At 46.0% G+C, this 57,671-nt stretch carries 49 protein-coding genes (1 of these 49 running past the window's edge); 22 read left to right on the forward strand and 27 right to left on the reverse strand.

What is annotated here, in order from left to right:
* Window positions 1-290: 290 nt before the first annotated feature.
* From JGK07_RS24365 to JGK07_RS24375, 3 genes are all read right to left on the reverse strand, one after another.
* Window positions 291-2,264: an ABC transporter ATP-binding protein/permease gene (locus JGK07_RS24365; RefSeq protein ID WP_293193395.1), complete on the reverse strand. Its 1,974-nt coding sequence runs from the start codon at window positions 2,262-2,264 to the stop codon at window positions 291-293.
* 304 nt (window positions 2,265-2,568) lie between these two features.
* Window positions 2,569-3,426: a DUF1361 domain-containing protein gene (locus JGK07_RS24370; RefSeq protein ID WP_293193394.1), complete on the reverse strand. Its 858-nt coding sequence runs from the start codon at window positions 3,424-3,426 to the stop codon at window positions 2,569-2,571.
* 264 nt (window positions 3,427-3,690) lie between these two features.
* Window positions 3,691-8,346 carry a PAS domain S-box protein gene (locus tag JGK07_RS24375; protein ID WP_293243001.1) on the reverse strand — a complete coding sequence of 1,552 codons (4,656 nt, stop codon included), beginning with the start codon at window positions 8,344-8,346 and terminating at the stop codon, window positions 3,691-3,693.
* A gap of 495 nt (window positions 8,347-8,841) precedes the next feature.
* Between JGK07_RS24375 and JGK07_RS24380 the strand changes: the two genes are divergently transcribed.
* Window positions 8,842-10,209, forward strand: coding sequence for a TldD/PmbA family protein (locus tag JGK07_RS24380; protein WP_293185135.1), 1,368 nt, complete (start codon window positions 8,842-8,844; stop codon window positions 10,207-10,209).
* 332 nt (window positions 10,210-10,541) lie between these two features.
* On the opposite strand, the gene JGK07_RS24385 is transcribed toward JGK07_RS24380, so the two are convergent.
* Both JGK07_RS24385 and bioF read right to left on the reverse strand, forming a co-directional pair.
* Window positions 10,542-10,691, reverse strand: coding sequence for a hypothetical protein (locus tag JGK07_RS24385; RefSeq protein WP_293143575.1), 150 nt, complete (start codon window positions 10,689-10,691; stop codon window positions 10,542-10,544).
* A 396-nt stretch (window positions 10,692-11,087) separates the two neighbouring features.
* On the reverse strand, window positions 11,088-12,260 hold the full coding sequence (gene bioF, locus JGK07_RS24390) for an 8-amino-7-oxononanoate synthase (RefSeq protein ID WP_293193391.1): 1,173 nt from the start codon (window positions 12,258-12,260) through the stop codon (window positions 11,088-11,090).
* Between the two features lie 66 nt (window positions 12,261-12,326).
* On the opposite strand from bioF, the gene JGK07_RS24395 reads away from it, so the two are divergent.
* Window positions 12,327-13,262: an exopolyphosphatase gene (locus JGK07_RS24395; RefSeq protein ID WP_293185139.1), complete on the forward strand. Its 936-nt coding sequence runs from the start codon at window positions 12,327-12,329 to the stop codon at window positions 13,260-13,262.
* Between the two features lie 124 nt (window positions 13,263-13,386).
* On the opposite strand, the gene JGK07_RS24400 is transcribed toward JGK07_RS24395, so the two are convergent.
* The 9 genes from JGK07_RS24400 to JGK07_RS24440 all read right to left on the reverse strand — a co-directional run bounded on the left by JGK07_RS24400 (window position 13,387) and on the right by JGK07_RS24440 (window position 24,396).
* Window positions 13,387-13,620, reverse strand: coding sequence for a hypothetical protein (locus JGK07_RS24400; RefSeq protein WP_293143588.1), 234 nt, complete (start codon window positions 13,618-13,620; stop codon window positions 13,387-13,389).
* Between the two features lie 11 nt (window positions 13,621-13,631).
* Window positions 13,632-14,753: a glycosyltransferase family 4 protein gene (locus tag JGK07_RS24405; RefSeq protein WP_293185141.1), complete on the reverse strand. Its 1,122-nt coding sequence runs from the start codon at window positions 14,751-14,753 to the stop codon at window positions 13,632-13,634.
* A gap of 656 nt (window positions 14,754-15,409) precedes the next feature.
* Window positions 15,410-18,220, reverse strand: a complete 2,811-nt coding sequence (locus tag JGK07_RS24410) for a chloride channel protein (RefSeq protein WP_293185143.1) — start codon at window positions 18,218-18,220, stop codon at window positions 15,410-15,412.
* A gap of 353 nt (window positions 18,221-18,573) precedes the next feature.
* Window positions 18,574-19,329 (reverse strand): tetratricopeptide repeat protein, encoded by a 756-nt coding sequence (locus JGK07_RS24415; RefSeq protein WP_293243005.1) that lies wholly within the window; start codon window positions 19,327-19,329, stop codon window positions 18,574-18,576.
* Between the two features lie 398 nt (window positions 19,330-19,727).
* Window positions 19,728-20,483 carry a tetratricopeptide repeat protein gene (locus JGK07_RS24420; RefSeq protein ID WP_293193390.1) on the reverse strand — a complete coding sequence of 252 codons (756 nt, stop codon included), beginning with the start codon at window positions 20,481-20,483 and terminating at the stop codon, window positions 19,728-19,730.
* A 94-nt stretch (window positions 20,484-20,577) separates the two neighbouring features.
* Window positions 20,578-21,510 carry a tetratricopeptide repeat protein gene (locus JGK07_RS24425; protein ID WP_293193389.1) on the reverse strand — a complete coding sequence of 311 codons (933 nt, stop codon included), beginning with the start codon at window positions 21,508-21,510 and terminating at the stop codon, window positions 20,578-20,580.
* Between the two features lie 244 nt (window positions 21,511-21,754).
* The gene (locus JGK07_RS24430; RefSeq protein ID WP_293185149.1) at window positions 21,755-22,531 is read right to left on the reverse strand and encodes a tetratricopeptide repeat protein; all 777 of its coding nucleotides are present in this window, start codon (window positions 22,529-22,531) and stop codon (window positions 21,755-21,757) included.
* Between the two features lie 54 nt (window positions 22,532-22,585).
* The gene (locus tag JGK07_RS24435; RefSeq protein WP_293198334.1) at window positions 22,586-23,296 is read right to left on the reverse strand and encodes a haloacid dehalogenase type II; all 711 of its coding nucleotides are present in this window, start codon (window positions 23,294-23,296) and stop codon (window positions 22,586-22,588) included.
* Window positions 23,297-23,439: 143 nt separating this feature from the next.
* Entirely contained in the window at window positions 23,440-24,396 is a 957-nt protein-coding gene (locus JGK07_RS24440; protein ID WP_293185152.1) for a GDSL-type esterase/lipase family protein, read from the reverse strand.
* A gap of 13 nt (window positions 24,397-24,409) precedes the next feature.
* Here JGK07_RS24440 and JGK07_RS24445 point away from each other — a divergent pair, with 13 nt between their 5' ends.
* On the forward strand, window positions 24,410-24,553 hold the full coding sequence (locus JGK07_RS24445) for a hypothetical protein (RefSeq protein WP_293193387.1): 144 nt from the start codon (window positions 24,410-24,412) through the stop codon (window positions 24,551-24,553).
* A 392-nt stretch (window positions 24,554-24,945) separates the two neighbouring features.
* Here JGK07_RS24445 and JGK07_RS24450 read toward each other — a convergent pair whose 3' ends face one another.
* The 3 genes from JGK07_RS24450 to tnpA all read right to left on the reverse strand — a co-directional run bounded on the left by JGK07_RS24450 (window position 24,946) and on the right by tnpA (window position 27,880).
* Entirely contained in the window at window positions 24,946-26,241 is a 1,296-nt protein-coding gene (locus JGK07_RS24450; protein WP_293185156.1) for a TldD/PmbA family protein, read from the reverse strand.
* A 242-nt stretch (window positions 26,242-26,483) separates the two neighbouring features.
* On the reverse strand, window positions 26,484-27,344 hold the full coding sequence (locus tag JGK07_RS24455) for a Tab2/Atab2 family RNA-binding protein (protein WP_293185160.1): 861 nt from the start codon (window positions 27,342-27,344) through the stop codon (window positions 26,484-26,486).
* A gap of 134 nt (window positions 27,345-27,478) precedes the next feature.
* Entirely contained in the window at window positions 27,479-27,880 is a 402-nt protein-coding gene (gene tnpA / locus JGK07_RS24460) for an IS200/IS605 family transposase (protein ID WP_293185162.1), read from the reverse strand.
* A 52-nt stretch (window positions 27,881-27,932) separates the two neighbouring features.
* Here tnpA and JGK07_RS24465 point away from each other — a divergent pair, with 52 nt between their 5' ends.
* From JGK07_RS24465 to JGK07_RS24490, 6 genes are all read left to right on the forward strand, one after another.
* Window positions 27,933-29,093 (forward strand): transposase, encoded by a 1,161-nt coding sequence (locus JGK07_RS24465; protein ID WP_293185163.1) that lies wholly within the window; start codon window positions 27,933-27,935, stop codon window positions 29,091-29,093.
* A 46-nt stretch (window positions 29,094-29,139) separates the two neighbouring features.
* On the forward strand, window positions 29,140-29,343 hold the full coding sequence (locus tag JGK07_RS24470; protein ID WP_293198342.1) for a hypothetical protein: 204 nt from the start codon (window positions 29,140-29,142) through the stop codon (window positions 29,341-29,343).
* Window positions 29,340-29,738: a nucleotidyltransferase domain-containing protein gene (locus tag JGK07_RS24475; protein ID WP_293226081.1), complete on the forward strand. Its 399-nt coding sequence runs from the start codon at window positions 29,340-29,342 to the stop codon at window positions 29,736-29,738. The genes JGK07_RS24470 and JGK07_RS24475 overlap by 4 nt, the downstream gene beginning before the upstream one ends.
* Window positions 29,739-30,012: 274 nt before the next feature.
* A complete protein-coding gene (locus tag JGK07_RS24480; RefSeq protein WP_293226087.1) occupies window positions 30,013-30,186 on the forward strand; it encodes a hypothetical protein in 174 nt (57 codons plus the stop codon).
* A gap of 92 nt (window positions 30,187-30,278) precedes the next feature.
* On the forward strand, window positions 30,279-30,488 hold the full coding sequence (locus JGK07_RS24485; protein ID WP_293198351.1) for a hypothetical protein: 210 nt from the start codon (window positions 30,279-30,281) through the stop codon (window positions 30,486-30,488).
* 493 nt (window positions 30,489-30,981) lie between these two features.
* On the forward strand, window positions 30,982-31,704 hold the full coding sequence (locus tag JGK07_RS24490; protein ID WP_293185167.1) for a pyridoxine 5'-phosphate synthase: 723 nt from the start codon (window positions 30,982-30,984) through the stop codon (window positions 31,702-31,704).
* Window positions 31,705-31,783: 79 nt separating this feature from the next.
* On the opposite strand, the gene JGK07_RS24495 is transcribed toward JGK07_RS24490, so the two are convergent.
* Window positions 31,784-31,927 (reverse strand): hypothetical protein, encoded by a 144-nt coding sequence (locus JGK07_RS24495; protein ID WP_293185168.1) that lies wholly within the window; start codon window positions 31,925-31,927, stop codon window positions 31,784-31,786.
* A gap of 286 nt (window positions 31,928-32,213) precedes the next feature.
* Here JGK07_RS24495 and JGK07_RS24500 point away from each other — a divergent pair, with 286 nt between their 5' ends.
* The gene (locus tag JGK07_RS24500; protein ID WP_293185169.1) at window positions 32,214-33,008 is read left to right on the forward strand and encodes a hypothetical protein; all 795 of its coding nucleotides are present in this window, start codon (window positions 32,214-32,216) and stop codon (window positions 33,006-33,008) included.
* A 602-nt stretch (window positions 33,009-33,610) separates the two neighbouring features.
* On the opposite strand, the gene JGK07_RS24505 is transcribed toward JGK07_RS24500, so the two are convergent.
* From JGK07_RS24505 to JGK07_RS24515, 3 genes are all read right to left on the reverse strand, one after another.
* Complete coding sequence (locus JGK07_RS24505) at window positions 33,611-34,633, reverse strand: tetratricopeptide repeat protein (RefSeq protein ID WP_293185170.1); 1,023 nt, start codon at window positions 34,631-34,633, stop codon at window positions 33,611-33,613.
* A 179-nt stretch (window positions 34,634-34,812) separates the two neighbouring features.
* Window positions 34,813-34,941: a hypothetical protein gene (locus JGK07_RS24510; RefSeq protein ID WP_293185171.1), complete on the reverse strand. Its 129-nt coding sequence runs from the start codon at window positions 34,939-34,941 to the stop codon at window positions 34,813-34,815.
* Between the two features lie 135 nt (window positions 34,942-35,076).
* The gene (locus JGK07_RS24515) at window positions 35,077-35,439 is read right to left on the reverse strand and encodes a hypothetical protein (RefSeq protein ID WP_293185172.1); all 363 of its coding nucleotides are present in this window, start codon (window positions 35,437-35,439) and stop codon (window positions 35,077-35,079) included.
* A gap of 301 nt (window positions 35,440-35,740) precedes the next feature.
* Here JGK07_RS24515 and deoC point away from each other — a divergent pair, with 301 nt between their 5' ends.
* The 7 genes from deoC to JGK07_RS24550 all read left to right on the forward strand — a co-directional run bounded on the left by deoC (window position 35,741) and on the right by JGK07_RS24550 (window position 42,676).
* A complete protein-coding gene (gene deoC, locus JGK07_RS24520; protein WP_293185173.1) occupies window positions 35,741-36,421 on the forward strand; it encodes a deoxyribose-phosphate aldolase in 681 nt (226 codons plus the stop codon).
* Window positions 36,422-36,653: 232 nt separating this feature from the next.
* Entirely contained in the window at window positions 36,654-37,529 is an 876-nt protein-coding gene (gene recO / locus JGK07_RS24525; RefSeq protein WP_293185175.1) for a DNA repair protein RecO, read from the forward strand.
* Window positions 37,530-37,730: 201 nt separating this feature from the next.
* Window positions 37,731-39,302 carry an MFS transporter gene (locus JGK07_RS24530; RefSeq protein WP_293185176.1) on the forward strand — a complete coding sequence of 524 codons (1,572 nt, stop codon included), beginning with the start codon at window positions 37,731-37,733 and terminating at the stop codon, window positions 39,300-39,302.
* 26 nt (window positions 39,303-39,328) lie between these two features.
* Window positions 39,329-40,555: a glycosyltransferase family 4 protein gene (locus JGK07_RS24535; RefSeq protein ID WP_293185178.1), complete on the forward strand. Its 1,227-nt coding sequence runs from the start codon at window positions 39,329-39,331 to the stop codon at window positions 40,553-40,555.
* 137 nt (window positions 40,556-40,692) lie between these two features.
* On the forward strand, window positions 40,693-41,133 hold the full coding sequence (locus JGK07_RS24540) for an NUDIX hydrolase (RefSeq protein WP_293198355.1): 441 nt from the start codon (window positions 40,693-40,695) through the stop codon (window positions 41,131-41,133).
* Window positions 41,134-41,247: 114 nt separating this feature from the next.
* Window positions 41,248-42,162, forward strand: a complete 915-nt coding sequence (locus tag JGK07_RS24545; protein WP_293198358.1) for an NAD(P)H-dependent glycerol-3-phosphate dehydrogenase — start codon at window positions 41,248-41,250, stop codon at window positions 42,160-42,162.
* Between the two features lie 94 nt (window positions 42,163-42,256).
* Window positions 42,257-42,676: an EamA family transporter gene (locus JGK07_RS24550; RefSeq protein ID WP_293185182.1), complete on the forward strand. Its 420-nt coding sequence runs from the start codon at window positions 42,257-42,259 to the stop codon at window positions 42,674-42,676.
* A gap of 129 nt (window positions 42,677-42,805) precedes the next feature.
* Here the strand turns inward: JGK07_RS24550 and JGK07_RS24555 are convergent, their stop codons facing one another.
* From JGK07_RS24555 to JGK07_RS24570, 4 genes are all read right to left on the reverse strand, one after another.
* Entirely contained in the window at window positions 42,806-43,084 is a 279-nt protein-coding gene (locus JGK07_RS24555) for a type II toxin-antitoxin system RelE/ParE family toxin (protein WP_293185183.1), read from the reverse strand.
* Window positions 43,071-43,340, reverse strand: a complete 270-nt coding sequence (locus JGK07_RS24560) for a prevent-host-death protein (RefSeq protein ID WP_293198360.1) — start codon at window positions 43,338-43,340, stop codon at window positions 43,071-43,073. The genes JGK07_RS24555 and JGK07_RS24560 overlap by 14 nt, the downstream gene beginning before the upstream one ends.
* A gap of 254 nt (window positions 43,341-43,594) precedes the next feature.
* Window positions 43,595-43,900: a DUF4090 family protein gene (locus JGK07_RS24565; RefSeq protein ID WP_293185185.1), complete on the reverse strand. Its 306-nt coding sequence runs from the start codon at window positions 43,898-43,900 to the stop codon at window positions 43,595-43,597.
* A 56-nt stretch (window positions 43,901-43,956) separates the two neighbouring features.
* Window positions 43,957-44,940 (reverse strand): threo-3-hydroxy-L-aspartate ammonia-lyase, encoded by a 984-nt coding sequence (locus JGK07_RS24570; RefSeq protein ID WP_293198362.1) that lies wholly within the window; start codon window positions 44,938-44,940, stop codon window positions 43,957-43,959.
* A 196-nt stretch (window positions 44,941-45,136) separates the two neighbouring features.
* Between JGK07_RS24570 and JGK07_RS24575 the strand changes: the two genes are divergently transcribed.
* From JGK07_RS24575 to phnE, 3 genes are all read left to right on the forward strand, one after another.
* Entirely contained in the window at window positions 45,137-46,111 is a 975-nt protein-coding gene (locus JGK07_RS24575) for a phosphate/phosphite/phosphonate ABC transporter substrate-binding protein (RefSeq protein WP_293185187.1), read from the forward strand.
* 389 nt (window positions 46,112-46,500) lie between these two features.
* A complete protein-coding gene (locus tag JGK07_RS24580; protein WP_293185188.1) occupies window positions 46,501-47,241 on the forward strand; it encodes a phosphonate ABC transporter ATP-binding protein in 741 nt (246 codons plus the stop codon).
* Between the two features lie 156 nt (window positions 47,242-47,397).
* Entirely contained in the window at window positions 47,398-48,150 is a 753-nt protein-coding gene (gene phnE, locus JGK07_RS24585) for a phosphonate ABC transporter, permease protein PhnE (RefSeq protein ID WP_293243012.1), read from the forward strand.
* A 54-nt stretch (window positions 48,151-48,204) separates the two neighbouring features.
* On the opposite strand, the gene JGK07_RS24590 is transcribed toward phnE, so the two are convergent.
* On the reverse strand, window positions 48,205-48,330 hold the full coding sequence (locus JGK07_RS24590) for a hypothetical protein (RefSeq protein WP_293185190.1): 126 nt from the start codon (window positions 48,328-48,330) through the stop codon (window positions 48,205-48,207).
* Between the two features lie 440 nt (window positions 48,331-48,770).
* A complete protein-coding gene (locus JGK07_RS24595; protein WP_293243014.1) occupies window positions 48,771-54,401 on the reverse strand; it encodes a cadherin-like domain-containing protein in 5,631 nt (1,876 codons plus the stop codon).
* Window positions 54,402-56,206: 1,805 nt separating this feature from the next.
* On the opposite strand from JGK07_RS24595, the gene JGK07_RS24600 reads away from it, so the two are divergent.
* Both JGK07_RS24600 and JGK07_RS24605 read left to right on the forward strand, forming a co-directional pair.
* On the forward strand, window positions 56,207-56,461 hold the full coding sequence (locus tag JGK07_RS24600; RefSeq protein WP_293198368.1) for a hypothetical protein: 255 nt from the start codon (window positions 56,207-56,209) through the stop codon (window positions 56,459-56,461).
* A gap of 4 nt (window positions 56,462-56,465) precedes the next feature.
* A protein-coding gene (locus JGK07_RS24605) for a CHAT domain-containing protein (protein WP_293198371.1) crosses the window boundary here: on the forward strand, window positions 56,466-57,671 show its 5' portion. It continues 465 nt past the right edge of the window; 1,206 of the gene's 1,671 nt are visible here — the first part of the coding sequence; its start codon is at window positions 56,466-56,468; its stop codon lies beyond the right edge, outside the window.

Genomic DNA, 57,671 nt, shown 5'->3' on the forward strand with positions numbered 1-57,671 from the left:
AATGATGTGACGTTCTGTTAGCTGCATTCTCAACCTCCTGACCACATAATACCATGCTTGATTACTTATGCTTACAAACTGAATGAAGTTTTACAATACCCAAATTATCCATTTTGATACCACTTCAAAAAAAGAATGCAACCAAGCGTCGAAATTTTGTAGGGTGGAGGCAAGGCGATGAGCGATTAATCTGTAGCACCTGCGCGATAAATCTCCAACCGTACCGCCACCCAGCACGAACCAAAAACTAAAAAACGAGTAAATTCACAATTTTTGAAACCAGCGCTGTATCAGCCAAAAACCTTCGTACTATCGCGGTATTTTTCGGTCGAAAGCAGTCGCCAACTCCCATCACCCAAAAGTTCCAAAACCTGCTGGTGATATTTCAACAAACTCAATCGGTGGCCCACACTCACAAATGTAGTTTTAGTTGCTTGCAACTGTTCGTATAAAAGTTGCTCGTTCTTCAAATCCAAAGCACTTGTAGCCTCATCCAAAATAGCATATCGCGGTTTCGTCAACAACAATCTGGCAAAAGCTAAACGCTGCTGTTCTCCCAGGGACAAAATCTCGACCCAATCTAAAGCCTCATCAAAACCGCCCAATCTGTCCGGCAAATCTGCTAAGTTGACTAATGCCAAAACACAGCGCAATTGTTCCTCATCAACCTTGCTGCTGGTATTGGGATAGAGAAGTTGCGATCGCAAATTGCCCAAAATCAGATAAGGACGCTGCGGCAAAAACAGCATTTCTCCCAATTCCGGCCGCGCCAGACGACCCGTTCCCGAGTCCCACAAACCCGCAATAGCCCGCAGCAAAGAACTCTTCCCAGAACCGCTTTCACCGACAATTAACAGTCCTTCTCCCGGCGACACCGCTACCGACAAATCCTTAATCAAAGTCTTTTGATGCTTCGGAGTATCTAAAGTAACCTGTTTCAGCATCAACTGAGAATCTACTACGACATCTATAGTAGTTCCTCCGGCACGAGATACCGCCTTTTTTGCTTCCAAAGTATCTGTAAATACAGTTAAACGATTGATACTAGCTGCAAAAGAACTAAGGGGTTCAATGCGACTGACAATCAGTGAAAAAGCGGCTAAAACCTGACGGAAAGCAAAACCCGCCTGAGTGATGTCTCCAAACTGAATCGTATCGGTTGTGTCGGCAAAATAAGCAGGAGCGAGAAACAAAGCCGGAATAATCACCACAGCATACCCATATCCAGTTGTAAAATAATCCAAATTTCGCTGCCAGCCAATTAGCAAATTAAAATTGCGGAATACTTCCACGAACCGCTGCTTTATTTGGATCGATTCTCGCTCTTCCCCTCCATAAAAGGCAATGGATTCAGCATTGTCGCGAATGTGAACCAGTCCGTAGCGGAAATTAGCTTCTTGTTTAAGTTGCTCGAAATTCAGAGGCACTAATTTTTGACCAAAAATCAGACTGGCGGTCGTCCCCAACATAGCATAGACAATCAGGAAAATTGAAAGTTGTTTCGAGATTGACCACAGGATACCCGTGAAAGATATGATATTAACTATTGAACTCAGGAGCGCCAGCATAAATGTCAAACTTGTACGAGTAAACGATTTGACATCTTCAGAAATTCTTTGGTCGGGATTGTCGATTTCCTTGTGTGAATTTATTTCGTAATAAGCCCGATTCTTAAAATACTTGTCCAGGAACTTATTTGTCATCCACTGTCGCCAGTAGAGACTCAATTTATCTTGGATGTAGCCGTAAATTACCACAATGGGAGTGCCGACTGCAAAAACCCCTGCATAGACAAAAAGATACTTCCAATAATTGAGCTGGTCTTTTTTTGCCAGTGCTGTATTGAAAAAGTTACTGACGTAACTAATGATTACATTCAAACCGCTTACGGACAGGGACAATAACAGCAATAAAGCTAAAAAAAACCACGACTGCCAATGCGCTATCAATCTGCCTTTAAAAAACCAAAAAGCGCTCAAAGGAATAATTAGCATCAAGGCAACAATGATAATTGTCGGGGAATCAATAATCTGCTGCAACAAACTAACTAACCCAGCAGCAATATTATTGACAAAATCCGGAAAAAGAGCGGCACCCCCCAAACATACAACACTAACGAGTACAAACATAGCAGCGAACAGAAATATTAATAACAGCGCTACTAATCCCAGAAAAACCCTGCCTCCTCCAGGCTCTAAAGGATAAAAGTAAGGCTGAGCGATCGCAATAAATTTTTCCCACAACTGACGGTCAAATCGATTCATTTTTACTGTTTGCAAAACTACTTCAACTGTTCTAACATATCAAGTTTGATTCCCCATTGTCGCAGTAATTTATTTGGGAGTTTAGGGAAGAGATTGGTCTCCTATGAGGTGCGCGGTCACGACTACAATTAAATTGGTTTGTAGTGAGGACTTTAGTCCTCATGAAAATCAGAGGACTAAAGTCCTCACTACAAACCAGATCGCGGTTATTTTACCGGAGATGATGTCACTCACAGAGGAATATTTGTTTTCCGATTTAAGTCGTGGAGACGCAAACAGTTTGTAGGTTAGTTGTGGGGTAAATCTAAAATCTTAAATCTATGGGATCGGGAGAAGTGGTGGTTTCGCCGATCGACTCCGACGACGATAGATTGTAGTAAAATCGGTGGCTAATCCCCAAACTAACTTGCTTGAGCACCCAATACAAAACAGCAATAACGACAAATGTTGCAGCCATTACTACAACCGGACGCTTACCAATCAAATCATTCATGACGGTGTTAACCAACGCATCGGGGTTAGTCAGGATGTCCCAAGTGTTGAACCGGATAAATCGTCCTAAATAAATGCCGATCGCCGAAAGTGCGTGTATAGTTATCTCCGTTGCCAGAATAAATCTACCCCAACCCTGTTGCTTCAGATAGTAACCCAAACCCATCACCGACAGTACATAGGCCTCAAATCCCGCCAACATAAACACCAGATACTGCGGAATCAGCGCCAATGTCACCACCCACACCGAGTTCCCCTCTTTAATCTGCTCGATCAGGTGAATGATATCAGTTAAAACGTAGGGTGCATTGGGCAAAAACGCGATAAACCAGAAAAAACCGCCCCACCAGCGGAGAGAGCGAACTCCGCGCTGTCGCAGCACCCAGATATCTAAAGCCATTAGTGCTAGCGTAATTGCGATCGCCCCCAAAACGTAAGTTGTACCCACATCTTGCACAATGTGCTTGAGATAGGACACAACATGGCGCGTGCTAGGCAAAAAAGTAGCGCCCAGGAGAACCCACGTACCCCACAGCAGCCAGCGCGATCGAGGTTTGCGGAAGAGCCAAAAACTCAACGCCAGCGGTACTAAACCTAAAAACAAATTCCAAGACATCCAGCGGACATTCTGTCCCATTGCTGCGATCGCTTCCAGGATTAATCCCATCATGTCAGTTTTTATACAATTAAAGGTTTCATGCAGCACCGCTTTCTCAGCAGCGTGAATCTATCTTAGTCGCTATAGCATTCGGAAGAGTTGACAGTTGACAGTTGACAGTTGACAGTTGACAGTTGACAGTCTGATTTGTAGGGTGCGTCAGCTAGCCACTTCTCGCTCCCCGCTGTCACATTACATAAAGGTACGTTGTTGCGCTTCAGCGCTCTTCGACGATCTATGAAAGAGCGCTGAAGCGCAACAACGTACCTAAGGAACCTACAGATAGGTTTTGCCGATCGGAATTTCGATCGCAAAAGTCGTTCCGCCTCCGACTTGGGAGAAACAGTCAATCTTGCCCTTGTGCTTTTCTACCACAATCGAGTGCGCGATCGACATTCCCAAGCCAGTACCTTTCCCCACAGCTTTTGTCGTAAAAAACGGGTTAAAAATGCGATCGATCACCGCCTGCGGAATCCCCGTACCGTTGTCCGAAATTTCCACCCTCACAGTGCCCTGGGCCGTGACACCAGTGCAAATCACAATCCGGCCGCTCTTAGTCGCTGCTTCTGGAACTGACAACTTGTGATATTGTTCTTCAATAGCATCAATTCCATTAGCAATAATATTCATAAACACTTGATTCAGTTGGCTGGCATAGCACTCCACCGGTGGCAGTTTCCCGAACTCCTTAATTACTTCAATTTCCGGGCGCCTATCGTGACTCTTTAAGCGATGCTGCAAAATCAACAAAGTGCTATTAATTCCCGCGTGAATATCGACAGGCTTCATTGCCGATTCGTCCAGCCGCGAGAAATTTCTCAGCGACAGCACAATTTGCCGGATGCGATCGGTTCCCACCTGCATCGAACCTACAAGTTTTCTTAGATCCTCAGTCATGAAATCCAAATCAATCTCTGCAATGCGATCGACAATTTTTGCATTAGGTTCGGGATACTCATGTTCGTAAAGATTCACCAGATCCAGCAACTGTGTAGTATACTGGTGTAGATAAGCAATGTTAGCGTGAATAAAGTTAACCGGATTATTAACTTCGTGGGCGATGCCTGCAACTAATTGACCCAAAGAAGACATTTTTTCAGTTTGAATGAGTTGAGATTGAGCAGAGCGCAATGACCGCAGCGCTGACTCTAGCTCTGTAGCTCTTTCTCTTTCTCGCGCCTCGCTTTGTCGCAGAGCTTCCTCTGATTGTTTCCGAATCGTAATATCCTGGGCAAATCCAATTATTACCTTTGACTGACCCTGAGAATTTCTGCTAAAAATAGTATCCCGACTTTGCAGCCAAAACCATTCACCGTTTGCTGCCAGCATCCGGTACTCAATTTCCCTGATTTCGCCATCTTTAATTTCTGCAAAGCTCGCGTGATATTCCAAAATTTTTGGCAAATCTTCGGGGTTAATTAACTGAGTCATTAGTGATGAACCCATCGCTTTAATTTCATCAAATGTATAGCCAAGAAGCGTGCCCATAGAAGAATTAGCATAGACATTTCGCTGTTCTTCCAAGTCATAAAGATACAAAATGCCGGGAGTAGCATCCGCAATTTTTTGAATAAACTGCTGGCTCTCTTGCAAAGCTAACTCAGCTTGTTTGCGATTCGTAATATCAATAGTGATACCGTCCCAAAGAATATCGCCGTTTGCTTTAGCTTCAGGACGCGAAATTGACTGAAACCAGTGAATTTTTCCTGAAGGCAGCACGAACCGTCCTTCCCAGTACCAAGGTTGCAAAGTTTGCGCTGAAATAGCAACAGATTCGTTATAATCTTGGCGGTCGTCGGGATGAACCAAATCTATTAGCAAAGCCGCATTTTTACGAAGACTTTCTGGTTCTAGCTCAAACATTTCTAGGGAAGCAGGACTGACGTAAGGGAAACTTAAATAACCATCTCCACCAAGCAAACATTGATAAATTACTCCCGGCACATTTACAGACATTTTTTGGAATTTCGCTTCACTTTTTTGTAGTGCTTCCTCTGCTTCTTTGCGCTCCGTGATGTCAGTAATTGAACCAACAATGCGGACAGCTTTTCCAGATGCATCCCACAAAGCTTGTCCGCGACTGAGTATCCATTTGTAGGTGCTGTTGTAGCACCACAAGCGGTATTCGGTGATGTAATGCGGCGTTTTTTTGTCTAAATGGTCTTGGAAAGCTTGCATTACTAAATCTAAATCATCGGGATGCGTGTTTCTGTTCCATTCGTCAAAGTAATCGAGCATGGGGATGTGTTCGTATCCCGTGATTTCTTTAAATCGATCGGACAGAAATATTTCTCCTGTTTGCAAGTTCCAATCCCAAATGCCGTCATTGTTACCTTTGAGTGCTAACTGCCAGCGTTCTTCTGTTTGCATCAATTGAGCAGTTCTTTGTTCGACTCTATTTTCTAGTTCTTCATTGAGCTGTTTGAGACTTTCTTCTGCCTGTTTCCGCTCGATCGCAATTCCCGCTAAATGCCTGACAGATTCTATCAATTGCAGCTCAAAATTTTGGGGAGTGCGCGGTTGGGCGTAATACATACCAAAAGTTCCCAAAACTTGACCCCCAGATGAGACAATAGGAGTAGACCAGCAAGCTCTCAGTCCAAAACTCAAGGCTAAATCTCGAAAGTCTTGCCACAAAGGATCGCTGGCAATATCTGTAACGATCACCTGTTCGCAGCGATAGGCAGCAGTGCCGCAAGAACCGACATTCGGGCCGATGGCTACTCCATTAATAGCAGCATTATAACTTTCTGGCAAACTGGGCGCGGCTCCGTGCAGCAAATGTTTGCCGTCTGGAGCTAGAATCAAAATCGAACCCATGACATTTTTAGATTGCTGTTCGATAATTTTAATTAAAGTATTTAAAGTATCGCCAAGAGTTGCGTCCTGAGCAATCATTTCTAAAATTTGTTTTTGACCTGTCAACCAATTTTCAGCTTGCTTGCGCTCGGTAATGTCCCGGGCAATCCACAAAGCCGTGTTGTCTTTCATTGGCGAAATGGTAGCAGCAAACCACTTTTGTTCGCTGCCAATTTCCAGGTGATATTCACAATTCAAAGTTTGATTAGTAGAGACAGCGATAGTAATTTGCTCCAAAAAAAATTCTGCTGTTTCTGGATCGAATAGATCGTGAATTTTTTGACCTATAACTTCCGTCGGTGGCTTGTACAAAAGTTCGGGATTTGTCTGGGCAACTTTTAGATAGCGTCCCTCAATATCGAACACAAAAATTACGTCGTTCATGGCAGCGAACAATGCCCGCAATTCTGCTTCTGAAGCTTGCAGGGCGAGTTCAGCTTGTTTGCGATCGCTAATGTCGCGCCCCACTCCTTGGTATTCGATCGCCGCACCTCGATCGTCAAAAGTTGCTCTGTCAGTCCACTGTATCCAGCGAATTTCGCCCGTGTCGAGAATTACGCGGTGTTCCCAGGTAATAGCGGGATTTTGTAGGCTTAAAGAATTGAAAATATCGCTGCAAAAGTTTCTATCTTCTTCCCAAATCAAAGGCATAAAAGAATTGCCGATCAGCTCCGATCGCGATTTATTGAAATAGCGGCAGTAGGCATCGTTGACAAAAGTCACAACTCCGCTGGGCAAGAAACGGCAAATAAGTTCGGTTTGGTCTTCAATAATTGCCCGATAGCGAGATTCGCTCGCTTGCAGCGCGGCTTCTGCTAGGATGCGATCGCTAATGTCTGTACCGACGAACAGCAGCCCGATCGATCGCCCTTTGGAATCGACCACAGGTTTGTTTCTCCAGGTTATCCAGACTTTTTCCCCATTGCGGCGGATGTTTTCATTTTCGTGTTTGAAGTATTTGTCCGGCTGTGCCACACAGTCTCGAATCATTATGACTAACTGATTTTCCGACAATGTGGCCGGATCTACAATTGTGCCGATCGCACTTTTGCCAAGAATTTCTGCTTGTGAATACCCGAAAAAATTTTCCGCAAACTCATTAAAAAAAGTAATCTTGCCTTCATTGTCTAACTGCACAATCATGCTGTTAGCGTTCTCAACCAGTTGTCGGTACTTAGCTTCGCTCGATCGCAGCATCGATAGGCCGTACATCCCCGTAAAAACCGCCACCCCGCTCAAAACTGCCAGCAAGCCACCTCCTGAGAGCAACCACCCCCGCCGTGGCGAATTCTCGGGCCATCCTCCTGCGGGAATTGCTGCCAACTGCCAGGAACCGTTGGGCAAAATCACTTCCAACACCACCGGATTGTTCTGAAAAATCGAGTTGTCGCCGAAAAACACCTCACCTGACACTCCCTTCGCGTCTTTCCCCCGGACAGCGTATTGCACCTTGGCTGAGGGATCGTTGAGTCCCGCTTCCTCAAGCAGGACATTTTTTTCGAGGATCACACCGATCAACCCCCAGTAAACTCCTGTTTCGGGCTCGGCGTCGGGGGGGGTCAGAAAAATTGGCGATCGGCTGATGAAGGCCACGCCTCCCTCCAATAATTGCACGGGCCCGGCAAGCAGAGTTTTTCTGGTGTGGATCGCATCTTCGACCATTTGCCGCTGTTTGGGTAGCGTCATCAAGTCAACGCCGATCGCCTTTTCATTTCCATCCTTCGGATAAATATCAGCGATCGTCGTCCCTTTAACTAAAGTGATGTTGCGAATGCCGGTTTGCTGTGCCAGCAGAATTCTCGCCGTAGCTGCAAACTCGGCTGCGGTGATGTCTGGGTTGTGGGAAATGTCAGCTACCAATCCCCGGATCAAAAATAGCCGGGAATTCAAAGAACCTTCCAACTTTGAGCGGACTGTGCTGAGCCGATCGATCGTGCTAGCGCGGTTGTGTTGCAAAAATCGCTCTTGTTCCGATCGGTCTAAAATGCCAACTCCGACCAAAATTGCTACTAATGCCGAAAATGCTGCTAAATACGGTGAAATTTGGAATTTTTTCAGCTTAAAGTATTCCATCTGTCGGCAGTTCAACTATATTTTTAAGTCTTTAGATAGATTTATTTTAGTTTCATTTTCCTATGCCGATGCAAGATTTCCGGCAGACGGAGCTTTTCACAAGTCTGCACGAGTTTTGTGTGTTCTAAGCTGTTGTACATCTCAATTGTTTATTTCAATTTCCTCGCACATTCTCCCCATTGGTGTCAACTTAAGGTCAAAAACTTTTGTATTTTTCGTTCGCAGCCGAAGCCAGATCCCCCTAAATCCCCCTTAAGAAGGGGGACTTTGAGTGCTTCTTGTCCCCCCCGACCTAAGGGGGGTTAGGGGGGATCTGGCATTAATCATCAGACAGAAGACTGGAATTACATTTGACGTGTTTGTTGACACCAATTCCCTCTCCCCCTCTCCCACTCTCCAGACTCGCGCACCCGAAACACGGGATTTGTTGGCTAAAATAAGGTTAGCAATAATTTTTGTCAGCGCTGGGCGCAAATAATTCATAGGGGCAATTTGATGCAGGAACAGTTGATGGAAGCGATCGCACCTTACCGCGATCGAGTAGATTATCTAGAAGTTCGCCTCGAACAAAGCGAGTCAACAGCCATTAGTTTTCGCGGCCCTCAGTTAGATGCAGTCAACCGCAGTTTCAGTCTAGCCGGCGGCATCCGCGCCTGTCACAAAGGCGGCTGGAGTTTTGTAACATTTAACGGTTTGGCTGAATTAAAAGCCCGGATTGAAGAAGCTGTCGTGCAGTCTCGTTTGGTAGGTAGCGAAAAAACTGTACTAGCAGATGTCACTCCGATTCAAGATTATGTAGCGGTGGAATTCGGTCGCGATCCGCGGTCTATTACTCTAGCAGAAAAACGCAAGTTGCTCGAATCTTACAACCAATTGCTGTTAGATTTCGACCCGCGAATTCAGACGACAATGGCCGGTTACAGCGATCGATTCGGGATTACTTATTTTGTGAATTCTCAAGGCACTTGCATTGCTCAAGAGCGTTTGGACGTGACGGGGCGGTTTGGGGCGATCGCCCGCGGGGAAGGCGGTGTCGTCCGTCAAGGGTTTGAATCGATTCATTCGCGATCGGATTACAATGTCTTGACAAATATTGAAGATCGTGTTAAAAGCGCGGCGGTGCGAGCTGTGGGCCAATTAGAAGCAAAACCGGTCAAAGGCGGCCAGTATCCAGTGATTTTAGACCCTTATTTGTCGGGGGTATTTATTCACGAAGCTTTCGGCCATTTGTCGGAAGCTGACGGCATTTACGAAAACCCGAAAATGCAGGAATTATTGACTTTGGGCAAGCCTGTGGCGATCGAACAATTGAACGTAATTGACGACGCAACATTGCCGGGATTGCCGGGAACTCTCAAATACGACGACGAAGGAGTGCCTGCTCAGTGCAAGCATTTAATTAAAAATGGAGTTTTAGCAGCGAGAATGCACAATCGCGAGACTGCGGGCAAAATGGGGGAAGCTCCGACGGGAAATGCTCGGGCTTTGAGCGCTACTTTTATGCCGTTGGTGCGGATGACTAATACTGCGATCGAATCTGGCGCACATTCTTTCGATGAAATGGTGGGCGACATTGAGGAAGGAGTCTATGCAGTACGGATGTTGGGAGGACAAACCAACGGCGAAATGTTTACCTTTGCAGCAGCCGAAGGCTTCATGATTCGCAACGGCAAATTGGCCGAACCGGTGAGTGATGTCACCTTAAGCGGCAACGTATTTCAGACTTTAAAGGATATTGAGTCGATCGGCAACGACTCAGTTTATGCCTACGGCGGATGTGGAAAAGGTGGCCAAAGCGGTTTAGCTGTCAGCGTCGGCGGCCCCCATTTGCGGATCAAAAATGTTGTAGTCGGAGGCAGATAATATATAGCCTTTCGAGCTTTCATATGAGGTACTCATGGGGATAGGGCATAGGGGATAGGGCATAGGGCATAGGGCATAGGGCATACCTCACTTTTTTTAGAACCGCTATATAAAAACTGTTGAGTTTTGAATTTTGAGTTTTGAACTCAACAGTTTTTATCCCCATCGGCGAACCCAAGAGTTCAATAAAAAACCCGGTTTCTTGAAGAAACCGGGTTTTTTTCTACCAACTAAGAGAGGATTGAAAAATTATCGGGTAGAGGTTGCGGGAATTCTGCATTTCTCGCGCAACCCTCTCAACCAAACTACGGGCTAATTTTAGTGGCAGCGACTTAAAGCTGTCTCATCTCATCTTCAAGCACCCGAACCAAATCTTGATTGCCGCTGGCTCTAGCGACTTCGATGCGGTGCATCAGTTGCTTTTGAATGTTAGCGCGGTGGGTTTCAGCGATTTTTTTTACGTTTTGGCGATTTGTGTTCATGGTGAACGTTCCTTATATTAAATTTGGTGTAACTCCTACTTCTTTAATATAGCGCAAAATTTCAAAAAGTATCTAAATTTACAAAAAGTTTACAGTTATTGACCGATCGACCACAATAGTGTATACTATCTCGCATAAGTCAATAGCGATATCTTGACATTTCCAATAATTTAAATAGTAGGCGTCGGTCAGATTCCCGCTTCCCAACAAAATAATTTCCCAAATCAAAGGTACATAGTTGCGCTTGGGCGCTCTTAGGTACGTAGTTGCGCTTGGGCGCTCTTAGGTACGTAGTTGCGCTTGGGCGCTCTTAGGTACGTAGTTGCGCTTGGGCTACGTAGTTGCGCTTCAGCGCTCTTTGATATAGACAAAAGCGCCAAAGCAAAGGTACGTGCCTTAGTCAAAACTGAAAACTTCCCCCAGCACCTCTAGCAAATGGTGAAGGTGTGCGAGCTCGTGAGTTGCCATCAGCGAAATCCGAATGCGACTGACACTGACAGTCGGAGGCCGAATCGCCACAGCCAAAATACCCATTTCCTTGAGTTGGCTGCTAACTGCTAAAGCTGTGGCTGCATCTTTTAACAGCAGACTGAAAATTGGGGAGAGGGAATTGCTAATTGGTAATTGGCGATTGGTAATCGCCCCATATTTGAAAGTTTCAATATTTTGTTGCAACCGAACTCGGCGCTCTGGTTCTTGCTGTACAATTCTCACAGCTTCCAAAGCAGCCGCCGTGTCAGCCGGCGTCAATGCTGTAGTATAAATCCAACTCGCGGCTCGATTGCGGAGAAAATCAATTAAAGTAGCGGAGCCCGCAACGTAGCCGCCCAAACTTCCCAAAGCTTTGCTAAGCGTGCCAACTTGAATTAGCGGCAATCCCTTACAGCCGAAATGTTCTGCACAACCGGCACCGCTAGCACCGAAAACTCCTGTAGCGTGAGCTTCATCTACTAATACCATACAGTTAAATTGCTCGCCCAAAGCTAACAACTCCGGCAGCGGACACAAGTCCCCATCCATGCTAAACACGCTATCGGTAATAATTAAACACTTGCGGAATTTAGCACGATTTTGTTCTAGCTTGGCTTTTAAATCCTCAAGATTGCAGTGATTGTACTCTAGCGCTGTTGCACGGCTGAGTATGGCTCCATTTTTGAGACTCGAATGATTGTACTTGTCAGATAATATCAAATCGCGCTGGCCGACAACTGATGCGATCGCCCCTAAATTCGCTAAATACCCGGAACTGAATACTAAAGCGTCTTCAGTTTGTTTTAAATTAGCAATAGCCAGTTCTAGCTGTCGGTGCAAATCGCGGTGTCCGCTGACTAACCTCGAACCCGTCGCACCCGTACCAAATTCCTTAGTTGCAGCCATCGCCGCTTGAATCAACCTGTCATCGCCGGCAAGTCCCAGATAATCGTTGCTGGCAAAGTTAATCAGCCAACGGCTTGCTAATTTTACCACAGGCCCCGGACAGCTTTCGATCAATTGTGGCGATCGATACCAATCGGCCCGGCGAACAGTGTCCAGGGACTTCTCTAGCCAAGCGTAAGGGTCTGCATTCATATTGTCCAGCGATCGAGTAATAAGTTATATTGTCTTATAATCAGTCCCTGCCTATCAGAGAAGCATATGCCACTCACTAAAAAATACAGATTAGTCACCCGCAGTGATTTTGACGGTCTTGTCTGTGCCGTTTTACTCAAAGAACTCGATATGATAGACGAGATTAAATTCGTGCATCCTAAAGATATGCAGGATGGAAAAATCGAAATAACAAATAACGATATTACCACCAATTTACCATATGTTGAGGGAGTTCATCTAGCTTTCGATCACCATTTTAGCGAAACTCTCAGACATGAAAAAATCAAAATCAACCACATCATTGACCCCTATGCAGCTTCCGCAGCCAGAGTGCTGTATAAATATTATGGAGGCAGAGCAAAATTTCCTGATATTTCCGAGGCGATGATGCTAGCAGTTGACAAAGCAGACTCCGCTCAATTTGCCAAAGAAGAGGTTTTGCAACCGGAAGAATGGGTGCTGTTAAACTTCTTGATGGACGCCCGCACTGGCTTGGGCAGGTTTAAAGAATTTACGGTTTCCAATTATCAGTTAATGATGGAGTTAATTGATTACTGCAAAAATCATACCATCGATGAAATCTTGCAGCTTTCTGATGTGAAAGAAAGAGTAGACCTTTACTTCGAGCAATCCCAAAAATTTGAAGACCAAATACAGCGCTGCGCCAAAGTTTACGATCATTTAGTCGTTTTAGATTTGCGTAACGAAGATGTGATTTATGCGGGAAATCGTTTTGTAATTTACGCTTTGTTCCCCGAGTGCAATATCTCGATTCACACACTATGGGGACTGAAGCAACAAAATACTGTTTTCGCCGTTGGTAAGTCAATCTTCAACAAAACTTCTCAAACTAATATAGGGGAGTTAATGTTAAAATATGGTGGGGGCGGCCACCGGAATGCGGGAACTTGTCAGATTGAAAATGATAAAGCTAGTAAAGTTTTGAAAGAGTTAATTGCCCAGATTGAGCAAAAGGGTTAAATTAAATTAACTTGATATTTTTGGCAGTCAGGACTTGAGTCTTTGATGATTTAAATTTTCAGGATTCAAGTCCTTACTACAAAAGGGAATGTTTAGAACTCAAGTCCTTGCTGCTAGCGGGAGTTTAGTCCTCAAGGTTTTGAGGTTGGGGGTTCGGGGCGTTGAAATTTTCTGCACTCTTGCCTTTGACTGGCGGCAAATAATCTACTAAACCCATATCAAAAGCCACATCCGGCAAATCGGCAGCGTTATAATTTCCTGCTTCAAACAATCGCCCAGGAGTAAAACAAGGCTGCTTCAATCTTACCACTTCGCTAGGCGAAAACATTCCCCTAAACATTTTGCGTTCGAGTCCCATAATTTCTGCTCCTAAAACAACTCTCGCATTAATCTTAACAATTTTTTGCCTGTCGCTTCCCAATTAAATAAATCCGCCGTCTCCCGAGCTTTTTGGGCTACCTGAAAACGCATGGGATCCTCCACAATTTTTCGCAACTGTTCGCGAACAGACTCAACATTTGGTTCGGCCCAATGAGGAGCATTTCTAATTTTAAGATACTGAGTATCGTAACATTCTCCGACGGGAATTAGATCGTGAGCAATGGGATAACAGTTAGCACTATTTGCGTACTCCGTCGGGCCACCGTACACAGTCATAGCGACTGGTAAACCCGCAGCAAAGGCATCCAAAATTTTAATCGCAAAACCCTCGCCACGAAACGGAGCCAAAAAAGCATCTGCTGATAAGTATAAATCCGCTAGTTCTGTTTTAGTAAAAAATTTAGGCTTTATCTCTATTTTCGGCTTTAATTTGCCGAATTGTCTTTCCATATTTATGATATGTTCGGTTATGGCATCAGGATTTTTGCCACCATCTTTGACGATCAACTCTACGTTGGCATCATCTTGAAACTCTTGATAAAATGCTTGGATGGCGAGATCCGTGCCAAATCTATACAAGTCAAAAGAATTGGTCATGTGCAGAATAGATTTTACATCGTTCTGGTTTTTTTTAGGTCTGGAAGAATAGAGTTGCGAAATTAAAGGATTGAAACCTAGAGGTATGACGGAGACTTTTTTTGTCGGACATCCAGCTTGGACTAAAACGTTTTTAGAATATTCACTGACGGCTATGATGTGGGATGAATTGTTGACAGCATCGTAAATCCAGTAATCATATTCATCATCATTTCTGGCGAATTCGTAATTAATGGCAAAAAATTCTAAGTTGAGGTGTCCGCTGAGTTCTTTTAAAAAGAAAGGTTTCCAATAATGAGACCATTTTAGCTGAAATAAATCTGATGGTGCGGTGTTCATCCACTTGGCTAGGAGGTGGTTTTCTTCGGCTGTGGAATAGCGTGTGAGGTGAGATGCGATTTCTGAGGGTTCGACTGAAATAGAAATCCCCATTTTGTCTAGGGTTTTCGCCAGCGATAGGGTAATGTCGGCGAAGGAATTAAAATTTTGAAAGCCGACGTTAAAGTGAACCATAATTAGTTATTGGTTATTGGTTATTGGTTATTTGTTATTGATTGTAGGGTGCGTCAGGCGAGTAGGTTTTCAATACAAACTCAGGATTTTTGCCCTGACGCACCTTGGGTTTATTGAGGTGAGAAGGTTTTCAATACAAATTCAGGATTTTTGCCCTGGCGCACCTTGGGGTTTATTGAGGGTTGATTAATTAATACCATTTCTCTAAAATTGTGCAACACTCTTCGACCCCCCCTAGCCCCCTCATGAATCAGGGGGGGAACAAGAATACTGTTATTTCGTTGAAAATTGGTATAAATTATTCATAAAAACATTTGTACAAGCCTCCACGTGAAAGATGCGGATTCATGAGATTGTTGATATAATTTAGGGATGTTCGAGTGCGACGCACCCTACGACTCACATCTCAAAATATACGATTTAAATGCGGTACAGCTTAGGATTTTGCTAAAGTGTAAGGTGCGTCGCTTGATGATTTTGCATATATAGCCTTTCTCAAAAAGATGAGGTATGGCTGACGGCTTATATAATAAACACTAAGAGGGGCTGAAGCCCAACAACGTACCTCATCTTTTTGAACACCGTTATGATTTAGGGATTGTTGATGGCGACGCACGCTACGACTAAAATCTAAGATCGCCAATGGTATGATTTTGCTAGGATGCCGATCGCACTAATATGACTGTACAGTCGCATCCGCGCGCCACAGCTTCCGGGATGTTCCCCTGAATTACCTGTTTCAGCAGCCCTTCGCGACTGGCTCCCAGGACGATCGCATCACATTGATCGTTTTGAGCCAAATCAATTAAAGCATCCGACACCGACTTAGCGCAAACCGCAGTCACTATTACTTCACAACTAACCCGCCCCTGAATAAACTTCGCAGCTTGCTTTAATTCGGCGCGCGAGGGCTCCGCAACAGAAGGCTGGTGCACCTGACACAATTTAATCTCCGATAAGGCACTCGCAGCCACGAAAGCAGGTAGCAGCCGCAATGCCGCAGCTTGCTTGTAACTGCCGCGAATTGGTACTAACCAGCGCTGCAAACCCATCAGTGTGTGCAATCCCAATTCTGGCGCCCGAATGTCGGAATTGGGCGAGGAAAATTCAGTCTCTGGTGTCGCTGATGAATTTGATGTCACAAATTGAGAATTTTCTGCGTCATCAACTCCTGCGGCATTTAACTGCCATTCTGTAGACGCATATTCCCGCCCGCTGCTAGCGGCTGAAAACTCATTTTTCTGGCGTGTTACTAATAGTTTTTCGCTCCATTTAACTAAAACTACTTCGCAGCCTGCTTGCCGAATTACGGTATCGACCACATCGCCAAAAATGCGTCCAGTTGTGGATAATTCGCCTTGCCAGCCCATCAAAATTAGGTCAATGTGACGCTCCCTAATTGTCTCTAAAATCGCGTGAGGCACGTCGTGAGCTACCCGAATTTGAGTGTGTACTGGCAAGTTCCAATTGCGGATAATGCGCTCGGCTTGTTGCAGCAGGCGGCGGCTTTTTGTGGTTCGCACTGCGCTTTCTGAGGGGGAACTGTTGCGCGGTACGATGATGATTTGCAGGCATTCTAATTCATAATTGCGATCGCGCGCAATGGCGGCCGCGAGTCGCAGCAAGGCGGGTGCTGTTTGCGGGTTGGAAAGCGGCACTAATAAGCGGCCGTTTCCGACTTGTGGCGCTCTGGTTTGATACACTACATAGGATGGTTCTGGATGCGGGCCTTGGGTTGTTTCTCCGCTGAGGCGATCGGATTCTACTCGGATTATGTCGCTGCGAGTAATAATTCCAACTAGATGCCGTCCTTCTATGACGGGCAAGCGGCTGATATTGTAGTGATTGAGTCTGTACAGTACCTCGCTTAGGGTATCCTTGGCTTTGACTGCGATCGGCTGTGCAGTCATAAATTCTTTGAGCAGTGTCTTGCCGGACAAATTCTGCTCGCTGGCTTTTGCTAAATCGGTTTGACTGATAATTCCGACCAGTTTACCATTTTCAACTACCGGAAAGCCGCGGTGGTGCGATCGCGAAAAAGCCTGCATCACTTCATCGAAAGTCAGTTGACTCGAAAGAGTTTCAACTCGGCGCTGCATCACGTTAGCTGCGTACAAGTCGCTCAAACCATCAACCGCAGGTTTATCTTTGGTGAGATGAATGCCGCTAAACTCCAAAAGGCGATCGTACAAAGAGCCGCTGTCCACCTTTTCGGCGACTAAATAAGCAACTACAGAACAGATCATCAAAGGTAGCACTAATTTGAAATCCGCCGTAATTTCAAACACAATAACTACCGCCGTAATCGGCGCCCTAGAAACCGCACAAAAAAACGCTCCCATTCCCGCCAAAGCGTAAGTTACCGGCAAACCAACACCCAGCCAATGTGCTTGGATAATTCCCACGATATGGCCGAGTGCCGAACCGAGAACTAAAGAAGGTGCAAACAATCCTCCCGGAGCTCCCGAAGCTGCGGAAAGAATTGTCAAACAAAAGTGAGCGATAAAAGCAATTAAACTGGTGGTTCCGCTAGCTTCTCCGGTTAGCAAAAACTCGCGCAAACCAGTATTATTGCGAAAATTTTCTGGCAAAGCAGCGATGACTATACCACAGATAAACCCCGCACAAGCAATTCGCCAAGGTAAGGCTAATTTCAGCGTTTTTCGATTGAAGTGCAAACCAGCAATAATCCCTTTGCTGAACAAAGCTCCCAGCAATCCCGCTAAAACTCCTAACAGTATATAGAACGGAATTTCCTGAGGAAAAAAACTAATTTTATACTCTCGCAAATTGAGATTTAAACTATCTCCGCCCAAAAGCTGCGAAACAACCGCACCGATGAAAGAAGCAATAATTGCCGTACCTAAAGTCAAGCCAGAAACATCGTGCAGCAGTTCTTCAACTACAAACAAAACCCCTGCAATCGGAGCATTAAAACCAGCAGCCAGTCCCGCCGCTGCACCGCAAGCAATCAATTGGCGGCGGTAGTCTGGGGAAGTCGGCATCAAGTTACCTATCCAGCCGGCCAAAGACGCTCCAATTTGGACGGTTGGGCCTTGTCTTCCCAGGGTTAAACCGGAACCAACTGCTAAAATAGTGGTCAGAAGTTTAACGACAGCTACTCGTAAATTCAAAGAAAGATTGACACCAGCGAGGGCAGCTTTGACGTGAGGAATGCCACTACCAGCAGTTTCTGGAGCGAAACGTTCAACTAAAAAACCTGTTAGAAACCCGCCTAATAAACCGACAGCCGGAAGCAAAATTAAAGCTGGAATTAGCGTTGAGGTAGCAACTCGCCAACTGCCGAGCCATCCGACTCCTAATTTGAGCAAGACGCCAGCCAATCCTGAAATTAAACCGATCAGGCAAGCTTCAAAAATAGCGAGGCGTTTGGGGCGTAAAAAAAGCTGAGATTCGATGACGCTGGAAGGTTCCCTAAGTTGTTTAGGGATAGTAATGTACGGCATAAATAGGGTAGATGACCTAAGAATTGTATGCTCGATTAGACTTTAGCAAACATTCGGTATGTTTGGGGAAATACAGCAAATATTAATGGCTAATTTACTATTTTTTCGATGCCATAATTTTGATTTCTATACTATAGCAGTTCTCGTAAATAATCATTTTACAAGACGACGGTCTAATACATCGATGTCAGGAGGTTGAACAGTTATGGTCAAAGTAGGAAGAGCAGGGTTTATATATCTTTGTTCTTGCCTAAGCATTGTTCCAAAATGAAGCAAATTTAATTAGAGTGGCAACACATTAAAGAAGATGAATTAGCTGCGACATTAATTGAGATTACAAAGTGTTGAAAAATTTATGATTTTTCTTGAATTCTTTTAATTAGGTTTAGTGCCTTTTCATAATCATCTTTTCTTGCTTGTTTCTGAAATAAGTCGGCGGCTTTTTGTAAATCTTGTATCGCACCCTGCTTATCTCCTAATATCGCTCGCGCAATACCAAGGTTGGCGTAGGCTTCAGCATAGTCTGGGTTGATTTTTATAGCCTGGTCGTAATCGGCGATCGCACCCTGCTTGTCTGCTAAGCTCGATCGGGTGACACCTCGGTTATAGTAGGCATGAGCATTGTTGGGGTCAATTTTTAGGGCTTGGTCGTAATCGGCGATCGCACCCTGCTTGTCTCCCAATTGATCGCGGACTAAACCTCGGTTGTAGTAGGCTAACGCATAATTAGGGTCAATTTTCAGGGCTTGGTCAAAATCTGCCTTCGCACCCTGCTTGTCTCCTAATTTTGCTCGGGCGATACCCCTGCCCATATAGGCATTGGCATAATTAGGATTAAGCTTAATTGCTCGATCGCAAGCCTCTACAGCGCCCTGATAATCTCCTTGGTGGTACTTCTGTCCAGCCAAATTATAAAATTCCTCCGCCGTCATCCCAGGCGCCCCAGCCTCACTCACAAGCTGCACGGACAAATCCACTCGATCGTAATGCTCAATCTGTGCGACCGCGATCGATTTAGCTTCTCTGGCGTCAACTGCGGGGTGGTGGGCGATGAAAATAGTTGCAGTTAAACCAATTAATGTTGCTGGTATTCGGTGATGTAAGTTCATAATTTTAGTTAAAAATTTATTTTTTCCGAACTGTCAAATCTGAGAAATCCTGTGTTATACCAAACAGTAAATATTTTTGATATGGCAATCATAAATCAATACGCTTGGGTTAAGACCGTCCGGTCAATAAAACGATATGAAAAATAGACTCTGCGTTGGCGCGTGCCTGCCCGTTGGCGAAGCCGCCCTGAAAGGGCTAGGGCTTATGCTTCGTTCCTCTCTTCGGACAATTGCTAACCCAAGCGTATTGAATCATAAATGATTTAGATAAATCTGTAGGGGTAGTACCTTTCTTTGCCTACCCTCCTACTTATACTCTTTTTTGCAAAAAGTTGTTTTTGGTAGTGCGAGTTCAAGAGGGCGCACTACCCAAGTTAGCGTGTTCGATGCTCTCTAGATTATTGAGGACTTGACGGTGTGCCTTGAATTTTTTTAATTAACTCTAGCACCTTTTGAGAACTCTCATTGTCTCCTTGTTTCTGAAATAAGTCGGCGGCTTTCTGAAGATCTGCGATCGCTTCTTGCTTGTCTCCTAATTGTGCGCGTACACCACCCCGGCCTATGTAGGCTGGTGCATTATTGGGGTCAATTTTTATGGCTTGGTTGTAATCGGCGAGGGCAGCTTGATTGTCTGCTAAGATATACAGGATAAAACCCCGCTTGATGTAGGCTTCAGCATATTGGGGGTCAATTTTTATGGCTTGGTTGTAATCGGCGATCGCAGCCTGATTGTTTTTTAACCTTAAGTGGGTAACACCCCGGTTCAAGTAGGCTGAGGCATTTTTGGGGTCAATTTTTATGGCTTGGTCGTAATCGGCGATCGCACTCTGGCTGTTTCCTAAATCATCCCGGGCATTACCCCGACCGATATAGGCATTGGCAAAATTAGGATTAAGCGCAATTGCTCGATCGTAAGCCTCTATAGCACCCGGATAATCTTTTTCGCGGTACTTCTTGACACCCAGATTATAAAATTCCTCTGCTGTTTGCTCGTTCCCCAGAGGCTTGCTGGCCACACGCACAGACAAATCCATTCGAGCATAACTATCACTGATTGATTTGGCAGAGTTTGTTGCAACTGCGGGCGGCTGGGCGATGATAATAGTTGCAGTTAAACCAATTAATGCTGCTGGTAGTCGTCGATTAAAATTCATGATTTTAGTTGATGGTTGAGTGTGGTTTTATAACTTTTAAAGCTGAAAGTTTCTGCGATTCTAGCGACTTTCAGATATTAGATTAAGGAAGATTTTATGTTGTCCCTTGAATTCTTTTAATTATCTTTAGTACCTCTTGGTACATCTCTTTGTTTCCTTGTTGCTGAAATAAGTCGGCGGCTTTCTGAAGGTCTGCCACCTCTCCCTGTTTGTCTCCTAAGCTCGATCGCGTAATAGCACGGTTGAGATAGGCAAAGGCATAGTTGGGGTTAATTTTCAGGGATTTTTCGTAATCGGCGATTGCTCCCTGTTGGTCTCCTAATTCATCGCGAACATTACCCCGACTGGTATATACCGCAGCATCGTTGGGGTTAATGTTCAGAACTTGGTTGTAATCGGCGAGGGCACCCTGCTTGTCTCCCAATTGATAGCGAGTTTTCCCGCGGTTGTAGTAGGCTTTGGCATCGTTGGGATTAATTTTCAGAACTTCGTTGTAATCTTGTATCGCACCTTGCTTGTCTCCTAATCTATTGCGGGCATTGCCTCGATTGCCGTAGGCTTCGGCATACTTAGGATTAATTTTCAGGGCTGCGTCGAAATCGGCGATCGCACCTTGGTTGTCTCCTGAGCCTGAGCGGGCAATCCCTCGGTTGTAGTAGGCATTAGCATAGTTGGGGTCAATTTTCAGGGCTGCGTTGTAATCTGCGATCGCACCCTTATTGTCTCCTGAGGCTGAACGGGCATTACCGCGATCGTTATAGGCAGAAGTATAATTAGGATTAAGCGCAATTGCTCGACTGTAAGCTTCTATCGCACCCTGATAATCTCCTTTGTCGTACTTCTGTCCACCCTGATTGTAAAAATCCTCCGCTGTTTCCCCTGCCGCCGATAGCTCACTCGCAACTTGCACGGACAAATCCACTCGATCGTAAGTATCAATCTGCCCAGTAATTGATTTAACAGTGATTGATTTAGCTTCTCTGGCGTAAACTGCCGGGCATTGGGAGATCAAAATAGTTGCAGTCACACCAATTAATGTCGCTGGTAGTCGGCAGAATAAATTCATACTTTAAGTGGAAAACTGAGTATTGGTCGAGACAGTTTGATCCTCAAAAGCTCTATCTTGGCATGGATCGATGCGGTCAATAGTTTAGTTGTTTATGGTACAATACGGTTGACTTAAGAACAATCTGACTTTCAAGAAATGCCTGTATTGCCTAGAAAATCTTGAGATGACATTCGTCAAAAAGCGTTAAGTCCACCGTATTGGTTTATGGTGATTCTTGAAGTCTATTAATTATATTTATTGCCTTTTCGTAAAGAACTTTATTGCCTTGTTTCTGAAATAATTCTGTGGATTTCTGAAGATCTGCGATCGCACCCTGCTTGTCTTTTAACCTCGATCGAGTAATCCCCCGATTGTAGTAGGCTAAAGCATAGTTGGGGTTAATTTTCAGGGCTTGTTCGTAATCGGCGATCGCACCTTGACTGTCTCCTGAGTCATCCCGGACATTGCCCCGATTGACATAGGCGGTGGCATTGTTGGGGTTATTTTTGATGGCTTGGTCGTAATCTGCGATCGCACCCTGTCTGTCTCCTGACTCATCGCGGAGATTGCCTCGATTGATATAGGCATTAGCATCATTGGGCTTAATTTTTATTGCCTGGTCAAAATCTGCCTTCGCACCCTGCTTGTCTCCTGAGTTCGATCGGACAACACCGCGATCGTTATAGGCCTCGGCATAATTGGGGTTGAGTTTAATCGCTTGAGTGTAAGACTCTATAGCACCCGGATAATCTCCTTGTTTGTACTTCTCTACAGCCTGATTGTAAAATTCTTCCGCTGTTTGGTTTTGTGTCAAAACCTCACTCGCTACCTGCGCGCCTAAATCCACCTTCGTTGAAGCCAACAATCTGAAATTTTGGTCGATTGGAATTCTCAATGAAAAGCTTTTATTTTCGGCATAACTCGGTTGACAATTTACTAAACCTGTGGTTGTTGAAACAACTAATCCTGTCAACAGTCCAGTCAAGATTTTAAACTTCATCCTAATCTCCACCTTTTGGTAATTTCAAGCAACTATTTTGACATCTGCGGTTATTTAGGCGATCGCCTCCACCAGCGTTGTCAAATCCGGCACTTCTAAATCCGGCTGGGCGCTGGCCGGCAGTGTCGCACCAAATCCTGTTCGATCGTATCTCCGATTTACCCAAACTGTCGATATTCCCATATATGAGGCTGGTACAATGTCGTGATACAGGCTTTGAGCGACGTGCAGGAGTTTTGACGGTGGTATGCCCATTTTCTCGATCGCCATTTCAAAGTTGCGAGTTGACGGTTTGTACGATCGTACTTGTTCCGCCGTAATTACCCAATCGAATTCAACTTTTAAATGTTTGGCAGTACCAACAAACAAATCGTCATCAATGTTGGAAATTACCGCCAATTTATATTTTTGCTTGAGCGCTCTCAAAGCTGCAACTGTATCCGGGAAAGGCTGCCAATTTTTTATCGATTCAACCAAACAATTAATTTCTGTTGCCGACTCTGTTTCTGTCGGTTCAAAACTAAATTTTTTACCAATTTTTCTGACTATTTCTTGCAGGATTTCCCGATATTTGATATACTCACCCTTGTCTTTTTCCAGTTCCGATTCAAACTCAGCAAACATTTCTAAAGTTCCCTCATCGCTAAAATCGATTTCGCGGTTGGACAGCAACTGTTTCAAGACTGGTAATATCCCACTTTCCCAATCTATGAGAGTGCCGTAGCAGTCAAAACTCACAACTTCAAATTGATTAAAATCTAACATCTGTCATTCCTCCTATTTTATCGAGACTGAGCCAGTCCAACCTATAGAAACCGATTTTTTACAGGAATTAAAGGCGATCGACCAGTTTCTTAGGAAAAAACCCGGTTTCTGAGCAGCAATCCGTAAGTCCTGTTGATTCTATTTTACGGTTGATATTCAGCAAAAATTTCAATTTTGCCGACAATATTGCGATTGAAGTCTGCCAACTCTTCTGCTGGAATCCAATACTCTTGGTGAATCGAACTGCCGACTGTTTGGACGGGATATTTATTCAAGAATTCAGCCAAAACTCTAAACCTGGTTACATAACCAAAATATCCCGATGCTGCATCTTTGGTATTCCAATCTCGTGCAATTTGTATGGCATATGCTTTGTGAAGTACGGGATAAAAAATAGGCTGGAAAGACAGTCGCGGCGGAAATACCATAAAATCGCTTTCTTTAATTAATTCCATTTCTTTTTTTCCGACTGCTCTAAACAGAGTTACCGTCTCTTTATCTGATATGTTTATATTTTTAAACCAATCTTTCCAAGCCTCCCAATTGTGAATTATTTTAGCCACTTCCTTGTAACCAGCAGCCCGAGGATGGGAACCGTCATTGTTGGTAAGTTCTTCGATCCAAATCTCTGATTTTTCCAGCGGGGTACAAATATCTAAATAAGGCACATTTAACTCGCTACAAACTTGGGAAAACTGCTCGGATAAACTGGCTATTCTGATTGTGCGCTCGACATCAATAACTGGCGGCGGCCCTATCATTAAGACTGGCACTCTTTCTTTCGCAGAGTTGAGAATATAGCGGAGATTTTCAATTGACTTTTCAAGTACGACGCGAGTTTTTCCGTTTTCAAAATAAGTGTCGTTGACGCCAAAGGAAAATACTATTCTGCCGTCGCAGTAGTGAGGTAAGCGACAAGAAATTTCGCTGAACCACCGAGTTTCTATATCCGTACTGGTTTCTCCCCGCACTCCTAAATTATAGTAGGTGATATCCTGTCTTTGCCCGCTGGCTGCCGCACAAACACGTCCTGTCCAACCAAGATATTTGGGGTCGCCTGTACCATTGACAAAAGAGTCGCCGATAAAACAAATACGCATATTATGTCTGGGAATGGGGAATGGGGAATTGGGAATTGGGAATGGGGAATGGGGAATTGGGAATTGGGAATTGGGAATGGATAATTGGGAATTGGGCGGAGCGAAGGGATTGGCCAAACAGGGAATTGAGAATTGGGAATTGGTTATTTTTTATTAGAAAAACTCCTCACAAGTAACCACTAACCACTAACCACTAACCACTAACTATTAACTACTAAGCTGTTGGGCATCTTAATTGTATTTTTTGGGCGGTTTCTGGGAGCCACCACACGGGTGCATCTCACTTTTGGGGAGGGCGAAGCATGACCGCATATAAATTATTAGTTATAATCCCATATTGACTGCGGTCATGCTTCGCCCCTACAAACATATTTGTTAAAACCAGATGCACCCCACCCACAAGCATTTTATCAAACTTGACTGCACAATTTAAATGCACTTGGGCTTAATCACTAACCACTAACTATTAACTATGAACGATTACCCATTATCGATTACCAATGCCCTATGCCCTATGCCCTATGCCCTGTTTGCCCAATTCCCATGAATTCAGTTTTTGCCGGTGACGGACAATCCCTCTACAATTACAGATGGTGTGTGGCAAGAACCGTTCCACTCGGAGTCTCCTCCTAATTCTACCAATTGTTTGAGGACGCTGTAGACGTTGCCGGCTACCATGGTGTCTTTGATTCTGCCGATTATTTGACCTTTTTTGACTCTGTAGCCGAGATCGACGTTAATTGAAAAATCGCCGGAAATTCCGGCACTGCCGCCAAGCATTTGATCGATGACAATGCCGTCGTCTAATTGAGTGATTAAGTCAATTAACGATCGCTCTCCTGGTTTAATCAAAACATTAAACAAACTCGGCGTTGGATAGCTGCCCAAACCGGGGCGAAATCCGTTGCCGGTGGTGCCGCTTCCCAAGGCTCGACCGGTGGTGCGATCGGTATAAAATAGCTGCAATACTCCGCTGTTGATAAAGACGATCGCCCGAGTGGGAGTACCTTCGTCATCAAAAGGACAGCTATAGGGCCCGATATCCGGCTGCTGCGAGAGAGTGACAAGGGGCGATGTTACTTGTTGGCCCAATCGATCGTTCCAAGGAGAAGCGCCTTCGAGTACCTGTTTACCATTCAACGCCGCACAGACAGTCCCCCACAGCAAATCGGCTGCTTTGGCTGTAAACAGTACCGGCACGCGGCCCGTGGCGGGGGCTACATTTTCTTTCGCCCATTCCAAACGCTGCAAAACGCGCTTGGCGCTGGTGGTTAAGTCGAGGGTGCCGCGTTCGGTTTCGCCATCCCAAATGTTGAGGAAATCTTCGCCGCGGACTAATTCTGCTGACAAATAACCGCTGAGGGTGGTGTCGGTGTGGCTAGAATCCAAGCCTCTGGTATTCAGCAAGCGGGTGCTTTCGATTTCGCAGTCGAGTTCGGCGGTGCAGAGGCTTTCGGGATAGGCTTCGCGGACGATCGCGATCGCCTCTTTTCCCCAGTTTACTAACTGTTCGGCTGGGATTGACACTCCGCGATCGGGATACACAACTTTGTCACCGGTGCCGAGTTCGATGGTTTCCGGCTCGTTGAGTTGCGAAAGTGCGATCGCGCGATCGACCAAAATCTGCGGTTCCACGGGCCCGTAGGCCACCGCCAAACCCGGCCGCCCGTCCCGCCACAGCCGCAGCGCAATGCCTTCTGCTTGGGCAGTTTCTAGCTGTTTGAGGCGGTTTGCTTCAAAAAAGACCGGCCGCGAGAGCGATTGCGATTCCAATACCTCAGCAGCTTCGGCACCTGCTTTGGTGGCTAATTCTAGCAGTTGTTCTGCTGATTGGTGATTGGTCATTGTTGTAGTTGACAGTTGACAGTTGACAGTTGACAGTTGGCAGTTGACAGTTGACAGTTGGCAGTTGGCAGTTGGTAGTTGACTGTTGTCATTTGTCGGTTGTCATTTGTCATTGGAAGCAATTACCGATTGCCAATTACCAATTACCGATTGCCAATTACCAATTACCAATTACCAATTACCGATTACCAATTACCAAATTTTTGCGACCGATGCCAGATCGGTTATTGCCAAGGGATCGACTAATTAGTTAGTTCGTGCAGCAGCCAAAATCCTGCAAAAGATTCCGATTGTGGATTCGACTGAATTGCTAAAAAATGTACTTGTTTTGCTTGCTTTTTCGCCGCTTCAAATCCTTTCGCTTCTTTCTCAGTTGCTGAGTCTCTGAGATTAGCTATAATCCAGCGATCGTTAGCTCCCGTATCTAATACCAGCCTAGGGATAGGGGCGCTATCATATCTGAGAAAAGCTAATTCCAAACCCGACATCCAACCTGCTAAAGCCGTTGCTCTCGATGAGTAGATGATTAATCCTGGAATTTGTGTTTCCGGGGCGAGGCGTGTCATCGGGAGTCCGAAAGCTTCGCCAAATCCAATATCCCACTCGGACATTTCGTCAAAAGCTGCGATCGGCAAACTCACAAACGACCATTTTTCGCCGATTAAGGCATCCGGCAGCGCTATGGGCGTTTCGGGTACAAATTGAACGGTGGGGTTCACAACCGGCTGATAACCCGGTTCGGCGGGATAAACGTCTTGCATCCGTTCTTCCAGCCACAGGCTGAGGGCGAGGGTGCGGCGGCTGGAGGCTGAGGGAATATCCAATTCCTCGCAGGCTTTGGTAATCATGTTCGCCATTTGGCGGCGAAAAAAGCGGATTTTTTCGGGTGGTTTCGGTGCAGAGGCGATCGCATCTTTAATTGCACCAGCCAGCCACAGGGAATTCACGGTTGTACTGGGGCAGAATTGCGAATAGCGAAACAGAGATTCTGCCTTGTCGCCTACATTCAGCGGGCTTTCGCAAATCAACACTTCCCATTTTTTTTTCTCTCGCTCGTCTAGGATTGGACGGCTGTAAAAGTCGAGTTCCCAAATAGTAGCCATGCCGCGCTGTTAAAAATTAATCCTTTCTCATGTTACCTGACATCGGGCAGGTTTCTGATGAGTGAGAATTTAAGACTGATTTTCAATTGCGGGCGATCGCGATTACCAAAGAAATGGGTTTAAAGCCCCGTCTTTCAAGACGGCTTTTCTTGATTCTGGATATAGCGTTTGAGGACTTCCAGTGGCGCTCCTCCGACAGAAGCAGCAAAATAGCTAGGACTCCATAAAGCTTCTTTCCCGCAAGGCTTTGGAAACCCCTCTTGTCCATATTTCCTGCTAGAAACGCCCTTGAGTGCATTCACCATAGCAGAAATCGATAGCTTGGGAGGATACTCGATCAAAGCGTGGATGTGGTCGCTTTCTCCATTAAACTCTCGAATCTGAAAATTCATCTTCTTAGCCACATCCCTAAACGACGCTTCAATCACCGCAAGGCTGTTGGCAGTAAATACCGACCTACGATATTTGGTCACACAGACCAAGTGAATTTTCAGATCCGTAATGCTGTGCCTTTCTTTGCGAAGAAGAGTTTTCATCTTGAGCGCACCGATGTATAATTGAGCAACAGACCAACTATAGCACCTCAACGTGAAAGCCAGATATCGCTACCGATTCTACCCAACAAACCAGCAACGACAAAGCTTAAGTCGGTTGTTCGGCTGCGTCCGGGTAGTTTGGAACGATGCGTTGGCTTTGTGCAAGGCTTCCTCCAAATTGTCAAGCAACGGAGATTTGCAGAAATTGCTTATCACTGAAGCGAAAAAGACTGAAGAAAGGTGCTGGCTGTCAGAAGTTTCAGCAATACCATTGCAGCAGTCCATCGCCGATTTAGGTGTTGCTTATAAAAACTTTTTTAGCTCTCTCAATGGCAAGCCCAAAGGCAAAAAGTTAGGCAGTCCCAGGTTTAAGAAAAAGACCAATCAGCAATCGGCAAGACTAACTCGCGGCGGTTTTTCAATTAACAATGAAACGGTTTACTTGGCAAAAATTGGGAGTGTAAATCCAATTTGGTCAAGAGAACTGCCGTCTGAACCTAGTTCTGTAACAGTAATTAAAGACTGTGCCAACCGTTATTTTCTCAGTTTCGTGGTCGAGATCGAACCAGTCAATATCAATCCTAAAAACCAAAGCATTGGGATTGACCTGGGGATAAAAACCTTCGCGTTCATGAGTGATGGCACAAAAGCTGAAAGCCCAATCTACACAAAGATTGACCGCAAAGTGAGGAAGTTGCAGCGCAAGTTGAGCCGACAAGAAAAAGGCTCCAGAGGCTGGGAAAAGACTCGGATTAAAATAGCCAAAACGCACAACAAAATTGCGGACACGCGCCAAGACTTCCTGCACAAGCTATCGACTAAAGTGGTCAGCGAAAACCAAGCCATCATCTTAGAAGACTTGAATGTGTCGGCAATGATGAAAAACCGCAAACTTTCTAGGGCAATCAGCCTTCAGGGTTGGCGACAATTCAGAGTATTTTGCGAGGCTAAGTCGGTCAAATACGGCAGAGAGTTTGTAGTAATTAGTCGTTGGGAACCGACCAGCCAAGTTTGTTCCGAATGTGGATACAAATGGGGCAAGCTAGACTTAAAAGTGCGGTCAGTGCAGTGCGTAAATTGCGGGGCTACACACGACCGCGACGAGAATGCCGCCAAGAATATAAATAAAGTCGGGATGGGGAATCGCCACGACTCTAAATGCACGTCGAGACGGAGTAAAACTATTTCGGTAGTATCTGTCGGTGAAGCGTGAAGAATCCCCGTCCGCGACGGTCGGGGAGTATTTCAACTAACTAATTATGCCTCTGCCTACTTGGCGGGCGATCGCACTTTCCCCAAAAATACCGCTCTCCCTCGCCGCTTCCCGTCTAAATTTCCGCAGCACCACCCAACCGGACACATTAGCAATTGCGATCGTAACAGTTCCCCAGCAATCTCAACCCGCGATATTTGTTAAACTTGTCGAAGCCAAGGAAAACTCAAACTATAGCTTGATCCCATGAGACAAATCATTCTCGACAAGATTGTTTCAACCCTACAACCTTTAGATTTTGTTCTCGCTTTGTGGCAGGGAGGTTCAGCAGCCCACGGCTACACAGACGAATGGTCAGACCTCGATATTGCAGTTGTGGTTGCAGATAACTGTGTCGAACAAGCGTTTGAGATTGTCGAAAAAACTATCGCCGAAATTGGTGAAATCGAACTCAAATATCGAGTTCAAGAACCTGCTTGGCACGGTCAATCCCAGTGCTTTTGGCGGCTCAAAGAAACCCCACCGTTCTTGCTAATTGATTTTGCCGTTTTCCGGCGCAGCAGCCGCAACGAATTTCTGGAAATCGAGAGACAGGGACAGGGTGCATCTGGGTTTGGCGAATACATCCGTAGGGGCGAAGCATGACCGCAGAAAATATGGGATGATAACTAATAATTTATATGCGGTCATGCTTCGCCACCCCAGGGACAAGTCCCGATCGCTTTTGACAAAGCCAATTTAATTGTACCGCCTCATTTGGATACAAACAAGCATCTTTCCCAAATGCAAGCCAGATTCAACGAAATCAAAATTCGTTTTGATTTGCTGCAACCTCTGGTCAAAAAAGAGATATATCGCGGTCATTTAGAAATAGAAATTAAATAACTTAAGCAAATTTGTGGGATGGGCGGGAGAGCCCGTGCAGAAAGGACGGGCTCTCCCGCCCATCCCACAACAATCATCAAAGTGTAAGTTATTAAATTTTCATTCCTTAGTAGATGCGATCGGCAACTATCACAACTGGACGCTTTTACCCTTGGTGGAACGGGAGCATCTCAGGCAAGGCGAATATATCCGTAGGGGCGAAGCATGACCGCAGAAAATATGGGATTATAACTAATAACTTATATGCGGTCATGCTTCGCCCTCTTCAAAAGTGAGATGCACCCGGTGGAACTCTTGGGCATGATATACCGTCCCCACAGATACGACTTTAAACTCAAATATTTCACCCGAGATTTTCCGGCCGCAATAGTCGATCGCGTCACACCGCTTTTCTGCATTGCCAATCTGGAAGATTTAGCAGCAAAACAGCAAACAGCCGAGGCTTTTTTTGCAGATACATTACCGCAGGCAGAAGCTAAATTATACTCTAATACCAATTCTCAAAATTAGTAGTAGGGTGCGTCAGCCACTTCTGGCTCCCCACCTAAAAATTAGGCTCCTCGCTGACGCACCCTACAATATCTTCGATCCTTCAACCGCAGATGTCAGACAGATGCAACACAGATAAACGCAGATAATTTCCGGGTGTTTTCCGATTTTTGTAAGAGGTCTATTATACTCTAATACCAATTCTCAAAATTAGGGAAACAGGACTGCCGTTTCGACCCAGAGATGACCGACAAGGCACTGCAATTTGCCACGCAGATCGCGAAAACGGTAAAACCAGTTTATCAAGGTAATATGAAAGTTTTAACAATTGGCATAAAATTTAGGATTGTAGCAATATACTGTCAATCTTGTGCAAGAATATCCTATTAAACCTAGAGGGCTGAAGCCCAACAACGTACCTCATCTTTTTGAGAACCGCTATAACCTAAAGTGCTAAAGATTTCGTTCCCAAAGCGATTAATATAGTAGCAGCAACCTTAAAGATTAACATCCCATGACAAAACTCAGCGTCAACATCAACAGAATCGCCCTCCTCAGAAACTCTAGAAATATCGGCATTCCCAGCGTTACCGAAGCTGCAAAAACAGTAATCGCCGCTGGAGCGCACGGCGTCACAGTCCATCCCCGCCCCGACGAAAGGCACATCAAAGCTGCCGATGTTTACGAATTAGCCAAAATGCTAACCGTCGAGTTCAACATCGAAGGAAATCCGTTTCAGCCGCCATTTATGGATATAGTTTGCGATGTCAAACCGGCTCAGTGTACCTTAGTGCCAGACGCTCCAGACGTGCTCACCTCGGATAGCGGTTGGGATATTCCCGAAAATCGCGATCGCCTCTTACCAATTATTGAAAAATTAAAAGACAACGGCATCAGAGTCAGCTTGTTTATGGACGCAGATGCTGCTCTCATGCCCCTAGCCAAAGAAGTTGGAGCAGACCGAGTAGAGCTGTACACGGAACCCTATGCAACTGCTTTTCGTGAAGGGAATGTAGAATCTGTTTTTCAACAGTATGTTTTAGCAGCTAAAGCGGCTCAATCTGTAGGTTTGGGAGTGAATGCCGGACACGATTTAAATTTGCAAAATTTAGCTAAGTTTTGCTCTATTCCTGATATACTAGAAGTCTCGATCGGTCACGCTTTAATTGCGGAAGCGTTAGAAATGGGCTTGTCGAACACAGTAGAAGCTTACCTAAAGATTCTGTCGGGTTCCTAGTACAAATAAACCTCGCTGTAAAAGCCCGGTTTTGCACAAAAATCGCAACTAAACCCGCCTGGAGAAACGCTACTCGCCTCTAAGCGCTCTCTACAAAATAGAGTTTGTGCGATCGCCCGCAACAGCTAACAGTAGAAACCGTCACCCCCTGCGGGTGATAGCGGTTTTCTAGTAGCAAGCTAAATCCCGGAGCGAAGATACCGGGTTTTTTGGGCGTTGGCATTTTTTGGGGCCAACTCCCCGATAAAAGCTTTAATTTTCCTTGACCAAATTACTAATATTTTCACCGATACTATGCTGTCAGGAGTATGATTAAAATGTCACGGCAAACTGAGGCTACCACTTAGCTCCCGCATTGTAAATTTGCTACCAGTAGGTTTGGTGCAAGTACGGGAAATTCAGGTATCCTCTATACTGCTGTAGCCGATCGCGATCGCGCCTACTTAATCCGGTGCAAACAGGCAAACACAAGTAACCATATACAACTCCTTACCCCTGCCAAGTGCGACATGAAAAAACTAATTTTACTGACTGGAATGCTACTCATGATGACGGCAAAATCCGTATTTGCCAGCCCTGTAGCCCCCAAATTTGAACCGAGCGAGCGGATGGCCGCTGCGGAAATTACACAAACTGTTAATACACCCGTTACTTCTGTCCTAGTTGCTAAGCAAGAACCGATCGAGCCAACATCAGTTACCCCAGCCCCGGTTGCGAAGCTAGAGCCGATCGAGCGAATGTCAACCTCGGAAATTCGAGCCACCATCAGCCAACCAACCACCTATATTTTTGAAGGCGTCAAAGGGCGAGAACTCACACTCTCGCTGTGGGCGGGAAAACTGACAGCCCAACTGTACAGCCCCAACGGTCAAAATCTGGGAGTTGTTGACAAAAGTGACAATCAGTGGATAGGTCAGTTGCCAGAGTCCGGCATTTATCGCGTGCGAGTTACTCCGAAAGGTGAGACTAGCGCCTTCGTACTCGAACGCGACTTTAACGCCAAGTGGACTTATAGGCCCGATCGCGCACTTCCCATAGCATACGGGGAAACAGAAGCCACAGTTAGGCTCAAAATGTCCGGCTACCAAATCCAGCCCCTGACAGTTCCCGGAAAACAGGGACAGACAATCACCGTGAATGCTAGCAACAAAAATCTCGATGTGGCGATCGAATCTCCATCGGGACAACTCCTAGATCAAGGCGAAGGTCAAACTTTTGCTCAACTCCCCGAGTCTGGCACCTACAAGGTGCTGATAGTTGCCAACAGGCCAGTTAAATCCTCGATCAGAGTTGCGGTGCGATAGATCGAGATAGATAGCAAAAACATTCTTGATGGCGATCTAAATTTCCCTCGCCCAACCACAAAAGCTCGCCCGAAACGCGAGCTTTTTTTTGCGTAAAATCAACCGCCCAGAACTTCAACAGTTGACAGTTGACAGTTGACAGTTGACAGTTGACAGTTGATCTTTGGTAGGGGCAGTGGATGGTGCGTGCCTGCCCTCTTAGTTGACCTGTGACAGTTTGAGAATAACCTCTACCCTTAAGTCCGAGTATTGGAGTAATGAATAGTCTGATTTTAATTTCTCCCGCTCCGGCGGGCGGGCTTTCAACCAATTCTTTCTGGTTAGTTATATCAATTCTGGTTACACCGAAATGATGTTGACAGTTAACTGTTAACTGTTAACTGTTGATTGTTGATTGTTGGCGGATTAAACAATACCGATGCAACCGGAAACAATATTAGGGGAGCATCTCAGTTTTGGAAAAAGCATTTTTTTTACAGTGCGAGCGTCCCCGCTCGCGAGTAGTGTACAGCTCGCGAGCGAGACGCTCGCACTGCGCTATAATTTCGATTTAACGTAACTGACAACTGTCAACTGACAACTGTCAACTGTCAACTGACCTCTCAACCTTCGATCAGTGCTGCAAAACGTTCTTGTTTCCAAATACAGCTTAAATCGGAGTCAGCTACAGCTAGCTCTCGGTATAAATTAGGCATAAATTCCACAGCCCGCTGCAAATTGTCAAGGGCCAAATCAGCAAAGCCCAGCAGCGCATAACAGCAAGCTTGATTGTAAAAAGCGTTAGCAAAATTAGGATTGATTTCTAAGGTAGTTTCATAGCAAGCGATCGCCTCTGAATAGCTACCTTGCCGCGCCAATTCCACACCCCGATTGTACCAAATCAAATAATCCTCAAAGATACACTCTGATGTGGGAGTGAACTTGGCATTTTTCTGATTTAAGCCGACTAATTTTTGCAAAGCAATTCGTCGCTCGCCTACAGCTTCGGCTCTGTCCGGTTTCAGAGCGATCGATCGACTAAAACTAGCCACTGCTTGCTTGTAAAGTCCCATGGAGTTGGCAGCTAGACCGCGATTGTACCAAGCCTTGGCATCATCTGGGTTAAACTCGATCGCGCGATCGAAACTGTTGAGCGCCTGATAGTAAAGCTTGAGTTCCAACAGAGCATTCCCTCGGTTGTACCACGCCCAAGGCGCCTCTGGCTGCAAGCTCAAAGAGCGATCGAAACTCAGAACCGCCTTCTGGTAAAGCCCCATATCAATTAGCAAAAGTCCCCGGTTGTGCCAAATACTCGCCGCATATGGGTTGAACTCCAGAGCCCTGTCAAAACTGTTAAGAGCCTCCAAAAAGCGGCCCAACTTTCCTAAAGCAATAGCCCGGTTGTGCCAGCCAAAGCTCGCATCCGGCTGCACCGCCAAGGCCTCATCAAAACTTGAAAGCGCCTCTAAGTGTCGTTCTAAGTTGCCCAAAGCCATACCTCGCCCGAACCAAGCCTTATAATGATCCGATTGCAAGTTCACAGCTCTGTCAAAATTCGCCAGAGCACTATCATGATCGTTAGCTTCGAGGTGGCGCGAACCCAGATGATAATACCAAGCCGCTTCCAAGTTTTGAATTAAGTTCATAATACTTCGCATCTATCTTAGGGATGATTCTACACGAAAAATGCCCGGAGTTAAACTGTAATTTGACTACAAATCAGAAAATTTTGATACAGGGCGATCGCCCGTACAAACAGCCATTAACAACCTCAACAATTGACAGTTGAAACCGACTATTTTCCTCTCATCAAATGCTCTTTTAGCTAACCACACTCATCACTGGTTGGAGCTGCTGCAAATCTCAGGCTGGCGCGAGTCACGCAACTATTACCAGAAAGAATTGGTTGAAAGCCGTAACCCCGATCGGGAGAAATTAAAATCAGACTATTCATTACTCCAATCCTCGGACTTAAGGGTAGAGGTCGCTCTCAAACTGTCAACTGTCAACTGTCAACTGATTAGGTTTGCAATTACACTAAAAGTGCAAATCTCGTAGTGCCAATAGATCCAACTTCTGCTTACCCAATTCAAGCAACCACAACCGCTGTTTGAGCAGTCTCGCTCAACAGCAACCTGCCTGAAGCATCAATACTAAAATCCTTCCCCAGCACAAAACCCTTGCCCATCAAGCGCTTGCAAACAACCAGCGCCGTAATGCGGCGAATTTCTTCCATCACATCAGCAGGAATCAAATAACTCAAACTCCAGATCACCGACTCACAGTCAGACCAAATCAAGCGCTCAATACTGACAATCATCAAAGCAGCTACGCTGTCTGTTGACAGCCGCCCTCTGAGATCTGCAATCAAATCTTTACCAATTAAGCTATTGCGAGTCATCATCGCTCTAGCCATCTTTCCAATTTCTTGTTCGAGTTCTAAATGATTCATGCTTGGCACTGGCTGTTATGTTTTTAAAGCACTAATCGGAGTAAAAACAGTGACTGCTACCAGGCTCTGCTCTAGGGTAGCTGACGCAGGCTCTACCGCAACTCCTTTTAACAAAGTATACCTAAAGAAAGATTAAAAATGTATCTAAAGGCAGATACTAAAATTTATTTTTTTTATCATAAATGGATGAAAAACTTCCCACAACAGTTGGTCTGAGCAGCAACTCAGAGCCTGAGGCAAGTTAAGAATTGGTAAATTCGATACATAATAAAGATGTAGTTGCTTCGGAGAAAAAATAGCAATGGCTGCACAAGGGCCAGATATCGATATTGCCCCCTATATCGACCACGCCCTCATCGATCCGGGCGCCACTCCCGAGCAAGTAGAACACTGCTGCCAACAAGCAGAAAGATTTGGGTTTGCCACAGTTTGCGTGTATCCCGCCTACGTGCGACAAGCGGTAAGTCTTCTGCACGGCACAAAGTCAAAAGTTTCGACAGTCATAGGTTTTCCCACGGGAGCAACCACATCAGCAGTCAAACTCTACGAAGCTCTAGAAGCGGCAGACAGCGGAGCCGTTGAGTTAGATGTCTCGGTCAATTTAGGATTGTTGAAAGCCGGAAAAAGCGACGAATTTCACCGGGAATTGGCCGAAATTTGCGAAGAAACCGGACTAACTATCAAGGCGATTATCGAATGCTCGATGCTTTCTGATGAGGAAAAACAATTAGCGGCTGAGCTTTGCATGGAGGCGGGCGCCGTTTATATCAAAACTAACACGGGCTTTTTTGGTGGGGCGACAGTTGAAGATGTACGGTTGTTGAAGGAATTTACTAAGGGAAGAGTTGGTATTAAAGCGGCCGGAGGAATTCGCACTCACGAACAAGCTATAGATTTGATCGTGGCTGGTGCGACTCGTTTGGGGACTTCTCGCGGCCCGGAATTAATCCGCCAGCGAGATAATTTAAATCAGACTCATTAGTGATGGAAAGGTACGTAGTTGCGCTTGAGCGCTCTTTCATATATCTAAGAAAAGAGCGCTAAAGCGCAACAACATACCTCAAAATTAATTCCTAGTCATTAGTGATGGAAAGGTACGTAGTTGCGCTTGAGCGCTCTTTCATATATCTAAGAAAAGAGCGCTAAAGCGCAACAACATACCTCAAAATTAATTCGTATAAGAGTGCCGTTGTAAATCTAAAATCTATAATCTAGTGACTCGAACTTACAAAGCAATTGGAATCAATCTTAAGAGTGCGCCGATCGGCGAATCCGATCGCCTGCTGACAGTTTTGACGCGGGAATTCGGCTTAATTAAAGCCGTAGCACCGGGTGTTCGCAAACAACGATCGAGCATTGGCGGTAGAAGCGAATTATTTGTAGTCAACGAATTGCTGATTGCCAAAGGTCGATCGCTCGACAAGATTACCCAAGCGTCCACCGTCGAATCCTATCCGGGTTTGAGCCGCAATCTCGGAAAACTCTCCGCCGCGCAATATTTGGCCGAATTGGCGATCGCCAGCGCCCTTTCCGACGAACCGCAAGAATCACTTTTCTTTTTGCTGGGGGAACACTTGAGCCGTTTGGAGCGTTTGTCCGATCGCACAGAAATTGAATCCGCCGCCCTGCTAGTCGCCCATCTAGCCCAGGGTATTTTTCACTTGCTAGCCCTAGCAGGCCTCGCGCCCCAAGTCCAAGTCTGCTGTGCCACCAGAGTGCCACTCATCCCAAATTTCACAGATCCGAACTGGCAAACCGGGTTTAGTATACCCTCTGGGGGAACCTTCAGCTTGCCAGAGCTAGCTAACCTAGAGGCAGAACTTTCCTCACAAACTGGCAGCCTGTACAGATCCAGCTCCCGTTCCCGGCAAACGAGCGACAGCAAACACTTGACAAATTTCCATATTAATGCTAAAGAATTAGCTGCACTGCAACAGTTGGGGAGTGCAGAACTAGGAGAGGGGATTGCCGATCGGGGGACTTGGATATCAGTAGAAAATATTTTGCGGCAATATGCCCAGTATCATTTAGGTTGCACGATTCGATCGGGAAGCTCGATCGACACGTACTTGGAGAGTTTTGAGTTTTAAATTTTGAATCTCGTGGAGTAAAAATCTCACCCAGCTTGCGGGATATCCGAACCTGTAAGCAATTTCAGGTAAATGCTCAAAATTCTTGCAAAACTAGATAATAAGAAAAGTTACGAGTTATTAAATTTAGAGGTTAACGCCTCAATTTGAAATTCCCATCCCCCCAAGCTCAACCATCCCAGGCGATCCACCCCAAATCCTATGATGCGACTGTCCGATACTGATTTGAGAAGATCTATTTTAGCTGTGACCCACCACAAGATGGAAGAACGAGAAAATTTTCCAGATTTTAACTCATCGCCCGTCTTTGCCGATCGACAATGGAGTAACGCCCAAGACCCAGAAATGGACAAATATCCCACAAATCCAGAAACAGACTGGAACAACGGCAACAGCCAGCAACCAGAAGCCATCCCCGCGCTGTCAACAGCAGCAACCGCAGCAGAGCTCGCGGAAGCAGCAGGCGAAACTCCCGAGCAACAAACCGGATTTCTGCCGGTGCTCAAAAACCGAAATTTTCTAGCGCTGTGGAGCGGGCAAGTTTTCTCGCAACTAGCAGATAAAGTTTATCTCGTACTGACGATCGCCCTGGTAGCCAGCAGATTTCAAGCGCCAGATCAAACCATCAGCAGGTGGGTATCGGCAATCATGATCGCCTTTACCATACCTGCGGTGTTATTTGGGGCTGCTGCGGGCGTATATGTCGATCGTTGGTCAAAAAAAGCAGTGCTCGTAGCCACAAACCTGCTGCGGGGAGGCTTCGTCTTGACATTGCCTTTGCTGTTGTGGCTCTCCGACGGGTGGGAACTCGGTCAACTACCGCTCGGATTCTGCTTGCTGCTGCTAGTGACATTCCTAGTTTCCACCCTAACTCAATTTTTCGCCCCAGCAGAACAGTCAGTAATTCCCTTAATTGTTGAACGCCGCCACCTGCTATCGGCAAACTCGCTCTACACCACAACCATGATGGGTTCGGTGATTATCGGCTTTGCAGTCGGAGAACCCTTACTAGCCTTAGCCGACACTCTATTTACCAATCTCGGTGGCGGACTCGGCATCGGCAAAGAATTAGTAGTCGGCGGAAGTTACGCCTTCGCCGGAGTGCTGTTGCTGTCGATGAAAACAGGCGAAAAAAACGAAGTCGAACACGAACCGCCGCATCCCCTAGCAGATTTAAAAGACGGGCTGCGTTACATCAACGATCAACCGAAAGTCCGCAATGCTTTAATTCAACTAATTATTCTATTTTCCATTTTTGCAGCCTTAGCAGTTCTAGCGGTGCGGCTGGCAGAAATCCTGCCCGGTATGAAAGCGTCGCAATTTGGATTTTTGCTGGCTGCGGTGGGCGTCGGGATGGCTGCTGGGGCGACGACTGTCGGCTATCTCGGCCACAAATTTTCTCATTCCCAACTTAGTTTAATCGGATCTGTTGGTATGGCAGTTGCTCTGATGGGTATTTCTGCATTTACACACCATTTGTGGATCTCGGTGCTGTTCATTACCCTGTTGGGTTTGTTTGCTTCGTTGGTGGGAGTGCCGATGCAGACGACAATTCAAGCAGAAACCCCAGAAGAAATGCGGGGAAAAGTTTTCGGGCTGCAAAACAATGCGACTAATATCGCTTTGAGTTTACCATTAGCTTTAGCGGGAGTAGCAGAAACATTTCTGGGTTTGCCGACGGTATTTTTGGCTTTAGCGGGATTGGCGATCGCAGGTGGCGTCTTAACCTGGTATATTTCCCGTAGCACTAATAGCAAAGTCGATCGAATTTAAAACATAACAAACTCTGATTTACTCGAATGCACATCGCTTGGCTAGGAAAAAAATCACCTTTTTGCGGTAATGTAACTTACTCCAGGGAAGTCACTAACGCCTTATTAGACCGGGAATACCAGGTCAGTTTCCTGCACTTTGCCCAAGAAGCGGGCCAAATTGACAGGAATAATGCCGCGTGGAGCGTAGCAAATGGAAAATGGGGAAGTGGAATTACTCCAACTTCATATACCAATTCGCTTTCGCCCGCGAGTTGCAACGAAGTTTCTTTACCCTGTCACTACAAATCGCAAATTTATACGATTCCAACTCTCAAATCCCGCACAGTGTTGATGAAGTCTTTGCGGCGGCTGAAACCGGATGTTGTTCACGCTTCCCTGACGCTTTCGCCCCTAGACTTTTTGCTGCCGGAAATTTGTCAGGAATTGAATTTGCCTTTGGTGGCGACTTTTCACCCGCCGTTCGATCGCAAATTGCGGAATTTGACATCGGGAACCCAACACCTGATGTATCAACTGTACGCTCCGTTTTTGGCTAACTACGACTCGACGATCGTCTTTTCTTACATTCAGCGAGATATTTTGGTGAAGTTGGGAGTGCCGGAAGAACGGGTAGCTGTGATTCCCAACGGCGTAGACGCCCAGAAGTATTCGCCCGGGCCTTCGGGGTTGAAGTCGGAATTAAAAGCCGATCGCATATTTGTATATCAAGGCCGCATTGCCCCCGAGAAAAATGTTGAGGCTTTGCTGAAGGCCTGGAAACAATGTAATTTTGGCCCTGGCAACGTATTGGCGATCGTAGGCGACGGGCCCCTCGCCGCCTCGCTGCAACTGTCCTACGGCGAAGAGGACGGCATTGTATGGCTCGGATTTGTCGCCGAGGAGGAACGCCGGATCGAAATTCTGCGCGGTGCAGATGTATTTATTCTGCCTTCTTTGGTGGAGGGATTGTCCCTGTCGCTGCTGGAAGCGATGGCCTGCGGTTTAGCTTGCTTGGCAACGGATGCCGGTGCTGACGGCGAGGCGTTGGAGGAAGGCGCGGGGATAGTTTTGAACACTCAGCGGGTGCGGAGTCAGTTACTAACTTTGCTGCCGTTGTTTTGCGATCATCCTGAGTTTGGAATGCTGCTGGGCCAAAAAGCGCGCCAACGGGCGATCGAGCGCTACACTCTCAGTCAAAATATTACTGAGTTGGAAAAGCTTTATGCAGAAGTTTTGCAGAGGCAGCGCGTGCCAGTTCGCGGTTTAGCATGATTTAGCAGGAACAAGAAAAGGAAGAATGCTCGTCCCCAGGCAGAGCCTCTGGGTATCGGTTCCCAGGCTCTGCCTAGGAACCAGTTCAATGCCCAATTCTCAATCCCTCCGCTTCGCTTCGCCCAATTCCCAACAGAATGACTTACAAAAATCCTGCTCCTACAGTTGATATTATCATCGAATTGGTCGATCGCCCGCAGCGACCGATCGTACTTATAGAACGCCTGCATATTCCCTACGGCTGGGCGATTCCCGGCGGCTTTGTCGATTATGGGGAATCGGTAGAAACGGCGGCAAAACGCGAAGCTTTAGAAGAAACAAGTTTGAATGTAGAATTAATCGAGCAATTTTACGTTTATTCCGATCCAAATCGCGACGCGCGACAACATACTATTAGTATTGTATTCTTGGCTGCGGCAACGGGGGAACCTCAAGCTGCGGATGATGCTAAAAATTTACAACTTTTTGAGTCTTGGCAGATTCCCGAGCAATTGTGTTTCGATCACGATATCATTTTACGCGATTATTGGCGTTACCGTCATTATGGATTGCGGCCGCGTTTGACAGTTGACAGTTGACAGTTGACAGTTGACAGTTGTTATGTTTTGGTGACAATAACCAAATAACCAATTCCCAATTCCCAATTCCCAATTACCAATTACCAATTACCAATTACCCATTACCCATTACCAATGAAAATATTGACAATATTAGGTGGAGGTGCATGGGGTTCGGCCCTGGCAAATCTGGGAGGTAAAAAGGGCGATCGGGTAAATTTGTGGTCGCGCCGCAGTTCTTTTAGTCTAGAATCGGTTATAACTGGCGCCGATGTTGTGGTTTCGGCAGTTTCGATGAAAGGAGTTGGCGAAACAGTCGATCGCCTGCTTGCCTTAAATCCAAATCCCCGTACAATTATAGTTACTGTCACCAAAGGTTTAGATCCCGCCACGACGCGCACTCCATCTCAAATTTGGCAAAATGCCTTTCCTAATAATCCAATTGTCGTACTTTCCGGCCCCAATCTTTCCGAAGAAATTCAGCGAGGATTACCCGCTGCCACGGTAGCGGCGAGTTTGGATTTAGCGGCGGCGAAGCAAGTACAAACTATTTACAGTTCGGATATTTTTCGGGTTTATGTGAATCAAGATCCCTTGGGGACTGAGTTGGGGGGCACTTTGAAGAATGTTTTTGCGATCGCCGCTGGTGTTTGCGATGGTTTACAATTAGGAACTAATGCTAAATCTGCTTTGTTAACTCGCGCCTTGCCGGAAATGATTCGGGTAGGGGTTCGTTTGGGATCTCGCGCTGAAACTTTTTATGGTTTGTCTGGTTTGGGAGATTTACTCGCTACTTGCAATAGTGCTTTGTCGCGCAATTATCGGGTTGGTTTCGGATTGGCGAAAGGTAAGTCTTTGGAGGAAGTTTTGCAGGAATTGCAGAGCACTGCTGAGGGAGTTAATACTACTAATGTGTTAATTGATTTGGCGGATCGGCGCGAGATTGAAGTCCCTGTTTCCAGTCAAGTTTACCGTTTGCTGAATGGTAAAATTACTCCCGAACAAGCTGTTTTATCGCTGATGGAACGTGCTTTGAAACCGGAGATTTAAGAACCGTACAGGTGGCGATTAGCGAAAATTCATCAACTGCGATCGCAAATCGAGTACAACCAGCACCAAACAACTTACTTAAATTCTGGAAACTATGGTTAAAATACCCAATTGGTTAATCTATGCACTCGTTTGTTCATTATTATACGGCTTTTGGGGATTTTTTGGCAAGTTAGCAACTAAATCTATTGACTATAAAACAGTTTTTGTTTATGAAACAATCGGCGCTATTTTAACTACAGTATTTATTCTGGCCAGCAGTAAAGACTTGAGTCTTGAGGGGAATATTACAGGAATCGTATTTGCTTTATTAATCGGTGTTTGCGGAACTGTAGCATCGGTGATTTTTCTGAGATCCATTGAAAGCGGGCCAGTTATCAGCGTCATCAGCATTACATCACTGTACCCGCTAATTACTGTATTTCTATCATATTTCTTCCTGAAAGAAGCAATTACAATCCCGCAAATTATCGCTCTTGTGCTAGCCATAGTTGCAGTTATACTTGCGTCTTAGTTGAAATATAGGAGTTATCAAAAAAGTATTGTAGGGTGCATCGCTCTTGACAATTTAGGAATCAGTTTGAAAATCTCGCAGCGACGCACCCTACCAATATTTAGAGCAGCATCACTGAGAATGAGTTTTTTAGAAAAGGCGCTCTAATTTTTTGTATACTTCATCATCGTTACGCTTACCAACTAGAATAATTTCTACCAAATCTTCTTCGGGATTAAAGTTGTAAATAATCCGATACTCGCCACTATCTACCCGATAATAACCCAGATATCCGATTAATTGCTTGCTATCATTAGGTAAAGGATCGACATTCAGCGCTAACACTTTTTTAGCAATTTGAGCCGCTATTTTAGGTTGCAAACCCTTGAGAAAGTCGAGAACTGTTTGTAAACCATCAAGTTTCGCCATTTGCCAGTTGTTTTAGTGTTTCTACAAAGGTTTTAGTACCAACCATTTGAGACTGACTCAGAGCAGATTTTGCTGATGAACCTAAAAGCATATCTTCTAATTCCATCAGTCGCTCTATCAAGCCCTGATAGGCATCAGCGGACATGATTACGTGGCTGGGCTGCGATTTATCTGTGAGTAAAACTGGCTCCACAGCAGCTCGGTTAAAGACTGTCCCCTGTGGATTACATACTTCTGCGAGGGTATAGCTTTGCATGACAGATGTTATGAGTTTGGGTTATGTCTATTTTAAGCAAAATCGGCAGGGGTTGGGAGGTCGATCGATAATTTGGGATTGCAAAAGTAGTCCTGAATGCAAAAAATTAGGTTTTTGAGAAAAATCGCGCACATCTGGGAGAAGTTTCGCAGTCTCGTAAGGTGCGTCACTGTTGAAAATCTAGGAATCAGCTTGAAAATCTCGCAACGACGCACCATACCAAGGAATGCAACCGAAAATGATATAAATACGCTCTATTTACCGCCGTAATAAAACGCAACTTCTTTGTCTTTTAGCGGTGCAAAGTCGGCAGCAATTAGCATTGGATCGAGTTCTGCTTGAGGCAGGTGTTTGACTCCAATTCGGACAATGCGCGATCGCATGGTGTTCGACACGCCGCTGCGCTGTCTTCCGGCTTCTAATCCCATTACTTTCTCGTACAGGTCTAATTTTGCTTTCGGAATCGCAGTGCCGTCAAAATCGATTCCTGAGGCGATCGCCACATCGATCGCATCTGCACCAGTTGTCGATTGAGCTGCTGAGTTTGTTTCTGAAGACATTGTGCTGTGATATCAAAGTTTGTTGTGGGAGCATTTTATCAGAGAAGTATCCCCATCTACGAAAAAAAGCGATCGACCTCTCTAATATCCACATTTCCCCCGCTGACAATTACACCAACTCTGCTATTTTCTGCTTTCACAACTCCAGACAGCAAAGCCGCCGCAGCTAACACTCCCGTAGGCTCGACAACAATCTTCATCCGCTCCCACATAAAAAACATTGTATTGCGAATTTGCGCTTCCGAAACAGTTGCCATATCGTCCACATAATGCAGCACCAAAGGAAAAGTTAATTTCCCCAAAGAAGGTGTGCGCGCGCCGTCTGCGATCGTATCTGGGTTGCTAACAGTTTGCAGCGTTTTGGTGCGGAACGATCGCGCGGCATCATCTGCTTGCTCGGGTTCCACCCCTATTACTTTACACTGGGGAGACAAAGTTTTAGCTGCGATCGCACATCCCGACAATAAACCTCCACCGCCGCAGCAAACCAGCAGCAAATCCAACTCCCCAACTTCTGCGATCAATTCCATCGCCGCCGTACCTTGTCCCGCGATCACTCGCGCGTCATCATAAGGAGGAATAATTGTCAAGTGTTGTTCTCTCGCAATTTGGGCGGTGAGATCTTCGCGGGAATTGCGAGTGCGATCGTACAAAACAATTTCGGCACCGTAGCCGCGAGTCGCTTCCTGCTTGACTTTGGGCGCGTCTGCTGGCATTACGACAGTAGCAGGAATTGAGAGTAATTGTGCGGCAAGGGCGATCGCCTGCGCGTGATTTCCCGAAGAAAAAGTCACTACTCCGTTGTGTTTTTGGGCTTCAGATAGCTGCATCAAAGCATTACAAGCACCGCGAAACTTAAACGAACCCGTCCTTTGAAAATTCTCGCACTTGAAAAATACTTGAGAATGGGTTTGTTTGTTTACAGTCTGCGAAGTCAGCACCGGTGTCTTGAAAGCTTTGCCCTGCAATCGTTTTGCCGCCGCCTCCACATCAGCAAAACAGACTTGCAAAGCATTTTTATCGGTAAGGTTGGCTGTCATATTTTTTTCTGCCTGGGGTGCTTGGGCGGCATTATATCATACATAGAATCAAAGCTTAATCAATTTTGATGATATGACATATCGGAAATAATTATCAATAGACTATTGCAACTAATTACCAAAAGCGTTGTAGGATAAGTTGAAGATTATTGCAATTAATTATCAAATAGTTTAGGTTAGGTTAGGAGATCGATTGATGAATGCAAAGTTTAAAGTGCTAGCAAGCGCTAGCGCAGGATTGTTGCTGCTAGCGGGTTTGACAGCGAATGCAGTCGGAGTTGGGCAGAAGGCGATCGCGCAAACAGCACCAAAGGGCGAGCGAGATTTAACAGCACAAGCAGCTATAAGTCGCATTAGGATCGTATTTGCCAACCGCAGAGATGCTACAGACTTGCAAAACAAAGCCAATCAAGTAGCGCAAATACTATCCAAAGAAATGGGAATTCCTATTGATGCAGTCATCGGCGACGAAACCGCTGCTGTAGAAGCTTTGAGGGCCGACAGGGCAGATGTCGCATTTGTAGCAGGGCGCGCGGCATTAAAAGCAGAACAATTAGCCAAAGCGCGGATGTATTTAGCAGAAGTTCGCAGCGATTATTCCGGCGGAAATACCTACGATTCTGTATTTGTAGTGCGGCAAGATAGTCCGCTGCGCCCCAAAGGTTCAGCAAAGCAAACCCTCGAACAATTGAAGGGTAAAAAAATGGCTTTCACTTCTCGAACTTCCGGTTCGGGATTTATTTTCCCAGTCTCAGAATTAGTAGGTCAAGGATTAGTCTCAGGCCCGGATAGACTCGAAAGTTTCTTTGGAAATGTTACCTACGGCGATGGTTACGGGAGCGCTTTGCAATCAGTTTTAAGAGGTCAAGCAGAAGTCGCAGCAGTTTCCGAATACGCTTTACTACCGCCTTGGATTACAGCAGAAGAAGGCAAGAAATTGCGAGTTTTGCAGCAGATTCCAGGAGTTCCAGCCCACGGAATTGTAATTGACGATCGCATTCCGGCACCGATGCGCGAAAAACTGATCAATGCTTTCATGAAAATGAACGAACCTGCAAACAATCAATTGTTCCGCAGTTTGTACAATTCCCAAAAATTAGTAAAAGTCGATCATGCGCGCCATTTGGCAACCTTGCGCCAAGCTTTGCAGCGCGCTAAACTCGAACCATAAAACAAAGGTTCGTAGTGAGGACTTCAGTCCGCAAAAAAAGCCGGACAAAAATCCTTACACACTAAAACAGAGGTTCGTAGTGAGGACTTTAGTCCGCAAAAAAAGCCGGACAAAAATCCTTACACAGTAAAACAAAGGTTCGTAGTGAGGACTTTAGTCCTCAGAAAAAGAAGGACTAAAGTCCTCACTACAAACCTATTTTATTGTAACAGTTAGATCGTAAATTATATTAAGGGCAAAGTTTATCAACAAATATTTACCAAGTTAATACAGCCAATTAAAAGTCAGCTAAACTAAAATTTTTATGTGTATCTCTTACTCATTCTCGCGCGAAGACAATTAAAAAATCTTCCCTCTTCCTTCTTCCCTCTTCCCTCTTCCTTCTTATTATGACTATCGAATGCAGTAAAATAGAAACAGCTTATTCAACTTCGCTAAAACGCCCGATTTTGAACGGAATTGATTGCAAAATAAAACAGGGCGAATTTGTAGCGCTGCTGGGTTTAAACGGTGCAGGAAAATCCACACTTTTGCGTTCATTTGTCGGATTAGTTCCCGTCAAAACCGGAGAAATTAGAATTAACGATACAGTAATAACTCCGCGCACATTGAGGCGAATTCGGCGCGATATTGGCTTGATTTTTCAAGGCGGCGGATTGATTAAACAGCTACCTGCGATCGACAATGTGCTGTGTGGTTGCTTGGGAGGATTGAATACTTGGGAGACTCTGTGGGGTTTTCCTAAGCAAAAGCGCGATCGAGCTTTTGAATTACTGGCAAACTTCGGACTGCAAGACCTAGCATACCAAAAAACTGGACAACTCAGCGGCGGACAACAGCAAAAAGTGGCGATCGCCCGCGCCCTCATCCAATCTCCCCAGATTTTACTAGCAGACGAACCCACCACCGGATTAGACGTAATCGCCGCCCAACAAGTAATGGAAATCCTCGCTAAACTGCACCGCGAACAAGGGATGACAGTAGTTGTAGTATTGCACGACTTAGGAATGGCAAGCAGATATCCAGAAAGAGCGATCGTCCTAGATGCCGGTCAGATAGTCTATGATGGCAAATGTCACAACCTGTCCGACAAATTCAGCAAACTAACACCGCCCAAACTAGCAGTGTGAACTCCCCTCTTCTCCCCTCTTCCTCTGTGTTCTCTGCGCCCTCTGCGGTTCACAAAAAAAGCCCCTTCATCAAACAAAAAAAATAGCCGTACATAAATCTTAAAACCAACTGAAATGATCGAAAAAAAATCAACTAACTTCTCAAAAAAATATAGCTTGATTAAAACCCCAGGTATTACAACAATCTTAATTGTAATTTATGGCTGGGCCTTGCAGGGATTAGAAATAGATGCCACAACATTGGCTAGCAGTTGGCCATACATGACAGATTTTATGTCCCGCTTGTGGCCCCCAAATCTCGAAATTATAGATGTTGCAATTAATGCCTTAATCGAAACAGTTCAAATGTCCTTGTGGGGAACGACTATCGGCGCAATTTTTTCCGTACCGATTGCGATTTGCAGCGCCCACAATATAGCACCAAAGTGGTTGCAATGGCTAGCTAATTTATTGCAAAATGCGGTGAGATCGGTTCCTTCAATTGTCCTGGGATTGCTGTTTGTATCCGCGACTGGTTTGGGCGCGCCTGCTGGTACTTTGGCTTTGGGAATTTATACTATAGGTTATCTTGCTAAATTTTATCAGGAGGCGATCGAGTCTGTGGAAGCGCGATCGATCGAATCGTTGCAAGTGGCGGGTGCATCTTGGCTGCAAGTTGCCCAATACGGCATTTTCCCCCAGGTGTTGCCGCTAGCGTTGGGTTACACGCTGTGGATGTTTGAATACAACATTCGGGCGGCTTCGGTGTTGGGTGTGGTGGGCGCCGGCGGTATTGGTTTTGAATTAGTCAATTATATTCGAGCTTTTGAATACAATAAGGCTACTACGATGATGTTGGTATTGTTAGTTGTCGTGACTGCGATCGATGTTATTAGCAGCAAATGGCGGCAGCGGTTGGAAACGAGGTAATACCAATTATTCAAAATCATTCAACAGTAATAGAGACGGCGGTTGAAACCGCGTCTACACAGACAAACCCACCTCCGTGGGTTGAAGAGTTAATTTTCTAATAGTCGATCGCACATTTCCCCCAAAAGTCGATCGAATTACTCGTAGGGGCGATCGCATTTTGGCGACAAACCTTAACAAAAAACCAAAGATTTTCTGTCCAAAAGCGAAATATTCATTGACTCTCGCGCATCAAGGGTTGACCAATATTTGGTAATTATGACTTGTCTGTGGGGGCTGGGTGAAGCATTCGGGTATTGGATGGTAGGTTGGGAATCAACTATTCTCGCCCGAATGCTTCACCCCTACCAATTTATCGGTATCCCGGCGTAGCGTAGCGGGGCGTAAGCCATCGCACAAATCCCCAAAAAGGCAATCGCGCGATCGTATCCACCATCAACAACACCACAAAAAAAGACAGGGTAGTACCGTTTCCATACCCAAAATAAAGCCACTAAATTGTTTGAAAATCAACAACAACAAAACAAGGACACAGCATTGCCGTGTCCTTATCTTGTTGGGATACAGCATTGCTGTATCCCCGTGCATACCCTTGATATTCAGATTAGAATTCTTGCCGTTTAGAACAAGAACAATTCAGAATTACCCGAAACTCCCAAATTGACATTGACAGTAGCAAACAAACTGTTGCCACCAACCGTCGAACCGTTGCTATCGTAATACAGCTTAGTAGTATTAGCTGCACTATCGAAGAGAGCAATAATCGACGGCGAAGTCAAGGATGACTCGATCGCGCTTACAGTAGCAACAGTGCTGCTGTACCGGTAGAAATTCACACCCAAAGGCCCCGAACCCAACCCGGCAAAAGCAATCTTGTCAATGTTAATTACATCATCAACAATGCTGTAATCCGTAATGATATCCCCGCCACCAGCAGTAGTTCCGGTGAACACAAACACATCAGAACCCAATCCACCGCTGAGAGCATTTGTTCCCAAACCGCCGATTAAAGTGTCATTACCAGCACCACCGGAGATGCTGTCATTACCAGCACCACCGGAGATGCTGTCATTACCAGCCCCACCGTTGAAGATATCAGCACCGGAACCACCGTTCAAAATATCGGAGAACTCAGTACCAGTGACGTTATTCGCCACAGTTGAATTGCCAGTAAACAAGACAGGAGTGGTAAAGTTATAACCGCCCGCACCAGAACCGAAGTTGTAAACTCCAGTTGTCGGGAAAGTACCCGGATTAGTCACTAAATTGACAATGCTACCAGAAGTCGGAGCAGGGGTAGTTGGAGAAGCAACGATCGTCCCTGTGAACACAAAGTCTGCTGTGCCCAAAGTCCCCGCAGCCGTACCCAAATTAGCAACAGTTGTGAAACCACCTGCCGCTGTACCATTCGAGTCAAACACCAACACCGTCTCGCTGTTCGTATTCGTATATACGAAGAAACCAGGAGTTGTAGAACCACCCACAGCCTTAGCTTGAGCCGCCTCCACAGTCGAATAATTGGCACCGGTGAAAATCACCAATTGTTTGCCAGTAATGTCAGGATTTGAACCGCTCGCACTGACAAAATTCGTAGAAGTCAAATTGCCGAAAGCGTTCGCAGCAAACTGCAATTTGTCAGTTCCGAAGGTAAAGTCAGTAATCGTATCCGGGCCGTCGCCGGGAGCCTTGAAAGCAAAGATATCTGCACCAGAACCGCCAGTCAAAATATCTACACCGGCACCACCGGTGATAGTATCTGCACCGCCGCCACCAGCGATCGTATCTGCACCGCCACCACCGTTGAGGATATCAGCCAACTCAGTACCAGTAACGTTATTCGCCACAGTTGAATTGCCAGTAAACAAGACAGGAGTGGTAAAGTTGTAACCGCCCGCACCAGAACCGAAGTTGTAAACTCCAGTTGTCGGGAAAGTACCCGGATTAGCAATTAAATCAACAACGCTACCTGAGTTGGTAGAAGTACCAGTCGGAGCAGAACCAGTCGCACCAGTAAACAAGAAGTCTGCTGTGCCCAAAGTTCCCGCAGCCGTACCCAGATTCGCAACAGTTGTGAAACCGCCTGCCGCTGTACCGTTCGAGTCAAACACCAACACCGTCTCGCTGTTCGTATTCGTATATACGAAGAAACCAGGAGTTGTAGAACCGCCCAAAGCCTTAGCTTGCGCCGCTTCCACAGTCGAATAATTCCCGCCGGTGAAAATCACTAACTCTTTGCCAGTAATGTCAGGAGTTGAACCCGTCACACCGTCAAAGTTAGTAGTAGTCAAATTCCCGAAAGCACCACTGACAAACTTGAATTTGTCAACCCCAAAGGCAAAGTCAGTAATCGTATCACCGCCTTCACCGGGAGAATTGTAAACAAAGATATCTGCACCACTGCCGCCAGTCAGAATATCTGCACCGCTACCACCGCTGAAGATGTCAGCAAATTGAGTACCAGTGACATTGTTAGCCTTCGCATCTCCGGTAAATAAGACGGGTGTGCTGAAGTTGTAACCGCCAACACCTGAACCGAAATTATTGCTCGCACTCGGATAGGTATTCCCAGCAGCAGTTAAATCTACAATGCTGCCGGAATTTGTAGAAGTACCAGTCGGAGAAGTTGCGATCGCACCAGTAAACACAAAGTCTGCTGTGCCCAAAGTCCCCGCCGCAGTACCCAGATTCGCAACAGTTGTGAAACCGCCTGGTGCTGTACCGTTAGAGTCAAACACCAACACCGTTTCGTTCGCAGCATTGTTATATGCGAAGAAACCAGGAGTTGTAGAACTTCCTGTAGCCTTAGCTTGTGCCGCTTCGAGACTGGCATAGGTTCCGCCAGTGAAAATGACTAACTCTTTGCCGGTAATGTCAGGAGTTGAACCGCTAACACCGTCAAAGTTAGTAGTAGTCACATTGCCGAATTCGCTCGATACAAACTGGAATTTATCTGTTCCAGATTTGAAATCAGCAATTTTATCGCCACCTTCTTTAGTTGTGTTGTAAACAAACAGATCTGTGCCACTGCCACCGCTGAGGACATCAGCACCGAGGCCGCCGGTGATGGTATCGTTGCCGTCACCGCCGTCGATGGTATCGTTAAAGTTGCTGCCGACAATGTTGTCATCGCCAGCCAAAGCCTTGAAATTAACTGCGGCCGGATAAGTGCCGAAGTTTAAATTGTCAGGGCCGGAAGTACCGACAGGAACATTTAGTTGCGGGCCGCTGAAGACAAAGTTCCTGATTTGCAGGCTAAATTTCAGCGAGAAACTGGTGACAATTTCAAAGCGCGCCCCAACAGCAAATACCAGCACGGAACGGTTAGTTTCGGCATCTGTAAACTGACAGAAAGTAGGTGCGTCACTGTTGCCGCCCAAAGCTGCAAACCGCGCTTGCAAAGTGGCGATGCTGGTAACGGTGATATCGGCGCTGAAGTCGAGTAAGTTAGAACTGCCGATCGATCCAACAGTAGAAGTAGCCGTAATCGCCAGTCGAGTCAAGCTGGTAAGGCTGAGATTGCCAAAAGCTGCGGCAGACAACTCTAAGAGATCTTCATCAGCCTTAAAGTCAGTAATTAAGTCAGCATCTAGAACTGTTTTAATCTTTTCGCGGGAAACTTTGTAAATAAAGCGATTCTTACCAGCGCCTCCAATTAGAGTATTGGTTCCTTCGCCACCGTCGATCTCATTCTCGCCATCGCCGCCTTTAATTTTGTCATTGCCAATACCGCCGATGAGTTTGTTTTTGCCTTTACCACCTTCGATATCGTCATCGTCATCGCCACCTTCGATATCATTATCGCCATCACCGCCTTTGATTTTGTTTTTGCCTTTACCTCCTTTGATTTTGTTTTTGCCTTTACCACCGATGATATCGTCATCGTCATCGCCACCTTCGATATCATTCTCACCATCACCGCCTTTGATTTTGTTTTTGCCTTTACCTCCTTTGATTTTGTTTTTGCCTTTACCACCTTCGATCTCGTCATCGTCATCGCCACCTTCGATCTCGTTATCGCCGCCATCGCCACCTTTAATTTTGTTTTTGCCGTTACCTCCTTTAATTTTGTTTTTGCCTTTACCACCTTCGATCTCGTCATCGCCATCGCCGCCGTCGATATCGTTATCGCCGCCATCGCCACCTTTAATTTTGTCCTTGCCTTTGTTTGCTTTAATTTTGTTGGTCTTGTTACCGCCTGTAATGGTATCGTCGCCGTCGCCGCCTTCGATGTCGTTATCTAGCGTGAGCGAACCGACAATCACTTGAGGAGTTGTATTGCCAGCAAAATTAAAGATATTTTGCTCGACATTGAAGCTAAAACGTTGGCTGGTGACAATATTTCTGCCGTCGCTTACTTCAAAACCAAAACTAGCCGCACCGCTAAAACCTTTTACAGCTTGGAAAGTTAACAAATTGAGGCTAATGTCTACTTGAGTGAAGCTCAAACCGACTTGTGTTACCTCTACTCCCTTAAAGAATAGTTTCCCGGTTTTAGCATCAGGGAGCTCCGTTAACTTAAAGACTGTTTCGCTAGCACTTTGCTCGTTATCGACAAACTTCAACAAGTCACCAGTAATAGTTTGTGGCAAGCCGTCGGAACCGACAGTGAGTGTTTTGTTGGCTTGCGATCGCGGAGGGGTACTAACTATTCGACTTGGGGTTGGAGTTGGAGTTGGGCTTGGGCTTGGAGAGCTACCATTAACTCCCAAAAAGTCGCCAGCATTGAGAATCGTGGCGCTAACATTCAACAATAGTGCCAGCACCAACTGATTGCTGCTGAGTCGAATTTCGGTATTGAGGCCGACTTGTACAAACAACAAGCTGCTAAAGTTCAAGCTGCCAGACAGTAGAAACTTGTCGAAGCCGTCTGCGTAGTCAGTGATGACGGAACTTCCGGGAGTGGTATTGTTACCCATATCCATGACAAAAACGTCATTTCCAGCACCGCCGCTACAGGTATGGTTGCCAGTACCGCCAACGATCGTATCGTTGCCAGCATTACCCATCAGCGTATCGTTGCCAGATCCGCCGCCGACAACGCTGTCGTCGCCATCGCCGCCGTCTGCCATGTCATTGCCGTCGCCAGTAACGAGGGTATCGTTGCCAGTACCGCCCATCACGGTGTCGTCACCGGCGCCACCGACAACGCTGTCGTCGCCTTCGTCGCCGCTGCAAGCGTCGTTGCCTTCGCCACCGATCAAGGTATCTTTGCCGTCGCCGCCGACAACGCTGTCGTCGCCTTCGTCGCCGCTAACGTTGTCGTTGCCGGCACCACCTGTTGTGGTGTCGTCGCCGCTGCCTCCCATTACGGTGTCGTCGCCGTCGTCGCCGCTGCAATCGTCATTGCCAGCACCGCCGATGACGGTATCGTTATCTTTGCCACCGTTAACGGTGTCATTGCCTTCGCCGCCGTTAACGTTGTCGTTACCCCGATCGCCCCTGACAGTATCGTTGCCTTCGCCACCATTGCAGGTGTCGTCGCCTTTGCCGCCGTAGACGGTATCACTGCCGCTGCCGCCGTCAACGTCATCCTTGCCGTCGTTGCCGTGTACCCAGTCATCGCCGTCATCGCCTTTGCAGGTATCGTTGCCGGTGCCACCAGAAAGAGTGTCGTTGTCTTTGCCGCCGTAGAGGGTATCGTTGCCTTCGCCGCCGTCGCACTTGTCGTCGCCGCGATCGCCTCTTATTTCGTCATCGCCATCGCCGCCCTCGCAATCGTCGCCGTCTTTGCCTCCATAGAGTTTATTTTTGCCACTCTTTCCTTTGAGTTTGTCTTTGCCTCTTTTGCCGTAGAGCGACTGGTTAGCGCCCGTGGCAACAATTATGTCATCGCCATCGGTACCTTCGATCGTCTGCGGATCGCTACCGCTGTCATCTTTTTTGTCTTTGTCTTTTTTGTCGCCCGCACCTTCTTCGGGTACACCGCTCAATTCAGGAATTTTGCTGCTATCATCAGTAACTTTGGGGGATTCGTCCTTAGGCGGATTCGGAACTTTGCCGCTAGTGATGCCGCTGTTTTGTGCGATCGCATTGTCAACTAACTTGCCTAACCCGCTATCGGAATTGATAGCACTAGCATCCCGAAAATCGGCGAGTCGATCGAGCTCGCTGGGGGAAAACACGAGTTTTGGCTGCTCATCATCCAGGGCGATCTGTGAAAACAAAGTGGTTTTTTTTAGGTCAGAAATTTCTGTTTCATCTCGATCTGGAAAAAGTGTTCCCGATACATTTTCCAACATTTCTTCTTTCATCTTTGATATTTCCACAAAAGGGCTGAGTTTCTTTGAGTCAGTTTATCAGCAAGGAGGATGTAGCAGAAGCATAATTTTACAACTTCATACTTTCGCCTGTTAGAGCGGCTGATGTCCTACCTTTCTGTTTATAGATGCTATTTATTTAAACTGCAAGGGGTTATTTCCATCCGTTGCGAGTTGTATATTCTGCAATTGCCCACCCCAAATAATTAAGCCGCGACATACACCCCAAGTCCTGCGCCGGAGCGCAACTCGCTTTTGATGTTATCCGTAATTTCTACAGTAAGCCGCGCCTAAATGGGCCGGATTGTAGATTTTCTACGTAATTTCTACAGTGGATTTGCAGAATGTAAACTCGCAACTGACAACTCCCACATAACTACCCAAAACCTTTATTACCCAAATTTTACCTTGCTTTTCCTGCGATCGAGCCTAGTTGCCTTAACTTTTTGTAACACTCCCAGCTCTGACAAATCCTTCCCTGACTTAGGATTTGCATCTCTTTTGCCAGTGACTGTACGCTCCTAATTTTAGTTCCCGATGATTAATAAATAAATTAGATGATTCGCCCCGGCAAATATTTGTTTTAATTTTCTGTCGTATAAGTTTATCTGAATTCGAGCCAGCCTCGCGAACTGATAAGATTTTGTATTTTAGAACAAAATAGCAATTCTGCCCAATAATATCTGGCTCAATACAGATTTTCAACAGTTGACAGTTGACAGTTGACAGTTGACAGTTTGAGAGCGGCCTCTACCGAAAAGTCCGAGTATTGGAGTAATGAATAGCCTGATTTTAATTTCTCCCGCTCCGGGTTCCGGCTTTCGACTAATTCTTTCTTGTAAAATTCTATAACACATAGCAATAAACACATAATTTATACGATTTTAGGTTTGAGATTTTAAATTTGAGATTAGTAATGACAGATTTTGTATTGTCTTGAACCTTGCCTACAATTGCATTAATTTTTGCCAAGAAGAATGGGTTTAAAGCCTCCTCCTTTTAGGGGGAAATAAAACAAAATTCTTCACTGTTTCAATCCTCTTCCTTTTATGGAGAGGTAGCCCTCAAGCGGTCAACAGTCAACTGTCAACAGTCAACTGTCAACTGAAAAGTGGCATTGTTTTTGGTTAAAATTACAAGCTCGATCGGCATTTTGAGCGCAAATGACCCGTGGTGGACACGATAAACCCGGTTTATTTGTAAGTTTATGGTTGCCTTTTCCCAATATTTCACCGAAAAAGAGGCTGGATGAGGCTCAGTCCTCTAGATGAGAAAAATCCTGGTTGCTGGAAAGGGCTGGAATATTCGATAGCAGTTGTATTCTGAAAACTTCTCGGACACTTGACTTTATTTTTCCTGCTTCACTTTAGCTAGATTAAGACAGTTAAACAAAAAAATAACATTAACATAGAAGCGGTAAATTAGCAATAATCGATGAGGAATTTTAGAGGGTCGCTCTATCGATTAGCGATCGCCGCTCAGGGCTTATGGATGAGGACTCAGGGCTTACGGATGAGGACTCGCCGGCTGACCAATTCATTAATTGACACAAAATCAAGATTTGAAATGGGGGGTTGATGGTAGAGGATAAGTGGTGAGGACACAGCGATCGATCGCTACCGCCAAAAATTTACTCAAAATTGCCTGCGATATTGCCCTGAAACAGGTGGGCGATAGCTGAAGTAATCTTAATAAGAACTAGAGATCCGCCTGGTAAAGTGCCTCCTATTTAACTTTACTGAGCAATGACAAACTCAAGTTTCCGACGAATGTAAAGGGGTCTGCGGTAGAGGTGCAAAATGTTCAAAATAGCAAGATTGGAGAAAATTCGGCTTTCACCAAGCCATAGGGCAATCAAAACTAATAAACTGTTATTAAAGTACAAGTTTTATAGCCTCAAAGTGTTTGAACAAATATATTTGATCCCAGCGATCGCCCGATCGGGGGAAGCGCATTCAGAAACTTTGATTGAAAGAGTAAAAATTAGTTGGCCGATCGCGATTGCTAGCTGCAAAAACGCAGGCACATTCAGACTTGAGGCGGGGGGGCGCTAAATTGGTGAGCCAAGAATTTAAACTCTCAGTCACCCCAGTTGGGGACGACGAATATCTAGTGCGGACAGAAAAGGTTGCACCCGGTGTACCCTTAGCAGAGCAACAAGTCCGCTGGCCGATCGACCAATGGCTGGCACTGTCTGCTCAACTGATGAATGACCCGATGGTGGGCGTGTTCCAAGGAACTGGTGCTGCCGGTCGCACAGGGCGATCGACAAAAAACTCAGCGCCGAATTTAGTAGCCCTGGGGCAACAATTATACAGCGGACTGTTTCAAGGAAACTTGCGCGATAGCTGGACTTGCGCTCAAGGCATCGCCCAGCACCGCCGAGAAGTGCTGCAACTGCGCCTGGGACTCAAAGGCAGGCACTTGCCGCGGCTGCCGTGGGAAGTGCTGCACGCGGGCGATCGCCCTTTAGCAACCGGCACCGATGTCGTGTTTTCCCGCTACCAACCAGGTACAAGTTTGTTCAAACAAACCCGGGTGGTACCCAGCAGCGGCCCGCTAAAAATTTTAGTGGCGATCGCCTCTCCGAGCGATCGAGACAGCTTGCAGCTCAAACGAGAAGCGCTCCACTTGCAACAAGAACTGCAAAACCGGAGCGCTAATCCCCTCAAAAACGGCCCACACTCCGAAATTCAACTGACGATTCTCGAACAGCCCGATCGAGAACAGCTTACTCAAGCCCTAGAACAAGGACACTACCAAGTCTTGCACTACGCAGGCCACAGCAACTTAGGTTCCAGAGGTGGCGAACTCTACCTAGTCAGCAGCCGCACCGGGTTAACCGAAACCTTGAGCGGCGACGACTTAGCCGGATTGCTGGTTAACAACGGCATTCAGATGGCCGTGTTCAATTCCTGCCGCGGGGCCTACGGCGACCCCTCAGACATCGGCGAGGACAGTTCGGAACGCAATTTAACCGCAGCCTTAATCAAGCGGGGCATTCCGGCAGTGCTAGCAATGGCAGAAAGCATTCCCGACGATGTAGCCCTAACTCTGACGCGACTGTTTTACCGCAACCTGAATCAAGGCTATCCAGTCGATCTCAGCCTGAGTCGGGCCAGGGCGGGACTAATTTCTGCCTACGGTTCTCACCAGTTATACTGGGCTTTGCCGATTCTCTACCAGCACCCGGACTTTGACGGCTATCTGACGGGCGCCCCAGCCCAAAGCGGCCCATCCGGTTCTCCGGTGCCAAATTTAATC

The organism is Microcoleus sp. PH2017_24_DOB_U_A (genome assembly GCF_020738205.1).
GTDB lineage: Bacteria > Cyanobacteriota > Cyanobacteriia > Cyanobacteriales > Microcoleaceae > Microcoleus.

Excerpts from the sequence above, each read along its gene's own strand:
- JGK07_RS24365 (WP_293193395.1), bottom strand. The coding sequence starts at position 2,264 with ATGAATCGATTTGACCGTCAGTTGTGGGAAAAATTTATTGCGATCGCT.
- JGK07_RS24370 (WP_293193394.1), bottom strand. The coding sequence starts at position 3,426 with ATGATGGGATTAATCCTGGAAGCGATCGCAGCAATGGGACAGAATGTC.
- JGK07_RS24375 (WP_293243001.1), bottom strand. The coding sequence starts at position 8,346 with ATGGAATACTTTAAGCTGAAAAAATTCCAAATTTCACCGTATTTAGCA.
- JGK07_RS24380 (WP_293185135.1), top strand. The coding sequence starts at position 8,842 with ATGCAGGAACAGTTGATGGAAGCGATCGCACCTTACCGCGATCGAGTA.
- JGK07_RS24385 (WP_293143575.1), bottom strand. The coding sequence starts at position 10,691 with ATGAACACAAATCGCCAAAACGTAAAAAAAATCGCTGAAACCCACCGC.
- bioF (WP_293193391.1), bottom strand. The coding sequence starts at position 12,260 with ATGAATGCAGACCCTTACGCTTGGCTAGAGAAGTCCCTGGACACTGTT.
- JGK07_RS24395 (WP_293185139.1), top strand. The coding sequence starts at position 12,327 with ATGCCACTCACTAAAAAATACAGATTAGTCACCCGCAGTGATTTTGAC.
- JGK07_RS24400 (WP_293143588.1), bottom strand. The coding sequence starts at position 13,620 with ATGGGACTCGAACGCAAAATGTTTAGGGGAATGTTTTCGCCTAGCGAA.
- JGK07_RS24405 (WP_293185141.1), bottom strand. The coding sequence starts at position 14,753 with ATGGTTCACTTTAACGTCGGCTTTCAAAATTTTAATTCCTTCGCCGAC.
- JGK07_RS24410 (WP_293185143.1), bottom strand. The coding sequence starts at position 18,220 with ATGCCGTACATTACTATCCCTAAACAACTTAGGGAACCTTCCAGCGTC.
- JGK07_RS24415 (WP_293243005.1), bottom strand. The coding sequence starts at position 19,329 with ATGAACTTACATCACCGAATACCAGCAACATTAATTGGTTTAACTGCA.
- JGK07_RS24420 (WP_293193390.1), bottom strand. The coding sequence starts at position 20,483 with ATGAATTTTAATCGACGACTACCAGCAGCATTAATTGGTTTAACTGCA.
- JGK07_RS24430 (WP_293185149.1), bottom strand. The coding sequence starts at position 22,531 with ATGAAGTTTAAAATCTTGACTGGACTGTTGACAGGATTAGTTGTTTCA.
- JGK07_RS24435 (WP_293198334.1), bottom strand. The coding sequence starts at position 23,296 with ATGTTAGATTTTAATCAATTTGAAGTTGTGAGTTTTGACTGCTACGGC.
- JGK07_RS24440 (WP_293185152.1), bottom strand. The coding sequence starts at position 24,396 with ATGCGTATTTGTTTTATCGGCGACTCTTTTGTCAATGGTACAGGCGAC.
- JGK07_RS24445 (WP_293193387.1), top strand. The coding sequence starts at position 24,410 with ATGGGGAATGGGGAATTGGGAATTGGGAATGGGGAATGGGGAATTGGG.
- JGK07_RS24450 (WP_293185156.1), bottom strand. The coding sequence starts at position 26,241 with ATGACCAATCACCAATCAGCAGAACAACTGCTAGAATTAGCCACCAAA.
- JGK07_RS24455 (WP_293185160.1), bottom strand. The coding sequence starts at position 27,344 with ATGGCTACTATTTGGGAACTCGACTTTTACAGCCGTCCAATCCTAGAC.
- tnpA (WP_293185162.1), bottom strand. The coding sequence starts at position 27,880 with ATGAAAACTCTTCTTCGCAAAGAAAGGCACAGCATTACGGATCTGAAA.
- JGK07_RS24470 (WP_293198342.1), top strand. The coding sequence starts at position 29,140 with ATGCCTCTGCCTACTTGGCGGGCGATCGCACTTTCCCCAAAAATACCG.
- JGK07_RS24475 (WP_293226081.1), top strand. The coding sequence starts at position 29,340 with ATGAGACAAATCATTCTCGACAAGATTGTTTCAACCCTACAACCTTTA.
- JGK07_RS24485 (WP_293198351.1), top strand. The coding sequence starts at position 30,279 with ATGATATACCGTCCCCACAGATACGACTTTAAACTCAAATATTTCACC.
- JGK07_RS24490 (WP_293185167.1), top strand. The coding sequence starts at position 30,982 with ATGACAAAACTCAGCGTCAACATCAACAGAATCGCCCTCCTCAGAAAC.
- JGK07_RS24495 (WP_293185168.1), bottom strand. The coding sequence starts at position 31,927 with ATGCCAACGCCCAAAAAACCCGGTATCTTCGCTCCGGGATTTAGCTTG.
- JGK07_RS24500 (WP_293185169.1), top strand. The coding sequence starts at position 32,214 with ATGAAAAAACTAATTTTACTGACTGGAATGCTACTCATGATGACGGCA.
- JGK07_RS24505 (WP_293185170.1), bottom strand. The coding sequence starts at position 34,633 with ATGAACTTAATTCAAAACTTGGAAGCGGCTTGGTATTATCATCTGGGT.
- JGK07_RS24510 (WP_293185171.1), bottom strand. The coding sequence starts at position 34,941 with ATGAATAGTCTGATTTTAATTTCTCCCGATCGGGGTTACGGCTTTCAA.
- JGK07_RS24515 (WP_293185172.1), bottom strand. The coding sequence starts at position 35,439 with ATGAATCATTTAGAACTCGAACAAGAAATTGGAAAGATGGCTAGAGCG.
- deoC (WP_293185173.1), top strand. The coding sequence starts at position 35,741 with ATGGCTGCACAAGGGCCAGATATCGATATTGCCCCCTATATCGACCAC.
- JGK07_RS24530 (WP_293185176.1), top strand. The coding sequence starts at position 37,731 with ATGATGCGACTGTCCGATACTGATTTGAGAAGATCTATTTTAGCTGTG.
- JGK07_RS24535 (WP_293185178.1), top strand. The coding sequence starts at position 39,329 with ATGCACATCGCTTGGCTAGGAAAAAAATCACCTTTTTGCGGTAATGTA.
- JGK07_RS24540 (WP_293198355.1), top strand. The coding sequence starts at position 40,693 with ATGACTTACAAAAATCCTGCTCCTACAGTTGATATTATCATCGAATTG.
- JGK07_RS24545 (WP_293198358.1), top strand. The coding sequence starts at position 41,248 with ATGAAAATATTGACAATATTAGGTGGAGGTGCATGGGGTTCGGCCCTG.
- JGK07_RS24550 (WP_293185182.1), top strand. The coding sequence starts at position 42,257 with ATGGTTAAAATACCCAATTGGTTAATCTATGCACTCGTTTGTTCATTA.
- JGK07_RS24555 (WP_293185183.1), bottom strand. The coding sequence starts at position 43,084 with ATGGCGAAACTTGATGGTTTACAAACAGTTCTCGACTTTCTCAAGGGT.
- JGK07_RS24560 (WP_293198360.1), bottom strand. The coding sequence starts at position 43,340 with ATGCAAAGCTATACCCTCGCAGAAGTATGTAATCCACAGGGGACAGTC.
- JGK07_RS24565 (WP_293185185.1), bottom strand. The coding sequence starts at position 43,900 with ATGTCTTCAGAAACAAACTCAGCAGCTCAATCGACAACTGGTGCAGAT.
- JGK07_RS24570 (WP_293198362.1), bottom strand. The coding sequence starts at position 44,940 with ATGACAGCCAACCTTACCGATAAAAATGCTTTGCAAGTCTGTTTTGCT.
- JGK07_RS24575 (WP_293185187.1), top strand. The coding sequence starts at position 45,137 with ATGAATGCAAAGTTTAAAGTGCTAGCAAGCGCTAGCGCAGGATTGTTG.
- JGK07_RS24580 (WP_293185188.1), top strand. The coding sequence starts at position 46,501 with ATGACTATCGAATGCAGTAAAATAGAAACAGCTTATTCAACTTCGCTA.
- JGK07_RS24595 (WP_293243014.1), bottom strand. The coding sequence starts at position 54,401 with ATGAAAGAAGAAATGTTGGAAAATGTATCGGGAACACTTTTTCCAGAT.
- JGK07_RS24600 (WP_293198368.1), top strand. The coding sequence starts at position 56,207 with ATGTTCAAAATAGCAAGATTGGAGAAAATTCGGCTTTCACCAAGCCAT.